Raw genomic sequence first — 57,671 nt, 5'->3', positions numbered from 1 at the left:
TCACCAAGCGCATGAGCGCCGACGGCGGGTGCCCGGCGTCCACCGCATGCGACTGTTCTCCCATGCGCTCACCGTACGGCGGATGAGCCCGACGGGGGAGAGGCGACGGTGCCCGAGTTACGTCGTGATGGTCGTCTGATCGTCGATCACGTTGGTGGCATCCATCAACGGGCCCTGCTCGCTCTGCAGCGAGTCGGCATTGAGCTGCAGCACGTACACCGCGCCCTGGCTGGGGATCACGACCGTCTTCTGCGCGACGGCGCGCGTCTGGCCGTCCCGCTGGTAGGTGCCGCCGAGCTGCCATGCCTGGAAACCGCCGAGCGTGGACGCGGAGCCGTTGCCGGTGCCCTGATATCCGGGGAGGTTCTGCAGCTCTCCCGGGGCGTACTGGATGATCTTCGCCGGGTCGACGTCACCGGTGAGCTTGGACAGCAGCGCCGAAATGGTCGGCGGGTCGGACGGGTTGGCGGGCTGCGTCAACACGATGCCGCCATACGACGTGCCGGCGTTCTGGTTGATCTGCCACCCCGCCGGCACCGGCAGGTCGACGTTCGGGCCCGGGTCGCCGTGGTGGATCGGGGTCTCCGTGATGTGGTTGTCCTTGACGTAGTCGGCGATGGTGTACTTGGCGCCCGCCGCCGGGGCGGGGCTGGTCGCGGACGACGCCTTCGTGGTCGACGAACTGGTCGACGAGGAGGTCGACGTGGAGGTCGACGTCTTGCTGTCGGACTTGTTGTCGGAGCCGCAACCCACGAGCGCCAAAGCAAGCGCCACGGTAATGGTTGCTGCCGTCAAATGTTTCATCGATCCAATCTCCCGAAAATTGGGGTCGGTACGTGCGCCGACCGCGGCGAAACGAGAGTAGCGGAAATGGCGGCCGGCGTTAACTGGATCTTTGGAGAGAATTTCGGCGCCACCGCGGTCTTCCAAAAATCGTTATTCGATTCGTCCGGCAAAATTCCCCCGCGCATACCGGTTTATCCAGTAAGAGACTTCTATGACGTCGCGCAGGGTGCTGATCGCGCTCGTCGCGGCAACCGCCCTCGTCATGGCTTTCATCGCGGCTGCGCCGCCCATGGCGTACGACGGCGAACCCCCGCTGGTGACCAATCCCGCGGACCACGTCGACACGCTCGTCGGCACCGGAACCGGCGGCGAGACGGTCGGCGAGATCAACAACTTCCCGGGCGCTTCGGTGCCGTTCGGCATGGTGCAGTATTCGCCCGACACGGTCGACAACTACGCCGGCTACAACCACGGCAATGCCCGCTCCACCGGGTTCAGCATGACGCACGCCTCGGTGGGCTGCGCCGCGTTCGGTGACATCTCGATGCTGCCCACGACCACCCCCATCGGCTCCCAGCCGTGGGACGCGTGGGAGAAGATCGCGCACAACGACTCCGAGAAGGGCGTGCCGGGCTATTACACGGTGCGCTTCCCGGGCACCGGCATCACCGCGGAACTCACCGCGACGACGCGCACCGGAGTCGGGCGGTTCACCTACCCGCGCAACGGGCGGCCCGCCCTGTTCCACGTGCGTTCCGGGGCTTCGCTCGCGGGCAATTCCCGCGCGGCCATCCAGATCGGCGAGGACAGGACCACCATCACCGGATGGGCCAGCAGCGGCGGTTTCTGCGGCAAGAAGAACACCTACACGGTGTACTTCGCGATGAAGTTCAGCCGGCCGTTCGATTCGTACGGCGCCTGGGACGGCTTCGCCGTCTACGCCGGGGCGCGCAGCGCGAACTCGCCGTACAGCGGCGGATACGTGTCCTTCCCGGCAGGGTCGAAAGTCGAAGTGCGAACCGCGATCTCGTACGTCAGCATCGACGGGGCGCGGGCCAACCTGGCGACCGAGAGCGGGGGCAGCTTCGACGACGTCCGCGCCGCGGCGGCCTCGGAGTGGAACGCCGCGCTGTCGCGGATCTCGGTGGCCGGCCGCAACCGGGGCACGCTGACGACGTTCTACACCTCCCTGTACCGGTCGCTGTTGCACCCCAACACGTTCAACGACGCCGACGGTTCCTACACCGGATTCGACGGCGCCCTGCACAAGGTGCCCGAGGGGCATCGGCAGTACGCCAACTTCTCCGACTGGGACACCTACCGGTGCCTGGCGGCGCTGCAGGCGCTGCTGTTCCCGGAGCGCGCCGCCGACATGGCCCAGTCCCTGGTGAACGACGCCGATCAGAGCGGGTCGCTGCCCCGGTGGGCTCTTGCCAACGCCGCCACCGGCGAGATGACAGGCGACAACGTGGTGCCGCTGATCGTGAACCTCTATGCGTTCGGCGCCAGGGACTTTGACGCCAAGGCGGCGCTGCGCTACATGGTGTACGCGGCGACCAAGGGCGGTACCGGGCTGAACGGGTACGTGGAGCGGCCGGGCATCGACTCCTACCTGAAGCTGGGATACGCGCCGCAGAGCCCGGAGTTCCGCACCGACGCCAGGATCGCCGGGGCGTCGATCACGCTCGAGTGGTCGGTCGACGACTTCGCGATCGCCCGGTTCGCCGGCGCGCTCGGCGACGCCGCGACCGCCGCGGACTTCCAGAACCGGTCGCAGTACTGGCAGAACCTGTTCAATCCGAGCACGCACTACGTGTCACCGCGCAGCGCCAGCACCGGCCTCTTCCGGCCGGGACCCGGTTTCGTCGAGTCCCGCCTCGGCTTCGGCCAGGACGGGTTCGACGAGGGCAACGCCGAGCAGTACCTGTGGTGGGTGCCGCACAACGTTGCCGGCCTGGTGACCGCGCTCGGCGGCCGTGGGGCCGTGGCCGGCCGGCTCGACCGCTTCGTCGAGAAGCTGAACGTCGGCCCCAACCAGCCCTATCTGTGGGCCGGAAACGAGCCGGGCTTCGCGGTGCCGTGGCTGTACAACTACATCGGTCAGCCCTGGAAGACCCAACTCACCGTCGACCGGGTGCGCGGCCTCTTCGGCCCGACCCCCGACGGCGAGCCGGGCAACGACGACCTCGGCGCGATGGCCAGCTGGTACGTGTGGGCCGCGCTCGGCCTCTACCCCAGCACGCCCGGAACGTCGCTACTGAGCGTCAGCGCACCGCTTTTCGATCGCGCGGTCGTCGCCCTGCCCGGGGGCAAGTCGCTGCGCATTTCGGCGCCGGGCGCGTCGGGGCCCAGCCACCTGAGGTATCTGAGCGGCCTGAGCGTCGACGGGCGGCCCACCGACAAGACCTGGCTCCCGGAGTCGGCCGTCGCCACGGGCGCCGAGCTGACCTTCTCGCTCGCGGCGTACCCCGACAAGCATTGGGGCACAGCCGAATCGTCGGCGCCGCCTTCCTTCGGCGCGGGCGGTTCGGCCGTCACGGTGAATGTGTCGCGGCCCATCGTCACCATCGCGCCGGGCACCACCGGCACCGTGACCGTCGACGCCCAACGGATGGTGGACGGCGCCGGCGACTACACCGTCGCCGGCACGTCCACCGACAGCGGAATCACGGTCGAACCCCTGCGGGGGCAGTTCGGCTCAGGCGGATCGGCGGCCATTTCCGTCGCGATCGCGGTGGCCCGGTCGACGCCCGAGGAGTACTACCTGGCCTACATCGACACCACGGTCGGCCAGAGCGTGCGCCGTTCGGTGGTGATGGTGGCGGTGCTGGCCGGCCAGGATTGACGCGGCGTCAGATCATTTCGTTCTTGGTCAGCCAGCGCATCACCGGCCAGCCGACGAACACCGGTAGCCAGCAGGTGAGGATCCGGTACAGCAGCACCGACGGGACCGCGACGGCCGCCGGCACCCCGAAGGCGGCCAGCCCACCGATGAGCGCCGCTTCGACGGCACCCACGCCGCCCGGGGTCGGGGCGGCCGATGCGAGTGTGCCGCCGACCATCGTCACCACGGTGACGGTGACGAACGTGGTGTGTCCGCCGAAGGCCTGGATGCTCGCCCACAACGCGAGCGCGGCCCCGAGAGTCGTTCCGGCGCAACCCAACAGGATCAGGCCGAGCCGCCTCGGCTCACCGGCCAGCTCGAGGAGGTCGCCGCTCACCTCGGCCAGTTTCGGACGCACCTCGGTCGCCAGCCACTTGCGCAGCCGCGGGACGAACAGGAAGGTGCCGAGGAAGCCCAGCGCCACGCCCGCGATCAGGTAGAGCATGGTGGCCTTGGGGACGAAGTGCGCCAGGTCGGTCGACGCGCCGGCGAGTGCGCTGAACAGGATCAGCAGCGCGAGGTGGACGATCACCTGCACCGACTGCTGAAGCGCCACCGCGGCGGTGGCCCGCATGGCGGACAGCCCGCTCTTCTGCAGGAAGCGCGTGCTGAGCGCGAGCCCGCCGACCCCGGCGGCGGTGGTGGTCGCGGCAAAGGTGTTGGCCACCTGCACCGTTGCCAGCCTGCGGAAGCCGACCGTGCCGTCGGCGCAGGCCCACAGGGCCGCGGCCGCCCCGACATAGGTCAGCGCCGAGACCGCCAGCCCGAGCAGCGCCCACCACCAATTGGCATGCCGCAGTTGGGAAACGAACGTCGGCACGGTGCTGATGAAGGGATACGCGACGTACACCAGCGCGCCGAACAGCACCAGCTGGATCACCTGGCTGCGGGTGAACCGGGTGATGGTCTCGGTCTTGATCTGATCGGCGCCGGTCTGCCGCTTCACCTCGGTGCGGGCGGCGGAAATGACGGCGCCCGCGTCCGGAACGGACTTGCGGATGCTTCGCGGGACGGCGATCTTCGTCAGCCGCCGCGACGCGTCCAGGATCGTGTCCTTGCCGAACGCGTCGATCGCCGCGGCCACAGCCGATTTCGGGTCGTAGAGCGCCGAGGTGGTCACCAGGAGCTGGGCGATGTCGGACTGGAGTTGCGCGTCGGTGGCGCCGTATTCGGCGCTGAAGAAGTCGCCGAAGAGCACCGTGCCGTCCTCGACCGTGATCTCCTGGCCGCGCAGGTCGCCGTGCGAGATCTGGTGGCCGTTCAGGTCGTGCAGCGAATCCCACAGTCGCGCAACGGGGGTCGTCTCCACGCAGTCCGCGATGGGGACGCCGCGGGGCGGTCTGTGCGCGTAGAGCATCCAGCCGCGGGTCAACGGCGCGACCGCGATCGCGGACGTGTTGGCCAGGCCGAGCTGGTCGATGGCGATCGCCATCAGCGCCCGGTGCTCGACGGCGCGGCGCATGGACGCCACCAGGGGCGCGGTCTCGGCGTCCCGCAGCTTGAGCTTGCCCCAGAGCTGGCGCAGCGCGCCGCCGCTGCGCTGATGCGGCCCGTATACCTCGATCATCGCCGAGCAGGGCGGGGACTCGCACTTGGCGGCGAGCACCAGCGGGCCCCGCCCGGCGGGCCGGACCACGGTGAGCCGCGAGACCAGGAACCCGCGCCTGGCCATCGCCCGCACGGCATCCTCCAGTGGCACCTCGAGCGCGGGCGTCCCGACGAAGAGCACGACCAGCGAGCCGACCACCCACCCGACCGCGAGACCCAGCAGCGCGCGGGCCGGCACGATGGCGCTCACGATCAGGTGGATCGGTACGAAGGCGAGCAGGAGCGCCCACCACCACCGCCGCCACCGGGCGGGCAGCCACGGCCCCGACACGGTCAGCACCGCCGCCAGCATCGCGATCCAGCGCGGGTCGTCGAGGAACTGTGCGAGCACGGTCTGGAGGCGGTCCGACACGTCGAAGTGCCACCGGGGCGCCGACAGCCCACCGCCGCCGACGGACAACGGCAGCGCCGCCAGCAGTGCCGCCGCCGCGTAGGCGCCGAGCAGTTTCCACTGCCGGGCGACCACGATCCCGATCAGGATCATGAACGGCAGGGCCAGGATCGCGATGCCGTAGGCGAGGTAGACCAGATCGGATTGCTTGGGGGACAGGACGCCGACGATCTGCGAGATCGACTTCTCCAGCGCTTCCCACTGCGGGCGGGTGATGAGTGAACTGGTGATCACCACCGCGAGCAGAACGACGCTCGCCGCGAGCCGAAGGATGTCGTTGGTCCGCCGGGTAAGGGGTTGCAGCAAGCTGCCGGTGACGGTGACGTCGCGCCCGTCGACTCGCATCCACCGATTATCCCGTGTCGGGCCCGTTCGGCAGTTAACCGGATGCCCCGTTCCGCGACATCTGGCGCACGCCGGGCGCGCGTAGGGTCGATTGGGTGGGCACGCAAGCGAAGGGGAGGCATCGGCGTGGCGAGGACTGACAACGACACTTGGGAGATCACCGAGAGCGTGGGCGCGACGGCGCTGGGCGTCGCGGCTGCCCGGGCCGCGGAGACCGACAGCGAGAACCCGCTCACCCGGGACGAATTCGCGCGGGTGTTCCTCCACGCCGCCGGCGAGGGCGCGTGGAACTGGTTCGCGGCGCCTAACCTGCCCGCCCAGATCACCGCGGCCGAGCCCGACCTCAAGCCCCGGATGCAGGGGATGGTCGACTACATGGCCGCGCGGACGGCGTTCTTCGACGCGTTCTTCCTCGACGCCGCGCGGGCGGGGGTGCGCCAGGTGGTGATCCTCGCGGCCGGCCTCGACTCCCGGGCCTGGCGGCTGGCCTGGCCCGACGGGGTGACGGTCTACGAACTCGACCAGGACCGGGTTTTGGAGTGGAAGGTGACGACCCTGCGCGACAACGGGTTCGAACCGCCCCGCAACCTCGTCACCGTTCCGGTCGACCTGCGCAACGACTGGCCCGCGGCGCTGCGGCAGGCCGGCTTCGACCCGTCGGCGCCGAGCGTCTGGTCAGCCGAGGGGCTGCTGCCGTTCCTGCCCGCGGCCGCCCAGGAATTGCTCTTCGAGCGGGTCAACGAGCTTGCCGCCGCGGGCAGCCGGATCGCCGTCGAGGCGCCCGGCCCCGACTTCCTCGACGAGGACGCAGTGGCCAGACAGCGGGAAACGATGCAGCGGCTGCGCGATCTGATGGCCGAGGTGGAACCGGACCGGGACATCCCCGACGTCGCCGACCTCTGGTACTTCGAGGAGCGCGAAGACGTCGGCGAGTGGCTGCGCCGCCACGGCTGGGACGCGACGGTCACGCCGGCCGAGGAGCTGATGGCCGCCTACGACCGCAGGCCCCCGCAGGGCATCGAGGGCGCCGTTCCGCAGACGTTGTTCGTCGCGGCGCAACGCAACGAAGGAAAGTGAGCGCCGCGTGAGCACCGCCCGGAGCGACGACGACAGCTGGGACATCACCGAGAGCGTGGGGGCGACGGCCCTCGGCGTGGCGGCCGCGCGGGCGGCGGAGACGCGCAGCGAAAACCCGTTGATCAAGGACCCTTTCGCGCAGGTCTTCCTCGATGCCGCAGGCGACGGCGTGTGGAATTGGCACTCCACGCCGCCGCTGCCCGACGAACTGATCGAGGCCGAGCCGCAGTTGCCGCTGCAGATGGCCGCGATGGTCGGCTACATGGCTTCGCGCACAGCGTTTTTCGACCAGTTCTTCCTCGACGCCACGCATGCCGGCATCCGCCAGGTGGTGATTCTCGCGGCCGGACTGGACTCTCGGGCGTGGCGCCTGGCGTGGCCCGACGGGATCACGGTCTACGAGCTCGACCAGCCCAGGGTGCTGGACTTCAAGGAGTCGACACTGGCCGAACGGGGCGCGCAACCGGCCTGCCACCGGGTCGCCGTGCCCGTGGACCTGCGCCAGGATTGGCCGGAGGCGTTGCGCGCGGCGGGATTCAACGCGTCGGTGCCCAGCGCCTGGTCGGCCGAGGGGCTGATGCCCTATTTGCCCGCCGCGGCTCAGGACCTGCTCTTCGACCGCGTGCACGGGCTCGCGTCGACGGGCAGCCGGGTGGCGGTGGAGGCGTTGGGACCGAAGTTCCTCGACCCGGAGTTTCGGGCCAGGCGTCGTGAGCGGATGGACCGGATCCGTTCGCTGATGGAGCGGATCGACCCGCAGCGCGAGGTTCCCCGGACCGACCAGCTGTGGTACTTCGAGGAGCGCGAGGACGTGGGTGACTGGTTTCGCCGGCACGGCTGGAAGGTGACGGTGACGCCCGCAGACGAGCTGATGGCGGGCTACGGCCGCCAGGCGGCCGAGGAGGTCTCCGACGCGGTACCCGGGAACCTGTTCGTGGCGGCGCAGCGGGCTTAGCCCCGACCCTCCGGGCGGCGGGCGTGCCCGCGCCATCGGCGGAACCCGCTGCGCGCTGCGAAGGCGCCCACGATCGCCGTGGCGCACCACACCGCGATCGCGGAGTAGGCCAACACCGACGACCGGTTGGCGATCGAGGCGCCCAGCGCGGTGTACGCGAAGGCGCGCGGCACCGAGCCGATGAACGAGCCAATCGCCATCTGCCACAACGGAACACCGAAAGCGCCGAAGGCATAGGAGGCGAGGGCGTCCGAGATGCCGGGGACGAAGCGCTGGCCGACGACGGCCCACAGGCCGCGGCGTTCGATCAGCCCGTCGATGCGCTCGGCGCGCGCGGCGCCCAGCAACTCCCGCGCGCTGCGCCGCCCGGCCCGGCGGCCAACGAGGCTGGCGACGATCGACGTGCCCACCGTGGCCCCCAGGGTGACGAACAGTCCGAGCAAGGGTCCGATCAACAGGCCGCTGCCCGCGGCCAGGATCGAGCCCGGCACGAACACCGCGCCCAGCGCCGACGAGAGCGCCACGTAGGTCAGCGGGGCGAGCGACCCCGTCGCCGACACGGTGCGCCGGACGTCGTCGACGTCGATGACGCGCCGGACGGCCACCAGGTAGAACACCGCGAGCAGAAAGCACGCGAACACGGCGAGCCGGGCGATGTGGCGCCGCCGGGTGCTCCTCGAGGGTTCGTCGTTGTCAGCCAATACCGCCTCAGCGCTTCCTCATTCGCCCGAGAACCGGCACGGCCGACGGAGCGGCCTTGAGCCGCTGCCGCAGCCCACTCGCGCGCACCGCCCGCCGACCGATCGCGATACGGATCGCTGCCTCCGAACCCACCACGCGCACCTTGACTTTCGCGCGCGTGACCGCCGTGTAGAACAGCTCGCGCGTCAGCATCCTGGAGTCCTCGCCCGGCAGCAGGACCGTCACCTCGTCGGCCTGGCTGCCCTGGCTCTTGTGAATGGTCATCGCGTACATCGTCTCGACGTCGGACAGCCGGCTGGTCGCGAAATCCAGCGTGCCCGCGGCGCCGGCGACGACGGCCCGCAGCCCGTCCGGACGGGCGACGACGACGCCGGTGTCCCCGTTGTACACGCGCAGCCCGTAGTCGTTGGCCGTCACCAGCAGCGGCCGGCCGGCGTACCACTCCGACCACGCCGGCAGACCGCTCTCGTCGGTCAGCCACCGGTGCACCTCGCGGTTCCACCGCTGGACGCCGAACGGTCCGCGGCGATGCGCGCACAGCAGCCGGTGCCCGTCGATGGCCGCCAGGGCGACCGCGTCGGCGCCCAGCACGGCCGCCTCCCGCACGCGGAGCGCGTGCGGAAGCAGGATCGCCCGCAGGCGGTCCGTCGGGTCCGGCTCGTCGATCCACTCGACGTGCTCGCCGCCCGCGCGCAGCAGCGTGATCGCCCGGTCGGCGTCACCCGCCCGGATGGCCGCGGCAAGGGCGCCGATGGACTCGCCGAACCGGTGCGACGAGCGCAGGGCGGCGACGCGCGTGTCCGTGCGCTCGGACAGGCCGTCGACCAGATCCGCCAGCACCGCACCGGCCTCCACCGAGGCCAGCTGGTCCGGGTCGCCGACCAGGATCAGCCGCGCGTCGGGCCGCACCGCCTCCAGCAGCCGCGCCATCATCGTCAGCGACACCATCGACGTCTCGTCGACGACGATCACGTCATGCGGGAGCCGGTTGCCGCGGTGATGGCGGAACCGCACCGACGTGTCGGGCCGGCTGCCGAGCAGCCGGTGCAGTGTCACCGCCTCTAGCCCGGCCAGCCGCGCGCGGTCGGGCGGCTCGAGCGCGGCGACCTCCGCCGCCACCGCCTCGGTCAGCCGGGCGGCGGCCTTTCCGGTGGGTGCGGCCATCCCTATGCGCGGGCGGGCCCGCCCCGAGGCCTCCGCCTCTTCGGTCAACAGCGCGAGCAGGCGCGCGACGGTGGTCGTCTTGCCGGTGCCCGGCCCGCCGGTGAGCACGGTGACCGCCTGCGACAGAACGACTTCCGCGGCCGCGCGCTGCTCCTCGTAGCCGGGCGGGAAGAGCCGCTCGAGCGTCGGCGGCCGGATCGGGGCGCCGGGAACCGACAACGCGAGCAGGTCGGCGCAGACCTGGCCCTCCTCGCGCCAGTACCGGTCGAGGTACAGCAGGCGGTCGTCGTGCAGGCGCAGCACCGGGGGTTCGCGCGTCAGGCCGCTCGCCCGCACCGCCGCCGGCCACGACGACGGGTCTGGCCACGGCAGTTCCGGCGCCGCGCACTCGGCGGCGACGGTCGTCAGGTCGACGCACACCGAGCCGCCGCGCAGGCCGCGGACCGCCAGCGCGACCGCCAGGGCCACCGCCTCGTCGCGCTCGTCGGCGAGCTCGGTGATCCGCTGCGCCACATGCACGTCGGCGGCTTCCAGCACGCCGGCCTCGTTGAAGTCGCGGAGCAGGCCGCCGACGGCCAGGGCCAGTCGGCGATCGAAGAGGTCCTCGTAGGCGCTCTCGGTCACGCTCATGCGGCCCACCGCCCCTCGTCGAGCAGGTCCGACAGCGCGACGGCCAGCTCGGGCGGCGGCCGCCAGCTGAACACCCCGCACGGGTGGCCGTCGGTGACGGGAGTGCCGGGTCCGCACATGCCGCGCACGAACAGGTACAGCACCCCGCCCAGGTGCCGCGCGGGGTCGTAGCCGGGCTGGCGCCAGCGCAGGAAGCGATGCAGCACACCGAGATACAGCAGCGCCTGCAGCGGATAGTCGGAGTGCAGCATCGCCCCGGTGAGCGCCGCGTAGCCGTAGTCGGCCGCCGTGTCACCCAGCATGTTGGTCTTGTAGTCCACCACCAGGTAGCGCGGGCCGGCCACCCGCAGCACGGCGTCGATCGACCCCGACAGGTAACCGCGCAGCGGCTGGCCGCCGAGCGCGTCGGACCTCAGCCGGTCGGCGTAGCCGGCCAACGGATCCCCCGGCCGAAGGTGCCAGGCCAGCAGCTCACCCACGTCGGCGAGTCGCAGGTCGGGCACCTCACCGCGAATGTCACCGCCCGCCAGGGGTATCTCGAAGTCCAACTCGCGCAACCGGTCCCGCAGGGGGACCTGCCGCAGCGTCACTCCGGGCGCCAGCGGGCCGAGGTCCGTGTCGTGCATGGGGATCAGCGCGGACGCCAGCCGTTCGGGTTCCGCGTCCACGGGCCACCACGCCGAGTGCGCCCGTATCCGGCCTTCCAGTTCGGCGGCCAGGTCCGGCGCGAGGGGATCGGCGTCCTCGAGCACCGCGTGCACCAACGACCCGAACGTGGCACCGGCCGGAAGGTCGGCCATCGGGGAGGGCAGGTCCGCTCCGGCGGGCGGCGGGGCCGCCTCCGGCGACACGTCGACCTCGTCGTCGCGGGGCGTGGCCTCGGGTTCGCTGCCGACACCGGGCTCGTCGGCGCCCCGGATCAGTGCGGAGTACGAGGTACGCCGCCAGGTGGTGTCGATGCAGCGGTGAAAGTGCCGCACGCCCAGATCGATTCGTGGAGGGGGTGGGGTGAGCGCGGGCACGGGGGCGACGATGGCCTCCTCGATCACCGGCCCGCCCGCGGCCTCCCAGGCCCGGAAGTGGGCCAGTGCCTCGTCGTCGGAGATCGTCTTCGGATCGCAGCGGTCGGGGACGGCGGCCTCGCCGCGCCGCCGGCCGCGCATGAGGCGGGACAGGCCGCCGTTGGGCTCGTCGAACGACGGCGCCCACCAGGCCACCACCTGCGACTGCGCCCGGGTCAGCGCCACATACGTCAGCCGGATGTCGTTGCGGGCCGCCTCGGCCCGGCTCAGCCGCTCGGTCTCGGCCAGATCGGGACTGTCCGGGCCGCCGATGTGCAGGCAGCGAACCCCGGCGTCGTCGTGGAACAGCGGGATGTCGTCGACGAAGAGGTGCCGGTTGAACGCGAAGGGCAGGTACACGATCGGGAACTGCAGGCCCTTGGCCCCCCACACCGTCATGATCTGCACCGCGGCGGCGTCGCTGTCGATGCGGCGGTTGCGTTCGGGCGCCCCCTCGCGCTCGTCGCATTGGCGGCGCAGCCAGTCGCGCAGCGCGGGCAGGGCCAGCCGCTCGCGGTGCGAAACCTCTTGCAGCAGTTGCGCGATGTGCGACAGGTCGGTCATCGTGCGCTCGCCGCCCTGCCCGGCGAGCACGCGTCGGCCCATCCCGGCCAGCTGCGCCGCCTCGAGCACCGCCGCCGGCCCGCGCTGGCGCAGGAGATCCGCCCAGTCCCGCAGGGTGGCGGCCACGCCGTCGGTCAGCGCGTCGCCCCCGGCGGCGAGCTCGTCGGCCGTCTTGCCGAAGAACACCGTGGCCGCGGCGGCGCGGACCACGCCGGCCCGGTGGGTCTGGTCGAACGCGCCCAGCAGGGACAGCCAGTCCGCGGCGGCCGGGGAGGAGAACACGTCGTCGTCGCCGGTGTAGACGGCGGCGATTCCGTTCTGTATCAAGGCGTTCTGGCACGACCGGCCGTCCTCGCCGGTCTCGACGATCACCGCGACGTGACCGGCCTCGATGGGTGCGCCGTCGAACGTCGCACCGCCCGCCAGCAGGGCGCCGATGTCGGCGGCCAGGTCGACGGGGATGAAGCGGCGAAGCTCGGCCATCGGGATGGTCTTCGACTGGTCGACACCGAACAGGGCGCGCCCGACCAGGCGCAGGCGGAACGGCGCTTTGCGGGGCGCGCCGGCCATGCGATGACCGGCGAGGCGCGCTTCGACCGGGCGCACCACGATGCGCGGATCGCCCAGCTCGGCGCCGTGCAGAACGGTGTGGAGCCGCTCGACGAGCGCGGTGTCGCTGCGCCAGTTGACGTCGAGGGTGCGCCGCTCACCCGCGGTGCTCGCGGCCGCGAGATAGGTGTAGATGTCGCCGCCGCGGAAGCCGTAGATCGCCTGCTTGGGGTCGCCGATGAGCACCACCGCGGAGTGGCCGGAAAAGGCGCGGTCGATGACCTGCCACTGGATGGGATCGGTGTCCTGGAACTCGTCGACCATGACGATCGGCCAGCGCGCCCGCATCCGGTCGCGGGCGTCGGAGTCGTCCGCGTGCAACGCCGCGGCGAGCCTGCGCAACAGGTCGTCGTAGCCGAGGATCGCGAGCCGGTGCTTGCGCAGCTCGAGCTGCCCGAGCACGTCGGTGGCAAACCGCAGCCGCACCGCCGCAACGGAATCCGGGGCCGGGTCCGCCGGGCGCAGTTGGGCGCACGGATCGCCCACCACCGCGCGGGCCAGCGCCAGCGCATCGGCGTAGCTCAGCGCCGCCTCCTCGCGTTGGGATCCGAAATGCGCGAGGTACAGGTCGTCGACGATCTGGGTGACCAGGTCGTCGAGGCTTTCGGCCAGCGTCACCCCGGCGTCGGTGTCGCCGGCCACCCCAAGGGATTTCAACACCATGCTGCAGAACTCGTGGGTGGTCGCGATAGTCGCGGCGTCGAACCCGGCCAGCGCGTCACGGAGCCGCTCGCAGCGCTCGGCGCGGTCCGCGTCGGTGCCGGCCGTCAGGTGGGCGACGAGCTCGTTGGGCGCGTCGCCGGCCGGATTACACAGCGCGGCAACGATATCCGTGATCTGGCCGCGCACCCGCTCGCGCAGCTCGCGGCTGGCGGCGCGGCTGAACGTGATCAGCAGCATCTGGTCGAGCGTGGCCACCCCTTCGGCGACGTAGCGGGTGACCAGGCCCGCGAGCGCGAAGGTCTTACCGGTGCCGGCGCTGGCTTCCAGCACCGTGGTGGACCCGGGCGCGGGCAGCGGCCCCCGCAGATCGAATTGCTCCATCAGCGCACCTCCGCGCGCAGCAGCGGCAGCCACAACCGCGCGGCAAGCGCGCCCAGCCGGGTGTCGTCGCCGTCGCACTCCTCGCCCGGATGCGGCGCGCCCAGCAGGACACTGATGGGAGCCCTTCTGCCCCAGACCCTTTCGTGCGCGGGCTCGGCGTCCTCGCCGTGGAAGTTGCGCTGGGAATGCCACCGCCAGTCCGCCGCCCGGCGCGGATCACCGCCGCAGTGCCGCGCCTCGGCCCAGGCGAACGACGTCCTGACCGGCAGCGGCAGCGGCTCGCGGCGGCCGGCGTCGTAGAGGCGCACCAGGTCGCGCAGCGCCTCGACGGCATCCGGGGGCGCCGCGAGCAGTCGCTGGTCGATGCGGTGGTTGTTCCTGGCGCGCCCGATGCACAGCGCCGTCCAGTCGCGTCCCGGCCTGGCGGCGGCCAGCGCGAGCAGGGGGATCCACGCCTGGATCAGGTGCTTGCCGCCCAACTTCGAATAGGTGACCGAGACCGTGCGACCGTCGAAGACGGGGGTCACCGTCCCGGTGAGCCGGCGGCCGTCTGTCAGGGGGACGTCGACGTCGTACGCGTCGGGGTCGGGGCGCCGGTGCTGCAGCGCCGCGCGCGCCAAATCGGCGGCCTGGTCGCGGATCTCGACGGCCTTGCGCATCCCCAGCCGGCCGGGCGGCAGCGTGCCCCGCCGCCACTCGGCGTTGGCGGCGGTGTCGGGGTGCATGCCCCGCAGCATGTCGCGCAGCATGCGGTCGCCGACCGTCCACTCCTCGAGATTGTCGATCTCGACCGGCATCTCGTCGTCGAGGTCCTCGACCTCCGAGGGCAGCAGGTACTCCAGGGCGCGGAAGAAGCCCTTGACCGGATCCTTGAAGAAGGCCAGCAGGTCGGTGAGCGCGACGTCGTCGCGCGGCGGGGGCGGGAGTGGTTCGGCGAAGAACGGACGCGTCGCGCGCCGGTCGCCCGCGGCCGCCTCGGCGGCGACCAGGGCCGTCGGATCGAAGGTGAAGGGCCGGCCCGGTATCAGCGCACCGGCGGTGACGTTACGAATGTCGAACGGCTGCAAGGGGTGCCGCACCACGACGCGCTCACGCACCGGACCGCACGTCGTGCGGTCGAGGGCGTCGAGCGCCTCGGACAGCGGCACGGCGGGCGGACGGCGATGGCCCGTGTGCTCGTCCGCACCCGTGTAGGTGATCACCAGCGTCTCGCTGGCCGCGCAGATGGCGTCGAGCAGCAATTGCCGGTCTTCCGAACGGATGTCGCGCTCGCCGGTCATCGGCGCCCGCGCCAGCGCGTCGTCACCGTCGGCGCGGTTGATCCGGGGGAACACACCGTCGTCGAGGCCGAGCAGGCAGACCACCCGGTGCGGGACGGAACGCATCGGCACCATCGTGCAGACCGTCATGGTGCCGGTGCGGAAGTTCGCCCGCGTCGGACGCCCGGCCAGGTGCCCCGCCAACAGCGCGCGAGCGTCGGGCAGTCGCAGCACCGTGGCGGAACGGGAACCCGCCTCCTCCAACACGTTTGCGAACTCCCGCCGCAGTTGTCCGGGTTGCCAGGCGTCGTCGTCGCCGACACAGGTGAGCGCCTCGACTCCATCGGCGAGCGCGTCGATCCACGCGGTCAGCGGCCGGGGGCCCTCGAGTGCGCCGACCACGCGCTGGACCCGCGCGACGTATTCGGCCAATCGCCCGGCCAGCTCCACCCTGTTGCTGCCCACGTCGTCGAGGGGCAGCGCGGTGCCGAGCCACGCCTGCGAGTCGTCGGACATCGCGACCCCCGTGAGGACGCGGTCGAGTCCGAAACGCCAGGTGTTGTGCAGGATGTGGCCGAGCCCGTACGGCGCCCGCTGTTCGGAGTCGAAGCCCCAGCGGATGCCCGACTCGCGCACCCACGCCGTGATCGCGTCGAGGTCGTCGTCGGTGAACCCGAACCGCGCCCGCACGGGCGCGGCCTGGGCGAGGTTGAGCAGCCCCGTAGCGGTGGAGCGGCTGCCGGCGATGCCGAGCAGCTCGGTGGCCACGCCCAGCAGCGGGTTGGTCTGCGTGGGCGAGCGGTCGGCCAGGCGGACCCGCAGCCGGTGCGCCGGGTGGCCCTCGCCGGCCAGCTCGCCCAGCCCGAAGGCGGCGACGATCAACGGGGCGTAGGACTCGATGTCCGGGCACATCACGACGATGTCGCGGGGCTCGAGCGTCGGGTCGTCCTCGAGCAGCCCGAGCAGCACTTCGCGCAGCACGTCGACCTGACGCGCGGCCCCGTGGCAGCTGTGCACCTGCACCGACCGGTCGCCGTCCGCCAGCTCCCGGCCCGCCGGCCGGACCGCGTTGGCGGCGATGTCCGACTGCAGCCAGCCGAGCAACGTGGCCGGCCCGGCCGCGCCGGCGTCGAGGCTCAGGCACTCGTCGGTGGCCGGGCAGGCCGGCAGCGCGCGCTGCAGCTCGCGCAGGTCCCGGCCGAGGGTCTGCAGCAGCGGATGGCGCGCGGCGCGTCGGCGGTCGTCGGCGGATCGCGGGACGGCGCCGTGAACGCCGGCCAGGCCCCGCCACAGGTCGTCGCTGGGGTGGGGCAGCCACAGATGCAGGTCGTGGTGCACCGACAAGGCCTCGAGCAGTTCGACGTCGGTGCGCGCCAGGCGGGTGTGCCCGAACAGCGACAGCCGCGCGGGCAGGTCGGCCGGGCCCTCGCGCAGGCGGGCGACCGTCTTCTCGTGGCGGACGTGCGGGGGATCGGCGGGGATGACGGCGGCGACCGCGCGCCACAGCTCGGGCTGCCAGGCCAGGTCGCTGTCAAGGCCGTCCGTGTTGCCGGCCAGCCAGTCGGCCAGCAGCTGCGGGCGCTGGCGGGCGTACGACGCGAAGATGCCGGCCAGCCGGCGCGCCACCGAATACCTTCTGCCCCGGCGCAATTCGGCCTCGGGCCCGGTGTCGAAGTGCCCCAGGTGGGTCGCCAGGGTGCGGCACCAGGGTTCGCCCAGCGAGCAGTCGATGACCTCGAGCAGCGGCCAGGCCAGCGCCTCGGGCGCCCACGGGTCGTCGTCGGCGGCGGTCCCGGACAGCTCGGAGATCAGCGAGGCCGGGCTGCGAAACACCACCCCAGCGCAGACGCCGTCGCCGCCCGGGCTGCGCTCACGACGCCCGAGGACGTGCGAGAGCCGCTGGCTCAGCCAGCGTTCGACGCCGCGCGCCGGCACCAGCACAAGTTCCTCGGCGAACGGATCCGGCAGGGGTTCGGCCAGTAGAGCGCCGAGGCCGTCGGCAAGGAGATCGGTGCGCTCGGCACGGTGGAGATGAAGCGCCATTGCGGTGCCACGATAGACCCTGACACCGACACCTGGAGGCGGCATGGCCGAGCGGACGTCGTCGGAGCGCCTGACACCGAAGTTCACCGAGGCGCTGCGCTATGCGACCGACAAGCACGCCGGGCAAACGCGCAAGGCGAGCGACGTGCCCTACATCGGGCACCTGTTGTCCGTCGCCGGCTTGGTCATCGAGGACGGCGGCACCGAGACGCAGGCCATCGCCGCACTGCTGCACGACGCGGCCGAGGACCAGGGCGGCCGGCCAACGCTCGACGAGATCGCACGGAAGTTCGGCGCCGGCGTCGCGACCATCGTCGAAGAGTGCAGCGACAGCTTCGAGACGCCGAAGCCGCCGTGGCGGCCGCGCAAGGAGGCCTACGTGCGCCACCTCGGCGAGGCGTCCGACGCGACCGTGCTGGTGTCGCTGGCCGATAAGCTCGACAATGCGCGCGCGATCCTGCGAGACCTGCGCGCGCACGGGGACGCGGTGTGGCGGCGGTTCAGCACACAGGACCCGGAGGATCACCTGTGGTACTACCGCTCCCTGCTGGAGGTGTTCCGCAGGCGCACCGACAGCTGGATGGTCGGCGAGTTGAGCGACGTGATCGACGCGCTGGGGCGGGAAATCGGCGACGACTAGCGAGAGGCGGGACCGAAATGGAAGCCTGGGACGCGATTCTGGCCCGGCGCAATGTCCGGCAGTACACGCCGGACCCGATCCCCGAGGCGGACCTGAACCGCATCGCCGAGGCCGGGTGGCGGGCGCCCTCGGCGAAGAACCGCCAGCCGTGGGACTTCGTGATCGTCACCGACCGGGCCCAGCTGCGGGAGCTGTCCACCGTCTGGCAGGGGGCCGGCCACATCGCGTCCGCCGCGGCCGCGATCGCCATCGTGGTGCCGACGCCGCCCGACGAGCGCCGGGTGATCACCGACAACTACGACGTCGGTCAGGCCACCATGGCGATGATGATCGCCGCGACCGACCTCGGGATCGGGACCGGCCATTCATCGGTCGGGGATCAGGACAGGGCGCGCGCCATCCTCGGCGTCCCCGACGGCTATCTGGTGGCCTTCCTGCTCGGCCTCGGCTATCCCGCCGACCGCCCGCTGGCCCCGATCCGCAAGCCGAACCGGCGGCCGTTCGCCGAGGTCGTCCACCACGGGCGGTGGTGATCGTCGCGCCGAAAGGTCTTGGCGGCCTTGCGGAGTCGTAGCATGCTTGGGCGATGGACAGAAATCAGCTCACCGAACAGATCGTCCTCGCCCGCCTGCGCCTCGGGTTGACCTGGCAGCAGCTTGCCGACGCCGTCGGCAGGCCGGTGGTGTGGACCACGTCGGCCCTGCTCGGTCAGCACCCCATACCCGCCGAGCTGGGCGCGATCCTCGTGCGGATGCTCGAGCTCGACGAGTCGGCCGTCGCGGTCCTGGCGGCACCCCCCATGCGGGGTGGGCTGCCGACCGCAGTCCCCACCGACCCGACCATCTACCGCTTCTACGAGGCGCTGCAGGTCTACGGCGGCGCCATCAAGGAGCTGATCCACGAGCAATTCGGTGACGGCATCATGAGTGCGATCAATTTCAGCGTGGACCTCAAGAAAAAGTCGCACCCGTCCGGCGACCGGGTGGTGGTGACCTTCGACGGCAAGTTCCTTCCCTACCAGTGGGTTACGGCCGACGCCGACCCGCAGCCGTGATACCGGTCGATCCCGCGACGCGTCCGGTGAAGTGACTGTTCGCTGTGCACGTGTCACACTGGCGATGAGGAGGCGATGAGGGTGCGGTGGCCGGATGGTCCATCCGGCCACCGTGTTCGTCCCGGTCTGTTTCGCCGACGTCAGTTCAGCAGGATCTGCGGGGAGAGGTCCTTCAGCATCGCGTTGGCCCAGCGCATCTGGCGCAGCGTCTCCGGATGGCAGCGTGCGGCGAGGCTGAGCAGTTCGGTGTCCTTCGCGGCCTGCGCGGCCTGGGCGAGCAATTCCCAGTCCAGCGACACCCCGGCGGCAATCCGGTGGATGCGCCGCAAGTCGGCCAGGAGGATCAACCCCGGTTCCGGGCGGTGTCGCAGCAGGTCGCTCGCGCGCGACTGCACCGGGCCGGTGACCGGGCGGGTGCGCGGACGGGCGGACAGACGCAGGCCGTAGTGGCGGCCGTGCGCGGCGAGCTCGCCAAGGTGCTGCTGTGACCAGCCCGCCAGGTCCCGCGCCAGGTGGCAGATGTCCTGGTCGCTGTGGTGCCGCGCGGCGACCACGTTGAGGCGGTGAGCCAGCCTGCGCTCGGAACGGTGCAGCTCCCGGATCGCCATCTTCAGCTTCACGGCGAGTCTCCATACACGGCTTCCGTGACCCCGGCCGCCGCGGCGCGCGCCGTCGCGGGCGCCGAACCGTTCACCGGCGCGGAGGCCGTGGTCGTCGGCGCGGGGGCGAAACCTGCGGCCCGCCGCCCATCCCGGTCGGGCGCCTTCGCGAGCCTGGCCGCGCCGGTCTTGAAGATCGGCTGCTTGGACGCCGGGTCCCAGTCGGTGAGCGTGAGCTCATTGGCGGCGCGGTGGTGCCCATCACCGGCGATGTCCCAGTAGCCGTAGTGGAACGGGACGAACACCACACCGTCGCGGATTCCGCAAATCCGGGCGGCGCAGGTGATGGCGCCGCGCGGAGTGGTCACCTCCACCCGATCGCCCTCGCGGATGCCCAGGCGGCCCGCGTCGCCCTGCGAGACCTCGACCCACACCTCGGGCGCGGCGTCCTGAAGTTGTTGAGCCCGAGCGGTTTTCGTGCGGGTGTGGAAGTGGTAGACCGTCCGGCCGGTGATGAGCGCGAACGGGAACTCGGGCCCGGGCCGCTCGTGCGGGGGAAGGTACTGGGCGGCCCTGATGATGCCCTTGCCGTCCGGGTTCAGGGATCGGTACTCGTCGGGCTGCAACGGGGCGCCGGTGATCAGGTCCTTCCCGTACTCCTCGCAGTACTCGGGATGCGCCCAGAACTTCCCGTCGGCGTACAGCCGTTCGGTCCCGTCGGGGTTCTCGTCGTTGCAGGGCCACTGGATTCCGCTGCCGCCGCGCAGCTTCTCGTAGGTCAATCCCGTGTAGTCGCACGGCCGGCCGGCGCTGCACTTCTTCCACGCCTCGAACGCCGACTCCGGGTCGGTCCAGGCCGGCAGGGGCCGGCCGTCCTTGTCGCGGAAGCCCATCCGGCGGGCGTAGTCGAGGAAGATGTCGAGGTCGGAGCGCGCGGATCCCGGTGGCTCCACGGCCTTTTCGGACAGGTGCACGGTGCGGTCGACGTTGGTGAACGTGCCGGTCTTCTCGCCCCATGCCGCGGCGGGCAGCACCACGTCGGCCAGCTCGGCGGTCTCGGTCAGGAAGATGTCCTCGACGACGAGGAACAACCGCTCCTGCGACAGAATGTCGCGGATCCGCGCCAGTTCCGGCAGCGACACGGCGGGATTGGTGGCCGTGACCCAGAGCATCCGCAGCGTGCCCTCCTCGGCGAAGCGGAACATCTGCATCGCATGCGTCGGCGACGCGTAGTGGGGGATCTGCAGGGGCTCGAGGTTCCATACGGCCGCCAGGTCGGCAATGTGCTTGTCGTTGGCCCAGTTGCGGAACGCGGGCAGGTCGCCGTCGGCGCCGCACTCCCGGGTGTTCTCCGCCGTCGGCTGCCCGTTCATCTGCAGCACGCCGCAGCCCGGCTTGCCGAGCATGCCGCGGATCAGGTGAATGTTGTTGACCTGCACCGCCGCCGCCGTCGCCTGGTGGGACTGGTAGAAGCCCTGCAGCACGGTGGACAGCAGGCGCCGCGCGTCGCCGATCAGGCGCGCCGCCTCACGGATGTCGTCGGCGTCGACGTCGCAGATCTCGGCCGCCCGCTCGGGCGGGTACTCGTCGACCCGCTTGCACAGCTCGTCGAAGCCCACGGTGTTCGCGTCGATGTAGTCGCGGTCGATCCAGTCGTGGGCGATGATCTCGTGCAAGAGGCCGTTCATCAACGCGACGTTGGTGCCGGGCAGCGGCGCCAGATGCACGGTCGCGTGCCGGGCGACCGGCGTCAGGCGCGGGTCGACGCACACGATCGCCGGTGGCGCGTCGCCGGCCAGGCGGTCGAGCATCCGCGCCCACAGCACCGTCTGGGTCTCGGCCACGTTGTGCCCGAACAGCGCGATGACGTCGGCGTGGTCGACGTCGGTGTAGGACCCGGGCTGCCCGTCGCAGCCGAACGATTCCTTGAGCGCCTCGGCCGCGGTCGCCGTGCACAACCGGGTATTGCCGTCGACGTGATTGGTGCCGATGGCCCCGTGCGCGATGATCGCCTGCGTGTAGTACTCCTCGCTGAACAGCTGCCCCGAGGTGTAGAACCCGATCGAGCCGGGGCCGTAGTCGTCGAGCAGTTGCCTGCTGCGCGCCACGATCCGGTCCATCGCCGTGTCCCAGTCGCACGGCTCGAGGGCGCCGCCGACCCGGATCATCGGGGTGGTCAATCGGTCCCGCGAATTGTTGGCTTGCCAGCCGAAGAGGTCCTTGGGGTCGAGGCGGCCGTGGTTGACGCGGTCGACGGCGCGCCCGCGGACCCCCACGATCCGGCCGTCCTTGACGGCGATGTCCAGGCCGTCACCGTTCGAGTGCAGCACGGCCGCCGACTGCACCCACCGGTCCACCGACTCGGGTGTGACCCCGTCGGCGAGGAAGCAGTCCACCCTCTCGGGCCACCGCGCGCCCGGTGCGTAGGGCGTCCGTGTTCCCCACGGATCAGCGATGCGATCTATCGCCACCCAGGCGGCTTACCCGCTTCGCGCGGGGGAAAACTCCAAGCCCGATCATAAATATTCCTTAGAGGCCGAACTCGGACTCGATGCCGTCGATCCCGGCGCGGATCGCCTTGAGCCCGTCGGCGCGGGCGCGCAACTTGGTTGCGGCGTGGGCATGTTGGCGCAGGCCGGCGAATTCCCGCGCGGCCTCCTCGGCGCGGCTGACCACCATCTCGGGCAGCACGATCTCGTCGACGAACCCCGCGGCCAGGGCGGTCTCGCCGAAGAACGTCTTGGCCAGCCCGGCGGCCTGCTGGTACGCCGACGGCGTCAGCCGCAGCTTCATGATCTCCAGGGCGGCGTAGGGGATCACCATGCCGATTGCGACCTCGTTGGCCTGGATGTTGTAGGCGTGGGCGGCGACGCGGTGGTCGCCCGACGCGAGCAGGAACGCCCCCATCGCGATCGCGTGACCGGTGCAGGCCATCACCACCGGCTTCGGGTGCGACAGCAGCCGGTAGGCCAGCTCGAACCCGCCCCTGAGCATGTCGATCGCGGGCTGCGCCTCGCCCGAGGTCAGGATCTTCAGGTCGAACCCACCGCTGAAGACGCGCTCGTTGCCCGTGATCACCAGCGCGCCGGCGTTGTCGCTCTCGGCCCGGTCGATCGCCTCGCCCAAGGCCTGCTGCATCGTCGGGCCGAGCGCGTTGACCTTGCCGTCGTCCATCCTGATGACGGCGACCGAATCCTTCAGGGTGTACGAGACCGGACCGCTCACGGTTTGCTCCTTTGACTCAGTTCTTCCCTAAGGCGGGGTTCGGTCGTCAGGCGGGCTGGCTGCGGTGCCTGCCGAGATCGTTCTCGGCGCCACCCCAGCGCACGCTGACGTCCGTGGGCGCCTCCAGCTGCCTGGTGCGCCAACGGTCCTGAGTCTCGCGCACCGCGCCGTTGATGCGTTCGATCTCCCCGCGGAACACCTCGGGCCGAGTCTCCTTGCTGGCGTAATGGAAGTAGGTCAAAAGGCCGCGGAGCAGCTCGAGCTTCTGCTTCTCGCGCTTGGCCAGGTCGTGCGTCGTCATCAGCTCGATGCGCTGCACGGGCGGCAGGTCGGCCCAGTCGAGCACCACCGCGGTCTCGATCGGCGCGCGGTCGCGCTGCCAGAACCGCCACCCGCCCGGTGAGTGCGGGCGGTCGTAGTACGTGAGGGTCCCGGTGAACCGCGACTCGATCCCGCTGCCGATCTCGGCGCGATCGAGCGCCGAATCCCACACCATGCGCCATTCCTGGCCGGGAGCCAGCACCGGCAGCTCCCGGGGCAGTTGCAGCTCGACCACGTCGGCGTAGCCGTCCGTGGCGTTTTCGTATTGTGCGACCGTCGGCGGATTGGAAAAAGAGAATTGAATGTCATAGGCGGCGGTGCGCCCGAAATTGCGGACCACGAGTTCGATGACGTGCCAGTCCGCCGGGTGCGGTTCCATCAGCATCGCGACGTGGGGGCGGGCCTGTTCCTCGGCCAGGCGGCGACGGCGGTTGAGCTGGCGATTCGTGACGATCAGCGCGATGACGCCGAGGGCGACCGCCGCCCACGCCGCCCAAGCCAACCAGGTGCTGGATCCAACATTGGTGACCCCGTTCCAGCCGTCCTGGATCCACCCCATCGAATCCACCCTCCGCTTATATCACAGCAGGGTTTCGGCGTTGTTTGCCCGCGACGTCTGTCAGCCGCCCATCAGCATTCGCCACTGGTTGAGGTCGGTGGCGCGGTAGACGTAATTGGAACGCTTGACTTCCGACAGGGACGCGCTCGGTTCCGCCGAATACCAATGGCCCGGGTAGACGGTCGGGTCGCCGGGAAGGGCGGCGAGCCGCTGCAGGCTGCGGTAGATCTCGTCGGAGTCGCCGCCGGGAAAGTCGGTGCGCCCGCAGCCCTCGAGGAACAGGGTGTCGCCGGCGACCAGTCGGCCGTCGAGCAGGAAGCACTGGCTGCCCGGCGTGTGGCCAGGGGTGTGCAGCAGCTCGATCTCGATGTCGCCGACGTTGACCTTGTCGTGGCCCTCGTGGGTGGTGAGGTCGCCCATGCCGATCCCGGTGACGCGTGAAACCCACAGCGCCTCATGGGTGTTCACGTGCACCGGCACGGACGCCCGGTCCAGCAGTTCGGCCAGGCCCTTGAGCGCGAACCCCATCATCTCCCCACCCACGTGGTCGGGGTGGTGGTGGGTGACCAGCACGCCCGACAGGTGCATGCCGTCGGCCTCGAGCGTGTCGATCAGGTCGCCGGCGGCGTAGGCGGGGTCCACCACCAGGCAGTCCCCGGTCTCCCGGTCGCCGATCAGGTAGGCGAAGTTGCGCATCTGCGTCGCGATCATGTCGCCGGCGGCGAAATCGCGGCCGGACAACAATTGGCGGAAGTACAGCCGGTCCTCAGGCACCTGACCAGACTAGGACGTCGCACCATTACGTCTGCCCGCAACGCCCCGAGGGCGCCTTGGTCCGCTTTGTATTGTTGGCGCATGAAGAAGAAGGTCGAGGTTGAGATCGACACCGATCTGGTCGACGAGGCGATAAGCCGGTTTCATCTGGCCGACATGCGGGAGGCCGTCCATCTCGCGTTGCGCACCCTGCTCGGCGTGGCGGATGATGGGGATGACGCCGAGTACGACGAATTCAGCGACCTCCGGGCCTGGGAGCCGCGCCGCGGCGGTGAGTGATCGGGTAACCGGCGGAGTTCCCCCGGGACGCCGTGGTTTGGTGCCGTTGCTCGCCGCGCTGTAACCTCTTTTAGGCCCGCGGCACTGCCGATTCGGGTGAACGGCCCCCTTAGCTCAGTCGGTAGAGCGTTTCCATGGTAAGGAAAAGGTCAACGGTTCGATTCCGTTAGGGGGCTCGGCGGACGCCGAGCAGGCGCGGCGCGCACGAGGCGATGTAGCTCAGTCGGTTAGAGCGAACGACTCATAATCGTTAGGTCGCCGGTTCGAGTCCGGCCATCGCTACAACACAACAACGGGTTTTTTAAAGAGAGACGCGAGAGAGACCGATATGGCTTCCAGTACCGACGTACGGCCGAAGATCACCTTGGCCTGCGAGGTGTGCAAGCACCGCAACTACATCACCAAGAAGAATCGCCGCAACGACCCCGACCGGCTGGAGCTGAAGAAGTTCTGCCCGAATTGCGGCAAGCACCAGGCCCACCGCGAGACACGGTAGCCACCCGCACGCATTACTGAGATTGACTAGGTAGGTTCTGAAGACGTGCCGCTAGCCGAGAGCATCGTCGGGATGCACTACCGGTATCCCGACCACTACGAGGTCGAGCGCGAAAAAATCCGCGAGCACGCGGACGCCGTCCAAAACAAGGACGACTGGCATTTCGACGAGAAGGCGGCCGCCGAGCTCGGCTACCCGGGCCTGCCCGCGCCGCTGACGTTCATCTCCGTGTTCGGCTACAAAGCCCAGTCGGCGTTCTTCGAGTACGCCGGCATCGCCGTGACCGACCAGCAGATCGTCCAGGTCGATCAGGTGCTTAAATTCATGAAGCCAATCGTGGCGGGTGACAAGCTGTACTGCGACGTCTGGGTGGACTCGATGCGCGAGGCGCACGGCACCCAGATCATCGTGACCAAGAACATCATCACCAACCAAGCCGGTGAGACTGTCCAGGAGACCTACACGACCCTGGCGGGCCGTGCGGGAGACGACGGAGAAAAGGGATTTTCACATGCCACTGCGTGAGTTCAATTCGGTCAAGGTGGGCGACCAGCTGCCGGAGAAGACGTACCCGCTGACGCGTGGTGACCTGGTGAACTACGCGGGCGTCTCCGGTGACCTGAACCCCATCCACTGGGACGACGAGATCGCCAAGGTGGTCGGGCTGGACACCGCGATCGCGCACGGCATGCTGACCATGGGCATCGGCGGCGGCTATGTCACGTCGTGGGTGGGTGACCCGGGGGCGGTGACCGAGTACAACGTCCGGTTCACCGCCGTGGTGCCGGTGCCCAACGACGGCAAGGGCACCGAGCTGGTGTTCAGCGGCCGCGTGAAGTCCGTGGACCCGGAGAGCAAGTCGGTGACGATCGCGCTCACGGCCACCACCGGCGGCAAGAAGATCTTCGGGCGGGCAATCGCGTCGGCGAAGCTGGCGTAGCTGATGGCGCTCAAGACCGATATCCGCGGCATGGTCTGGCGGTATCCGGATTACTTTGTCGTGGGCCGCGAACAGCTCCGCCAGTTCGCCGGCTCGATCAAGTGCGAGCACCCGGCACACTTCGAGGAGACCGCCGCCGCCGAGCTCGGCCACGACAACATCGTTGCGCCGCTGACGTTCGCCTCGATCCTGGCGAAGCTGGTCCAGCTCGATTTCTTCCGGCATGTCGACATCGGCATGGAGACCATGCAGATCGTCCAGGTCGACCAGCAGTTCGTCTTCAAGAAGCCGATCCTCGCCGGCGACAAGCTGTGGGCCCGGATGGAGATCCACTCGGTGAACGAGCGGTTCGGCGCCGACATCGTCGTCACGAAGAACGTCTGCCACAACGATGACGGCGAACTCGTCCTCGAGGCCTTCACCACCCTGATGGGTCAGCAGGGGGACGGGTCCGCCCGGCTCAAATGGGACAAGGAGTCCGGGCAGGTCGTCAGGGCGTAGGATTCTGGGGCTCGGGAAAAATCGAGTACACTCGGACCCCGGGGTTTTCCCAGCGTCAGCGCGCTTTCCGTGAGTTGAAGGAACGGGGAGCGCGCGTGTCATGTGAGCCCCGGCAGGTAAGCGCAGGTTGGCCTGCCAACCGCGAAGGGGCGTAGCTCAACTGGCAGAGCAGCGGTCTCCAAAACCGCAGGTTGCAGGTTCAAGTCCTGTCGCCCCTGCTGAAAGGCCTGCTTAACGGCCGGGCCGTGCCATGGTGGACACTGGAAGGATGTCCCGCCCAGGGACGTCTCAGCGGGGCATCCCGCGGGACAGTAGCAGACAGAGGAGCATGCGGTGAGCGACGAGGGCAGTGCTGCCAACGACGCCGCACGCGACGGCGGCGACGGTGACGAGGACCGCGCGAGCGGTCGGACGGCCGTGGTGACCGAACCCGTGGCGCGTCCGCAACGGCCGACCGGCAAGCGGTCCCGCCAACGGGCGGTCGACGCCGGGGACGACGGCGACGCGGCGTCGCCGGACGAGGTCGCCGAGGAGGCCTCCAAGGAGGACTCCGGCGCCAAGAAGGGGAAAAAGGGCGCCAAGGGCAAGGCGGTCAAGAAGCTGGCGAAAGCCCGCAAGCCCGGCGACCGTCCGGCCAACCCGTTCGTGTTCGTCTACAACTACCTCAAGCAGGTGGTTGCGGAGATGCGGAAGGTCATCTGGCCGAACCGCAAGCAGATGCTCACCTACACCTCGGTGGTGCTGGTGTTCCTCGCCTTCATGGTGGCGCTCGTCGGCCTGGCGGACTTCGGCCTGACCAAGCTCGTGCTGCTGGTGTTCGGCTGAGCGACAGATAGAGAGGACTTTGACAACCGTGACTACCTTCGACGGTGACACGTCCGCGGGTGAAGCGGTCGACGTGCAGGAGACCGCCACCGAGACCACTGACGCCACTGAGGCCACCGAGGGCGCGGACGCCTCCGAGGGCATTGACGCCACCGACGCCACTGACGCCCCTGAGGCCGCCGCTCCGGCCGAGCCGGCCGAGGACGTCGACCCGGCCGCCGCGCTCAAGGCGGACCTGCGCAGCAAGCCCGGCAACTGGTACGTCATCCACTCCTACGCGGGCTACGAGAACAAGGTGAAGGCCAACCTCGAGACCCGCGTGCAGAACCTCGACGTGGGCGACTACATCTTCCAGGTGGAGGTGCCCACCGAGGAGGTCACCGAGATCAAGAACGGGCAGCGCAAGCAGGTCAACCGCAAGGTGCTGCCCGGCTACATCCTGGTCCGGATGGACCTCACCGACGACTCGTGGGCCGCCGTGCGCAACACCCCCGGGGTCACCGGGTTCGTCGGCGCGACGTCGCGGCCGTCGGCCCTGACGCTCGACGACGTGGTGAAGTTCCTGCTTCCCCGCAACGCCGCGAAGAAGGCCGCCAAGGGCGCGGCCAGCACCGCGGCGGCCGCCGAGGTGGGCGGCCTCGAGCGCCCCACCGTCGAGGTCGACTACGAGGTCGGCGAATCGGTGACGGTCATGGACGGGCCGTTCGCCACGCTGCCGGCCACCATCAGCGAGGTCAACGCCGAACAGCAGAAGCTCAAGGTGCTGGTGTCGATCTTCGGCCGCGAGACCCCCGTCGAGTTGACGTTCGGTCAAGTCTCGAAGATCTAACCCAAGCTCAGTCAGGAAGGAAAACCACAACTCATGGCCCCGAAGAAGAAGGTCGCCGGGCTGATCAAGCTGCAGATCGTGGCCGGGCAGGCCAACCCGGCGCCGCCGGTCGGCCCCGCGCTCGGCCAGCACGGCGTGAACATCATGGAGTTCTGCAAGGCGTACAACGCCGCCACAGAGAACCAGCGCGGCCAGGTCATCCCGGTGGAGATCACGGTCTACGAGGACCGCAGCTTCACGTTCGCGCTCAAGACGCCGCCGGCCGCCAAGCTGCTGCTCAAGGCCGCCGGTGTGGGCAAGGGCTCGGCCGAGCCGCACAAGACCAAGGTCGCCAAGGTCACCTGGGATCAGGTTCGCGAGATCGCCGAGACCAAGAAGACCGACCTCAACGCCAACGACATCGACGCCGCCGCCAAGATCATCGCCGGGACCGCCCGGTCGATGGGCATCACGGTCGAATAGAACTGTTACACCCGTGGGAGGGCCAGCTCCGGCCCGTCAACCACAACCAACCACGAGATTGGATGAACGAATGAGCAAGAACAGCAAGGCATACCGCGCCGCCGCCGAGAAGGTGGACCGCGACCACCTCTACACCCCGCTGGAGGCGGCCAAGCTCGCCAAGGAGACGTCGTCGGCCAAGCAGGACGCGACGGTCGAGGTGGCGATCCGGCTGGGCGTCGACCCGCGCAAGGCCGACCAGATGGTCCGCGGCACCGTCAACCTGCCGCACGGCACCGGCAAGACGGCCCGGGTCGCGGTGTTCGCCGTGGGCGACAAGGCCGAGCAGGCGCAGGCCGCCGGCGCCGACATCGTCGGCAGTGACGACCTGATCGAGAAGATCCAGGGCGGGTTCCTCGATTTCGACGCCGCGATCGCCACCCCCGACCAGATGGCGAAGGTGGGCCGCATCGCCCGCGTGCTCGGCCCGCGGGGTCTGATGCCCAACCCGAAGACGGGCACCGTCACGCCCGACGTCGCCAAGGCCGTCTCCGACATCAAGGGCGGCAAGATCAACTTCCGCGTCGACAAGCAGGCCAACCTGCACTTCGTCATCGGCAAGGCGTCGTTCGACGAGAAGAGCCTGGCCGAGAACTACGGCGCCGCGCTCGACGAGGTGCTGCGGCTCAAGCCGTCGGCGTCCAAGGGTCGGTACCTGAAGAAGATCGTCGTCTCGACGACGACGGGCCCGGGCATCCCGGTCGACCCGTCGGTCACCCGCAACTTCGCGGAGGCGTAGCTCTTCCCGGGTCGAACGTCGACTTGTTGTGCGGTTTCGGCCGATTCGGCGCAAACAACTCGACGCTCGGCGGGACTACCCGCCGCACTCGGCGATGCGGCGTCGCAGGAACTCCCTGCTCGGCTCTGAGCCGTTGTGCTGCAACGCTTTTCGGTACCAGACGACCGCCTCGCCGGTCCGCCCCGCGCGCCGCAGCAGGTCGGCGCGCAGTGTCGTGACCAGGCCCGAGCGGGCGAGCCGGGGATCGTCGGCCACCTCGTCCAGGGCCGCCAGGCCGGCCGCGGGCCCGTCGCGGAAGCCGACCGCCAGAGCGCGATTCGCGCGCACTACCGGCGAGTCCGTCAGGGCCGCGAGCCGGTCGTACGCCGAACAGATGGTGGTCCAATCGGTCTGCTCCCACGACGGCGCGGTCGCGTGCAGCGCCGCGATCACGGCCTGCGGGAGGTAGGGGCCCGTCGACCCCTCGGCGCGTCGCAGCCGGTCCAGCCCGCGGGCGATCCGCCCGCGGTCCCACCGGCGGCGGTCCTGGTCCTCGAGCGGCACCAGCATCCCGGCGTCGTCGACCCGGGTCGCCCGCCGCGAGTCGTGCAGCAGCACGAGGGCGGCCAGCGCGTGCGCCTCCGGTTCGTCGGGCATCAGGGCGCACAGCTCGCCGGCCAGCCGGACGCCTTCGTCGCACAGTTCGTCGCGGATCGCCGACGGGCCGGCGGTCGACCAGTAGCCCTCGGTGAACACCGAGTAGACGCAGCCCAGCACGTGCGGGGTGCGCTCGGCCAGCAGCCCGGGAGGCGGCACGCGCAGCGGGATGTTGGCGTGCCGGATCTTGTTCTTGGCCCGGGTGATTCGCTGGCCGACGGCGGCCTCGCTCTGCAGCAGCGCGCGGGCGATCTCCGCGACGGTCAACCCCGACACCAACCGCAGGGTGAGCGCGAGCTGCGACTGCCGGTCGAGCGCCGGGTGCGCGCAGGTGAACATCATCCGCAGCTCGTCGTCGCGCACCGGATGGGGTTCGGTGCTATCCGTGCGCGCCAGAATGTCGTCCATCACCGCCGCCAATTCCTTTCCGGGGCGGACCGATTCGCGGCGCAGCCGATCCCGGGCGCGGTTGCGGGCGACGGTCACCAGCCACCCGCCCGGGTTGTCGGGCACGCGGTCGCGCGGCCAGGTGCGCAGCGCCTCGGCACAGGCCTCCTGGACGGCGTCCTCCGCGACGGTCAGGTCGCCCGACCACCGCGCGAGCGCGGCGACGGCCGGTCCCCACTCCCGGCGAAAGACGCCGTCCAGGTCGGTCATCCGCGATGACTACAGGGCGGAGACGCCGGCCAACTGTCGCAGCTGCACGGTCGAGGCCGGGATCATCGATGCGATCTTCACCGCCTCGTCGCGGTCCGCGGCGCCGATGACGTATATCCCCGTGGCGATCTCGGCCCCCTCGACGTAGGGCCCGTCGGTGATCAGGACCTCGCCGTCGCGCACCCGCACGGTGGTGGCGGTGGACCGGTCATGCAGCGCGGCGCCGCCGAGGATGTGATCGCCCGCGGCCGCGTGGAGATCGGCGTGCTTGGCCGCCACCGCGTCCCACTCCGGTGTGCCGGGCGTGTGCGCGGTCTCGGCCGGCTCCAGCAGCAGCGCCAGCCAGTCGTTGCCGGTGGTTTTGCGCGACAGCTCGATCGAGTGCACGGCGGGCCAGACCTCCACCGCCCCGAACGCGGCCAGCGGCACGTCGCGCGCCAGGGCCAGCGCCTCGTCGAGGTTCTCCGCTTCGAACACGTAGTAGCCGCAGGCCACCTCGGCGCCCTCGGGGAAGGGGCCGTCGGTGACAACGGGCGCGTCCGGGCCGCCGGTGATCACCGCCGCGGCGGCGGCCGGAGCCAGCGCGTCGCCGGATTTGATCGCCGGGCCGGCCTTGGCGTGAAAGTTCTGCCAGGCGGCCATCGTGTCGGAGTCTTCCGGTGCGCGGTCCCGCTCCCGGCTGATCAACAGTGCGAAGTACTGCATGAGTCGTCACCTCCAGTAGTGAGCGGAGCCCTGCGCTCCACTCTCTACCTATGCGACGAACGGCGCGCCGCTAATCCGACAACTCTAGGCGGCCGCCCCAGGCTTGAGGTAGGTCACCAGGCTGCAGTCGAGCATTTCGTCGGTGAAGTAGTGCTCGCAGCCCCGCAGGTACTTCATGTAGCGGTTGTAGACCTCTTCGGAGGTGACCTCGATGGCCTTCTCCCGGTTGGACTCCAGGGTGTCGCCCCAGATGTGCAGTGTCTTGATGTAGTGCGGGCGCAGCGAAATGGGTTCCGGCACAACGAAACCCGCCTTGACGCCGTGGTCGACCATCATCTCGGTGGACGGCAGCCGACCGCCCGGGAAGATCTCGGTGACGATGAACTTGATGAATCGCGCCGTCTCGAAGGTCAGCTTCTTGCCGCGCGCCGCCATCTCGAACGGGTGATAGCTGACGCTGCTCTGCACCGTCATCCGGCCGTCGTCGGGCATGATGTCGAAGCACCGCTTGAAGAAGTCGTCGTAGTTCTCGTGCCCGAAGTGCTCGAAGGCCTCGATCGACACGATCCGGTCGACGGGCTCATTGAAGTCCTCCCACCCGTGCAGCCGGACCGAACGGGAGCGATTGGTGTCGACCTCCGCGAGGACCTGCTCGGAGCGGGCGTGCTGGTTCTTGGACAGCGTCAGGCCGATGACGTTGACGTCGAACCGTTCGATGGCCCTCTTCATGGTCGTGCCCCACCCGCAGCCGATGTCCAGCAAGGTCATCCCCGGCTTGAGGTCCAGCTGGTCCAGATTGAGGTCGATCTTGGCGTACTGCGCCTCTTCCAGCGTCATGTCGTCGCGAGCGAAGTAGGCGCAGCTGTAGATCCGGGTCGGGTCCTGGAACAGGGCGAAGAAGTCGTCGGAGACGTCGTAGTGCGCCTGAATGTCTTCGAACTGGCGCGTCCGCGTCTTCGCCGGGCTAGTGGTCTGCTCAGCCATGTTTCTCCTGCTTGCGCGCGAGTGCGCGGCTTCGATTGTCTTCACGTTGTCCGACGCGCAACGATACCGAAGTTCACTTCTCCAACGTGAATTGGTTGCAGTCGACGTAACCCATGCGGAACACCTTGGCGCACCCGGTCAGGTATTTCATGTACATGTCGTAGACCTCTTGGGACTGGATCGCAATGGCCTCGTCCCTGTGCGCCGCCAGGGCCTCCGCCCAGAAGTCCAGCGTCTTGGCGAAGTCGGACTGCAGCGACTGTATGCGGGTCACCTTGAACCCCACCTTCGTCGCGTGCTCCTCCACTTTCTCGATCATCGGCAGCCGGCCGCCCGGGAAGATCTCGGTGACGATGAACCTCATGAACTTGGCCATTTCCATCGTCAGCGGGATGCCGCGCTCCATGACCTGCTTGACGTGCAGCCCGGTGATCGAGTGCAGCATCATGACGCCGTCGTCGGGCATCGCGTTGTAGGTGAACTTGAAGAAGTCGTCGTAGCGGTGGAAACCGAAGTGCTCCAGGGCCTCGATGACGATGATGCGGTCCACCGGCTCGTTGAACTCGGCCCAGTCGCTCAGCAGCACCCGCCGCGAGCGGGGGCTGTCGATGGCGTCGAGCACCTGTTGGCAGTAGGCGTGCTGGTTCTTGGACAGCGTCAGGCCCACGACGTTGACGTCGTAGCGCTCCACGGCCCGCTTCATCACCGAACCCCAGCCGCAGCCGACGTCCAGCAGAGTCATGCCCGGCTGCAGCCCCAGCTTGTCAAGCGAGAGGTCGAGTTTGGCGAGCTGCGCCTCTTCCAGGGTCATGCCCTCGCGCGGGAAGTACGCGCAGCTGTAGGTGCGCGTGGGATCCGTGAACAACGCGAAGAATTCGTTCGACAGATCGTAGTGCGCCTGGACATTGTCGAGGTTCGACCGCTTGAGCGTGGCCCCCACCCGATTCTCGAACATGATGTCCTCCAGACTGGACGGCCCCGCTTGCTCGATGCCGTTCCCCGGCACCCTACACGCGGCGGGCCGCATCCCCTAAGTACAAAGCCGCGTGCTGACGCTATTTCTCCAGCGTGAATTGGTTCACGTCGATGTAGCCGATGCGGAAGGCGTTTGCGCACCCCGTGAGGTATCTCATATACCGCTCGTAGACCTCCTCGGACTGCACCGCGATGGCCTCGTCCCGGTGCGCCTCGAGAGCCTGTGCCCACAGGTCGAGCGTGCGGGCGTAGTGCGGCTGCAGCGACTGCCGGCGGGTCAACCGGAACCCCGCCTTCTCCGATCGCTCCGCCACCATCTCGATCGACGGCAGCCGGCCGCCGGGGAAGATCTCCGTGACGATGAACTTGATGAAACGGGCCATCTCGAACGTCAGGGGGATGCCCCGCTCGACGCACTGCGGCCCGGTGAGGCCGGTGATGGTGTGCAACAGCATGACCCCGTCCGCGGGCAGCGCGTTGGACGCCATGGCGAAGAAGTCGTCGTAGCGTTCGTGCCCGAAGTGCTCGAACGCGCCGATGGAGACGATCCGGTCGACGGGCTCGTCGAACTGCTCCCAGCCGGCCAGCAGGACCCGCCGGGCGCGGGGGGTGTCCATCGCGTCGAACGACCTCTGCACGTGGGCGGCCTGGTTCTTCGACAGGGTCAGGCCGACGACGTTGACGTCGTAGCGCTCGATGGCGCGCCGCATGGTCGCGCCCCAGCCGCACCCGACGTCGAGCAGTGTCATGCCGGGCCGCAGGCCCAGCTTCCCGAGGGCCAGGTCGATCTTGGCGAGCTGCGCCTCTTCCAGCGTCATGTCGTCGCGCTCGAAGTAGGCGCAGCTGTAGGTCTGGGTGGGATCCAGGAACAGTCGGAAGAAATCGTCCGACAGGTCGTAGTGCGCCTGCACGTCGGCGAAGTGGGGCGTCAGATCCCCGGCCACGCCGTCAGCTCACTTCACGAGCGTGAACTGGGCCACGTTGATCAGCCGCCTGCGGAAGCGCTCGGCGCACCCGGTGAGGTAGTGCATGAAGTTGTCGTAGACCTCTTCGGACTGGATGGCGATGGCGCGGTCGCGGTTGCCCTGCAAGTTGGCCGCCCACATGTCCAGGGTGCGCGAGTAGTGCTCCTGCATCAGCTGAATCTGCTCGATCGAGAACCCGGCGGCTTGCGCGTTGTCGACGATATCGGGCTCGGAGGGGCACTCCCCCCCAGGAAAGATGGAGTCGCGGAGGAATTTGAGGAACCGTATGTCGCTCATCGTCAGGGCGATGCCCTCTTGGTAAAACCAGCGGCGGTCGTAAGTGAACAGGCTGTGCAACAACATCCGGCCATCGTCCGGGAGTATGTCGTAGGAACGGTCGAAGAACGACCGATAGCGCTCCTTGTGGAACGCGTCGAACGCCTCGAACGACACGATCCGGTCGACCTTCTCGTCGAACTCCTCCCAGCCCTGCAGCCGGGCCTCGGCGCGCCGGTTGGTTCCGGTCGCGGCCAGCCTGGCCTTACTGCGCTCGTAATGGTTGCGCGACAGGGTCAGCCCGATCACGTTGACGTCGTACTTCTCGACGGCGCGCACCAGCGCACCGCCCCAGCCGCAACCGACGTCGAGCAGCGTCATCCCGGGCTCCAGGTCGAGCTTGTTCAGCGCTAGGTCCAGCTTGGCCAGTTGCGCCTCTTCGAGGGTCATGTCGTCGCGCTCGAAGTACGCGCAGGTGTAGACCCAGGTGGGGTCGAGGAAGAGCGCGAAGAAGTCGTCCGAAATGTCGTACGCCGCTTGCGAATCTTCGTAATACGGTGTCAGCTCAGCCATTCTTGAGCAATCCTCTCCGCGCAAACCGTACAACCCCGTGAGCCGTTCGTGAAATTCACAGGGCAACCCTAAAGCGCCGACGGTCCGTGCCTCAGCCGGCCTCGGCGAAATTGCTCGAAAGCACGCTGATCAGCCGATCCCATAATTGCTGCGGCAGGTCGTGGCCCATACCGTCGAACAAGACTAGTCGAGCGCCGTCGATCGCGCGCGCAATGGCGCGGCCGCCGAACGGGCGCATCAGCTTGTCGGCCCTCCCGTGGATCACGACGGTGGGCGCGACGGTGCGCCTGTTGTATCCAACGAGGCTGCCGCTGGCCATGATCGCGTTGAAATGGCGGGCGACGCCCCACGGGTAGTAGCTGCGGTCATACCCCTCGGCGGCGTCGGCGCGCACCTGCTCGTCGGTCATGCGGTAGCGCGGGCTGCCGGTGATCGCGGTGACCCGCACAACGTTGTCGATGATCACCTCGCGCGGCGAACTCGGCGGCGGCCCTTTGAGAACCGCCCACAGCGCCCGCGGCGCGGGCGGCGGCAGGAAGCGCCGGTTGTTGCTGGAGAAGATGACGGCCAGCGACCTGGTCCGCCCGGGGAATCGCCCGGCGAAGACCTGCGCGATCATGCCGCCCATCGAGGCGCCGACGATGTGGGCGCGCTCGATGCCGAGGTGGTCCAGCAGGGCGGCGGCGTCGTCGGCCAGGTCCTCCAGCGCGTAGGGCGCCTCGCTCGGCAGGCCGACCCAGAACCGCAGCAGCCGCGGCACCACCGGCTGCCCCCCGGCCGGCCGCGGTGTCTTGCTGGACAGGCCGACGTCGCGGTTGTCGTAGCGGATCACCCGCAGGCCTTGGGCGACGAGCTTCTCGCAGAACCCGGTGCGCCACAACAACAACTGCGCGCCCAGGCCCATGATCAGCAGGACGGCGGGGTCGCCGACGTCGCCCATGTCCTCGTAATAGAGCGTGAGGTCCCCGTCGGGATGCGCCACCGTGGCGGTGCCCGTGCGGACCTCCACTAAACCTCCACGTCGGAGCTGTGCTCGCGGCTGACCTCGACCATGAAGTTGGCGAAGTACCCGGTCAGTTGCGGGTCCGACATCATCTGCCAGCGCGGCGCCAGCAGCTTCATGTACCGCTCGACGTAGAGGAACTGCTTGCCGATCAGCACCAGCTCGCGGGGCAGCTTCACGTCGTAGGCGTCGGCGAGGGCCGACAGCTGCCGGCCGATGTCGGCGTATGACATGTCGCCGAGCGTCTGCATGGTGAGGGGCGTGGCGAACTTCTCGAGGTCCTTGGCGGCCTGCGCCTCGGGCTTCATGGTGCCGACCGCGCCCATGAGCACGACGATCTTGCCGGCCGAGGCGTGGTCCTTCTTGACCAGCAGCGCGTACACCAGCTCGCGCAGCAGCCAGCGGGTGCGCGGGTCGATGCGGCCCATGATCCCGAAGTCGAAGAACACGATCCGGCCCCGTTCGTCGACGTAGAGGTTGCCGGCGTGCAGGTCGCCGTGGAACAGGCCGTGCCGCAGGCCGCCCTCGAAGAGGCTGAACAGCAGGGCCTTCACCAGCTCGGTCCCGTCGAACCCGGCCTTGCGGATGGCGGCCACGTCGTCGATGCGGATGCCGTGCACGCGTTCCATCGTCAGCACGCTTCCGCTCGTGAAGTTCCAGTGCACCTGCGGCACCCGGATGTTCTTGCCCAGCGGGGAGGCGTGCAGGTGCGAGACCCACGCCTCCATGGACTGCGCCTCGAGCCGGAAGTCGAGCTCCTCGGCGAGGTTGTCGGCGAAGTCGGCGACCACGTCCTGCGCCGACAGGCGGCGACCGAGCTTGGCCAGCTCCACGGCCTGGGCGAAGCGCTTGAGGATCTGCAGGTCGGCGGCGACCCGGCGGCGGATCCCGGGGCGCTGAATCTTGACGACGACGTCCTCGCCGGTGTGCAGGGTCGCGTAGTGCACCTGGGCGATGGAGGCCGACGCGAACGGCGTCTCGTCCCACTTGGCGAACAGCTCGGACGGGTCGCCCCCCAGCTCCTCGACGAAGAGCTTGTGCACCTCTTTCGAGTCGGCGGGCGGCACCCGGTCGAGCAGGCCGCGGAACTCGCGGGACAGCGACTCGCCGAACGCGCCGGGGCTCGACGCGATGATCTGCCCGAACTTGACGTAGGTGGGTCCGAGGTCGGCGAACGTCTGCGGGAGCTGCTTGATGACCTTCTGCTGCCACGGTCCCTTGGCCGGCAGCTTGCCGGCGATGCGGGCGGCGGTGCGGGTGACCTGCCAGCCGGTGACCGCGACCCGCGCGGCTTCGATGGGCAACGGCACCCGGTCCAGCTTGGCCCCGTCGCGGTGCTTGTTAGCGCTCATTTGTGCAAGTCTGCCAAATTCGGGCTGCCAACTCCCAATTCGCTGTGACCGCGGTCACGTGCGCCGGACCACCGCCGAGCGTGCATTCACGGCGAAAATACGGCCGAAAGTTCGCCGTGGTTACACGTTCGGCGACCGGGATTGCTCAGGGCTTCCGCCAGGGCTTGACCCAGCCTTCGATCTCCCAGCCTTCCAGGCCGGCGATCAGCTCGTACATGGTGGCGCCGTCGATGGTTTCGCGGACGATGTCGGCGTGACCGGCGTGCCGGGCCAGCTCGTTGATCACGTGCAGGATCACCCAGCGCACCGACCACGCCTTCTGGTTCTTGGGAAACCACGGGATGTCCTGCGGAACGGGCACGGGGGTGTCGAGGTCGGCGGTCTCCACCAGGCGCAGCGACTCGGCGTTCTGGGCCGCGAAGGCGTGCAGCAGCCCGTCGAGCGTCTCGTCGGGCCGCATCACGTGCTGTTCGGCGAACTCCTGCGTGAGCTCTTCGAACGGTCGGGGGTCCTTCGGCGGGGCGTCGGGCGCGGCGGCGACGCGTCCCATCCAGCTGCGCTGCATGGCGGTGACGTGCTTGATCAGCCCGCCGACCGACAGGGCGCTGACCGACGGGGCCGACCGTGCCTGTTCGTCCGAAAGGCCATAGGAGACGGCGAAATACGCGCTCTGGTGGTAGGCCAGGTATTCCCGCAGGGCGCTGCGTTCGTCGGCAACGGGCGGGGCGAGGGCGGGCATGGCGTGATCCTAGAACGTGACCGCCGTAAGGTGCGGGCATGCAGCTGATTTCGGGCAGGTCGACGCAGCTGTTCGTCGGGCCGCCGGAAGCGCCGCTGCAGGTCGCGCGCATCGCCGTCTCGGGGTGTGCGAAGCCGACGCCGGTCCGCGTCGGCGGCGACGGCCTGAGCGGGGAGGCGCTCGCCCGTCCCGGGGACGAGGTGGTCGAGGTCCCCGTCACGGTGCGCGATCCGGTGGTCGGGGCGCGCCGGGCCGCGCGCGTCGACGCCGCGGGCGCGGTGATCGAGTTCGAGTTCACCGTCGCCGAGCCCGGGTGGACGATGTTCATGGTCAGCCACTTCCACTACGACCCGGTGTGGTGGAACACCCAGGGCGCGTACACCAGCCAGTGGACCGAAGACCCGCCCGGCCGGGCCCGGCAGACCAACGGCTTCGAGTTGGTGCACGCGCACCTGGAGTTGGCCCGACGCGACCGCGACTACAAGTTCGTGCTCGCCGAGGTCGACTACCTCAAGCCGTACTGGGACACCCGGCCCGAGGACCGTGCCGACCTGCGCCGCTTCCTGGCCGAGGGCCGCGTCGAGATCATGGGCGGCACGTACAACGAGCCCAACACCAACCTCACCAGCCCGGAGACGACTATCCGGAACCTGGTGCACGGCATGGGTTTCCAGCGTCACATCCTCGGCGCGGACCCCGCCACGGCCTGGCTGCTCGACGTGTTCGGTCACGATCCGCAATTCCCGGGGATGGCGGCCGACGCCGGGCTGACGTCGAGTTCGTGGGCCCGCGGCCCGCACCACCAGTGGGGCCCGGCGCACAGCGGCGGCGTCGAGAACATGCAGTTCAGCAGCGAGTTCGAGTGGATCTCGCCGTCGGGCCGCGGGCTGCTCACGCACTACATGCCCGCGCACTATTCGGCGGGCTGGTGGATGGACTCGTCGGCCACGCTCCAGGAGGCCGAGGAGGCCACCTGCGCGCTGTTCGAGCAACTCAAACCGGTCGCGCTGACGCGCAACGTGTTGTTGCCGGTCGGCACCGACTACACCCCGCCGAACAAGTGGGTCACCGAGATCCACCGGGACTGGGGCTCCCGCTACACCTGGCCGCGATTCGTGTGCGCGCTGCCCAGGGAGTTCTTCGCCGCCGTGCGCGCCGAGCTGGCCGGGCGGGGACAGCAGCCGTCGCCGCAGACCCGCGACATGAACCCGATCTACACGGGCAAGGACGTGTCCTACATCGACACCAAGCAGGCCAACCGCGCCGCCGAGAACGCGGTCCTGGAGGCCGAACGCTTCGCCGTGTTCGCCGGGCTGCTGTGCGGCGCCGACTACCCGGCGGCGGCGCTGGCCAAGGCGTGGGTGCAGCTGGCCTACGGGGCGCACCACGACGCGATCACCGGCTCGGAGTCCGACCAGGTCTACCTCGACCTGCTGACCGGCTGGCGCGACGCGTGGGAGCTAGGCCGCGCCGCCCGGGACAACGCGCTGGCCCTTCTGTCGGGCGCCGTCGATGCGGCGACCGGCGACGTGGTGGTGTGGAACCCGTTGGCGCAGCGGCGCGCCGACGTCGTCACCGCGCGGTTCGACCGGCCCATCGGCGCCGGGGTGCGGGTCGTGGACACCGACGGCGGCGAGGTGCCCGCGCTCGTCGAGCACGACGGACGGTCGGTCACCTGGCTGGCGCGCGACGTGCCGTCACTGGGCTGGCGGGCCTACCGGCTGGTCGCCGCGAAAGAGCCTTGCGGCTGGGAAGCGTTGCCCGGCAACGACATCGCCAACGCGCATTACCGGCTGACGGCCGATCCAGCCCGCGGCGGCGGGGTCGCGTCGCTCACACACGACGGCCGCGAGCTGATCGCCGCGGGGCGCGTCGGCAACGAGCTGGCCGTCTACGAGGAGTACCCGTCGCATCCGACGCAGGGGGAGGGGCCGTGGCACCTGCTGCCCCGCGGACCGGTGGTGTTCTCGTCGGAATCGCCCGCACGGGTGCGGGCCTACCGCTGCCCCATCGGCGAGCGGCTGGTGGTGCAGGGCCGGATCGGCGGGCTGCTGCGCTACACCCAGACCCTCACCCTTTGGCGCGGGGTGGCGCGGCTGGACTGCCGCACCACGATCGACGAGTTCAGCGGCGCCGATCGGCTGGTCCGCCTGCGCTGGCCGTGCCCGGTCGTCGGCGCCATGCCAGTCAGCGAGGTGGGCGACGCCGTCATCGGTCGCGGTTTCGCCCTGCTGCATGACGGCGACCGGTCGGTCGACGCCGCGCGGCACCTGTGGACGCTGGACAACCCGGCCTACGGCTGGTTCGGGCTGTCGTCGGCCGCGCGGGTGCGCATCGGTGACACCGTGCGCGCGGTGTCGGTGGCCGAGGTGGTGGCGCCGGACGAGGCGACATCGGGGCCGCTGGCGCGCGAGCTGATGGTCGCGCTGGTGCGCGCCGGTGTGACGGCCACCTGCAGCGACGCGCGCGGCCCGCGCTACGGGCACCTCGACGTCGACTCCAACCTGCCCGACGCACGGATCGTGCTGGGCGGCCCGGCCCGCAATCCATTCGCCGAAACCGTTCTGGCGCAGGCCGATCCGGAGTACGCCGCCGAGCTCCACCGCCAGCTGGCCGCGACGGGCCGCGCGCGGGTCTGGGTGCCGGCCGAGGCGCCGCTGGCGGCCGTGTGGGTGCCCGGTGCCGACCTGCGCGCGCCCCGCGCCCTCCCGGTGCTGGTGATCGACGGCAGGGACGACGAGAGCCTGCGCGCCGCGATCGCGTCGGCGGTCGACGACCTGCGCGACGCCGAGATCACCGTCGAGCAGCGGGCGCCGGCGGGCACCGACCCGTTCGACGGGCGGACGGTCGCGTTGCTCAACCGCGGCGTGCCCGGCTTCGCCGTCGACACCGGGGGCACCCTGCACTCGTCGCTCATGCGGTCGTGCACGGGCTGGCCGTCGGGCATCTGGATCGACGACCCCCGCCGCACGGCGCCCGACGGGTCGAACTTCCAGCTCCAGCACTGGACCCACGACTTCGACTACGCGCTCGTGTGCGGGGCCGGTGACTGGCGGCGAGCCGAAATCCCCGCCCGCAGCGCGCAATTCGCCCACCCGCTGCTGGCCGAAGTCGCCGGGGAACGCCGGGGCCGGTTGCCGTCCGCCGGGTCGCTGCTGCGCGTCGACCCCGCCGGCCCGGTGCAGCTGGCGGCGCTGAAGGCGGCGGGGAACCCGCTCGCGCGCGGCAGCGCCCGCCCCGTCAGGCCGGACGCGGTCGCCCTGCGGCTGGTGGAGACGGCTGGGAGCGCGACGCGCGTCCGCGTCGGCTCGAACCTCGGCGCCGTCCGCGACCTGCGGTCCGCGGGCCTGCTGGAGGAGCCCGGGGAGCATGTGAGCGAGGTCGGCCTGCACGGCTACCAGGTGGCCACCGTGCTGGCCCGCCTCGAAATCCCAACGCCGGCAACCAAACCCGTGCTTTTGGCCCCGGAGGCCGAGGCTGCGCAACCGCTCTACGCGCGGTATTGGCTGCACAACCGCGGCCCGGCGCCCCTGGGCGGCCTGCCGGCCGTCGCGCATCTGCATCCGGCGTCGCTGCCCGGCGAGCCGGGCGGCGAGGTGCTGGTGCGCCTCACCGTCGCCAGCGACTGCAGCGACGCCACGCTGCACGGCACGGTGACGGTGGTGTGTCCGGAGGGCTGGTCGGCCACGCCCGCCGAGCTGCCGTTCGCGCTGTGCGGCGGCGATCACCGGGAGGCAGGCGTGGCGGTGTCCATCCCCGCGGGCGGGCGGCCCGGGCCGTATCCGGTGCGCGCCCGGCTCACCCTCGACGGAGAGATCCCGGGCGCGTGGCGTCAGGCGGTCGAGGACGTGTGCGTGGTGACGCTCGGCGGCGCGCGGGCCGACCCCGGACCGCTGATCCACCTCGTCGACGGCCCCGCCGACGTCAAAGTGGCCGCCGGCGACACGGCCGCGCTGACCGTCACGGTCGGCAGCCACGCCGGGGCAGAGCTGGCGCTGGAGGCGCACCTCATCGGTCCTTGGGGGACGTGGGAGTGGATGGGTCCGGCGGCGCTCGGCGCGGTCCTGCCCGCCCGCGGCAGCGTCGGGATCGCCTTCGATGTCACCCCGCCGGCGGGGCTTCGGCCCGGCCAGTGGTGGGCGCTGGTCAGGGTGGGCTGCGCGGGCCGCCTGATCTATTCGCCGGCGGTGCGGGTGACGGTGACATGACCGACGAATGGGTGGCGACCGTCGCAGGCGGCGCCGTCGCCGTCGGCGAGGTCGACGCGGCCGAGGCGCACCTGCGCTCCGGGCCGGCCGCCGCCGCGCTCCCCGCGCGCGGCACCAGCGAAGGTCGCCAACTGCGCCGCTGGCTCACCCAGCTGCTCGTCACCGAGCGGGTGATCGCCGCCGAGGCCGACGCGCGCGGGGTCACCGCCGCGGGCGCCCCGGCCGAGGAAGAACTGCTGCCCGATGCGACGGCCCGGTTGGAGATCGGCAGTGTCGCCGCGGCCGCGCTGGCCGATCCCCGGGCGCGGGCGGTGTTCGCCGACGTCACCTCCGGGGTGCGGGTCAGCGACGACGACCTGGCCGACTACCACGCCCGCAACCCGCTGCGCTTCGCCACCGCGTGCCCCGGCCCGCACGGCTGGCGCGCCCCGTCGCCCGTGGTGCCACCGCTGACCGAGGTCCGCGCGGCGATCGCCCGCGACCTGCTCGGCGCCGCGCGCCGGCGGGCCTTCCGGGTGTGGCTGGACGAGCGCCGCGCCGCGCTGGTCCGCCTGGCCCCCGGCTATGAGCATCCCGGTGACCCGCGCCAGCCCGACAACACCCACCGGCACTGATCGCCATGCTTACCCTCTGCCTGGACATCGGCGGCACCAAGATCGCGGCGGGGCTGGCCGACGCCGCCGGCGCGCTGACCTACACCGCCACCAGGCCCACTCCACCCGGGGCCGGCGCCGAGGACGTGTGGGCCGCGGTCGCCGCGAGCGTGACCGACGCGCTGGGTGCGGCCGGGGGTCCCGTCGCGGCGGTGGGCATCGCGTCGGCGGGTCCGATCCACCTGGACAGCGGGACGGTCAGCCCGGTCAACATCCCGTCCTGGCGCGGCTTCCCCCTGCGCGACCGGGTCGCCGCGATGACGCCCGGCGTGCCCGTCGCCCTCGCCGGGGACGCGCTGTGCATGGCGCTGGGGGAGCACTGGCGCGGCGCGGGCCGCGGCTCGGCCTTCCTGCTGGGCATGGTGGTGTCCACCGGTGTGGGCGGCGGCCTGATCCTCGGCGGCGTTCCCTACTCCGGCCGCACCGGCAACGCCGGCCACGTCGGCCACGTCGTGGTCGACCCGGGTGGGCGGCCCTGCGCATGCGGCGGGCGGGGCTGCGTGGAGACCGTCGCGTCCGGCCCGTCGATGGTGCGCTGGGCGCGGGAGAACGGGTGGGCGGCCCCGCCCGGGGCGGGCGCCCGGGAGCTGGCCGCCGCGGCGGCGGCCGGAGATGCGTTGGCGCAGGCCGCCTTTCGGCGTGGCGCCGACGCGGTGGCGGCGATGATCGCCTCGGTGGCGGCGGTGTGCGACCTCGACCTTGTCGTCATCGGGGGCGGGGTCGCGAAATCCGGGCCCCTGCTGTTCGACCCGCTGCGCACGGCGCTGGCCTCCTACGCCGGCCTGGACTTCCTGGCGGGCCTGCGCGTCGCGCCGGCCGAGCTCGGCGGCGACGCCGGTCTCGTGGGTGCGGCCCGCCTGGCGACGATCGGCCCGCCGCCGGCATAACGCGACGGTTTTGGCCGGGCGCGCCGGTCACGCTATCCTGGGTGCCGATCCACCGAAGACCGTCGGTCACCGAGAAATCGGTCGAAGGCCCGGGAGCATCCCGGCGGCCCACGCAGGAGGACGAGGCATCAGCGCCGGCTTGCCCGGCGCGTCTTCACGCCCCGGCCGTTTCCTGCGCCGGGGCGTTCGTCGTTCTCCGGTCGGTCGAGACGACACGTCGAGGAAAGACTTTCACCCCCAGGAGGTGTGCATGGCCAGGGCTGATAAGGCCACCGCCGTCGCAGACATCACGGAGCAGTTCAGGAATTCCACCGCGACCCTGGTCACCGAATACCGTGGCCTGACGGTGGCGAACCTCGCCGAGCTGCGCCGTTCGCTGAACGGCTCGGCCACCTACTCGGTGGCCAAGAACACGCTGATCAAGCGTGCCGCCACGGAGGCCGGCGTCGAGGGGCTCGACGAGCTGTTCGCCGGCCCGACGGCCATCGCGTTCGTCACCGGTGAGCCGGTGGACGCGGCCAAGGCCATCAAGAACTTCGCCCGCGAGCACAAGGCCCTGGTCATCAAGGGCGGCTACATGGACGGCCACCCGCTGACGGTGTCCGAGGTGGAGCGCATCGCCGACCTGGAGTCGCGCGAGGTGCTGCTGGCGAAGCTGGCCGGTGCGATGAAGGGCAACCTCGCCAAGGCGGCCGGCCTGTTCGCCGCCCCGGCCTCGCAGATGGCCCGGCTCGCGGCCGCGCTGCAGGAGAAGAAGGCAACAGAAGCTCCTGCACCGGCCGCCGAAGCACCGGCCGAAGCCCCCGCCGAAGCATCCGCCGAGGCGCCCACCGAAGCATCCGCCGAGGCGCCCGCCGAAGCACCGGCAGAAGCCGAATAAACCCCACCCAAACCAGGAAGGACCCACACCATGGCAAAGATGTCCAGCGACGAACTGCTCGACGCGTTCAAGGAGATGACCCTGCTCGAGCTCTCTGACTTCGTCAAGAAGTTCGAGGAGACCTTCGAGGTCACCGCGGCCGCCCCGGTCGCCGTTGCCGCGGCCGGCCCGGCCGGCGGCGGCGCGCCCGCCGAGGCCGCCGAGGAGCAGTCCGAGTTCGACGTCATCCTCGAGGGCGCCGGCGACAAGAAGATCGGTGTCATCAAGGTGGTCCGCGAGATCGTCTCCGGCCTGGGCCTGAAGGAGGCCAAGGACCTCGTCGACGGCGCCCCCAAGCCGCTGCTGGAGAAGGTCACCAAGGAGGCCGCCGACGAGGCCAAGGCCAAGCTCGAGGCCGCCGGCGCCAGCGTCACCGTCAAGTAAGTCACGCCGCGAAAACCCCCGGAACGCCTGCGTTCCGGGGGTTTCGTGCGCTCAGCCGCCAGCCGCGGCCAGCCGCGACCGCTCCACCAGATCGGGCGAATCGCCAAGCGCCACAAGTAGATTCGACCTCATCGCGTCGAGCACCGGCGCGACAGCCGCGCCGTCGTCGCCGTAGAAGCCGCCCAGTTCGAGCATGACGAACCCGTGCAGCATCGCCCAGAACTGTGCGGCCGTCGCAACCACGGTGGCGTCGTCGTCGGCTGACCCGACGGTGATCCGCCCCGCGCGCATGCAGCGCTGCACCGCGCGCACCAGGCGCGCGAAGCTGGGGATGTGCCGCTCGATCTCGGCGACCGGCAGACCCAGGATGTTGCCCGCCGGCGCGTTGATGCCGTGGGCGCTGGTGCTGCCGAACATCAGTCGATACAGGTGCGGGCGCCCGATCGCGTAGCGCCGGTACGCGGCGCCCAGCGCGAACAGGTCGGCGACGGGGTCGGCGCTCTCCGGGTTCGTGAGCGCGGCGTCGAGCTGGCGGAATCCCTCGTCGGCGAGCTCGGCGACCAGGCCCCGCATCCCGCCGAAATGGGTGTAGACCGCCATCGTCGACGTGCCGGCCGCGCCGGCGATCTTCCGCGTCTGCAGCGCGTCGGGGCCGTGCTCGTGCAGCAGGTCGACGGCGGCGCGCAGCATTTCGTCACGGACGCTGCGCTCCAGCGGAGGGGTCAAACCAGAAACCATCTCAGAAGCCATCGTTGCCATTTTCGCATTCGGGGCGTAGGTTAGCTATAACGCTGTAATAACGATGTTATAGGAGCTCAGACGTGACGTCCATGCAAACCGCCGAAACCGCCAACCCCTACCTGGAGGGCTTCCTGGCGCCCGTGGACGCCGAAGTGACCGCCACCGACCTGCCGGTCACCGGCCACCTTCCCGAACACCTGGACGGGCGCTACCTGCGCAACGGCCCCAACCCCGCCGCCGAGGTCGACCCGGCCACCTATCACTGGTTCAGCGGGGACGGCATGGTGCACGGCGTGGCGCTGCGCGACGGCAAGGCGCGCTGGTACCGCAACCGCTGGGTGCGCAGCCTGTCCGTGTGCGCCACGCTGGGTGAGCCGGCGCCGCGCCGGCTCGACCCCCGGGCCGGCATCGTGTCGATGGGGGCCAACACCAACGTGCTGACCCACGCCGGACGGACCCTCGCGCTGGTCGAGGGCGGTGTCGCCAACTACGAACTCACCGACGACCTGGACACCGTCGGGACCTGCGACTTCGACGGCACCCTGTACGGCGGCTACACGGCCCACCCGCACCGCGACCCCCGCACCGGTGAACTGCACGCCGTCTCCTACTCCTACGCCCGCGGCCGCACCGTCCAGTACTCGGTGATCGACACCCGGGGCCGGGCCCGCCGCACGGTCGACATCGAGGTGTCGGGGTCCCCGATGATGCACGACTTCTCGTTGACGGAGAAATACGTCGTCATCTACGACCTGCCGGTCACGTTCGACCCCGTGCAGGTGCTGCCGGTGAACGCGCCGCGCTGGCTGAGCGTTCCGGCCCGGCTGGCGCTGCAGTCGCTGATCGGACGGGTCCGCGTGCCGGATCCGATCACCGCGATGATGAACCGCAACCCCAAGCACTCCGACCGGATGCCCTACTCGTGGAACCCCCGCTACCCGGCGCGCATCGGCGTGATGCCGCGCGAGGGCCACGGGAGCAATGCGGGCAAGGATGCCATCCGCTGGTTCGAGATCGAACCGTGCTACGTCTACCACCCGCTCAACGCCTACTCCGAGATGCGGGACGGCCACGAGTTTTTGGTGCTCGACGTCGTGAGCTACGAGCGGATGTTCGACCGCGACCGGCACGGCCCCGGCGACTGCCCGCCCACCCTGGACCGCTGGACGATCAACCTGACGACCGGCGCGGTGAGCGCCGAGCGACGCGACGACCGGCCCCAGGAGTTCCCGCGAATCGACGAGGGCCGGCTGGGGTCCAGGCACCGCTTCGGGTACACCGTCGGCTTCGGCTACCTCGGCGACGGGAAGTCGGGCTCGTCGACGTCGTTGTACAAGCACGATTACGAGACCGGCTCCTGCGAAACCGCATCGCTCGACCCGGATCTGCGCATCGGGGAGATGTCCTTCGTGCCCAACCCGTCAGCCCGGGCCGAGGACGACGGCGTCCTGATGGGTTACGGCTATCACGGCGGCCGGGACGAGGGCCAGCTGCTGGTGGTGGACGCCCAGACGCTCGAGCCGATGGCGACCGTGCACCTGCCGCAGCGGGTGCCGATGGGCTTTCACGGCAACTGGGCGCCGAGCTAACGCGCGTGCAGTAACGCCCACCGGGCGCGGTGCGCCGTGATCTCGGCTCGGCCAATATTTGCCCGCGGTCCCGTCCAACCCTGATGCCGTTGCCCAACCGTGCGCTACAGTGACTGATGCCACACAAAAGGGCAGGTGGCAGGCGCACGCGTAGACGGAGGGGTCTCCCATGGGCATCGCTATCGAGGTCAACGGACTAACGAAGTCCTTCGGACCCTCGCGGATTTGGGAGGACGTGACGCTGACCATCCCCGCGGGTGAGGTCAGCGTTCTGCTCGGTCCCTCGGGTACCGGCAAATCCGTCTTCCTGAAGTCGCTGATCGGCCTGCTCCGCCCGGAACGCGGGTCGATCGTCATCGACGGCACCGACATCATCGAGTGCTCGGCCAAGGAGCTCTACGAGATCCGCACGCTGTTCGGCGTGATGTTCCAGGACGGCGCCCTGTTCGGGTCGATGAACCTCTACGACAACACCGCCTTCCCGTTGCGCGAGCACACCAAGAAGAAGGAAAGCGAGATCCGCGACATCGTCATGGAGAAGCTGACGATGGTCGGCCTCGGCGGGGACGAGAAGAAGTTCCCGGGCGAGATCTCCGGCGGTATGCGGAAGCGCGCCGGCCTGGCCCGCTCCCTGGTGCTCGACCCGCAGATCATCCTCTGCGACGAGCCCGACTCCGGTCTGGACCCCGTCCGCACGGCCTACCTGAGCCAGCTGATCCTGGACATCAACGCCCAGATCGACGCGACCATCCTCATCGTCACGCACAACATCAACATCGCCCGCACGGTGCCCGACAACATGGGCATGCTGTTCCGCCGCAAGCTGGTCATGTTCGGCCCGCGCGAGGTGCTGCTGACCAGCGACGAGCCGGTGGTGCGGCAGTTCCTCAACGGCCGCCGCATCGGGCCGATCGGCATGTCCGAGGAGAAGGACGAGGCGACCATGGCCGAGGAGCAGGCCGCGGTCGACGCCGGCCAGCACGCCGGCGGTGTTGAGGAGATCGAGGGTGTGCCCCCGCAGATCGTCGCGTCGCCTGGCATGCCGGAGCGCAAGGCCGTCGGCCGCCGCCAGGCCCGGGTGCGCGAGATGCTGCACACGCTGCCCAAGAAGGCGCAGGCCGCCATCCTCGACGACCTCGAGGGCACGCACCAGTACCAGTCCGACCAGTGGGGTCACTGAACCGCGCCACTGGGACCAGCCATCCCGATTTGGGCACCGCCGGGCGGGCCCTCGCCGGGCTGTGCACGGCCGAAGGCGCCGCACGCTAAATTCGCGATAAGTTGGCGTCACGGCGGCCACGTCCTCTTGACGGGGCGGCCGAAACGGGTCAGTCTGTTGGGCAGCATGTGCCGTATCTGTTCAGGGAAATTCGTGATCGCCAGCCAGCGCCGATGTCCCCGGGACGGCCACGATGCTGGGTAGTTGAGGAATGCGCCGTCCTGCGCTATTGTTGGACGTTGCGCTGGCTACTTCCTGCCCACCTCACCCGCCACTTGACACCGTGGTCTTAGTCTGAGCCCCCTTCAGCGGCTCAGCTATTCAGTTGTGCGCGTGAGGTCCGGGTCAGATCGTTCGCCGGCCTAACTGAAGATAATTGTTGCGGCGAACAGTCCCGGCGGGCACCGGCTCTCTTGGGTTTTCGTGAGTCGCACGAGGTGCTGGAAGGATGCATCTTGGCAGATCTCCGCAAGTCGGATCGCCCACAGAGTTCCTCTCAGGGAAGTCCCACAAACGGCAGTTCCTCAAACGGCTCCGTGCCGGGGGCCCCCAACCGAGTTTCATTCGCCAAGCTCCGCGAACCGCTCGAGGTTCCGGGGCTGCTTGACGTGCAGACCGACTCGTTCGAGTGGCTGATCGGCTCGCCCGGTTGGCGCGAGCGCGCCCAGGAGCGCGGCGAGGCCGCGCCCAAGGGCGGCCTCGAAGAGGTGCTCGACGAGCTCTCGCCGATCGAGGACTTCTCCGGCTCGATGTCGCTGTCGTTCTCCGACCCCCGCTTCGACGAGGTCAAGGCGCCGGTCGACGAGTGCAAAGACAAGGACATGACGTACGCGGCCCCGCTGTTCGTCACCGCCGAGTTCATCAACAACAACACCGGCGAGATCAAGAGCCAGACGGTGTTCATGGGCGACTTCCCGATGATGACGGAGAAGGGCACGTTCATCATCAACGGGACCGAGCGCGTGGTCGTCAGCCAGCTGGTCCGTTCGCCGGGCGTGTACTTCGACGAGACCATCGACAAGTCCACCGAGAAGCTGCTGCACAGCGTCAAGGTGATCCCGAGCCGCGGCGCGTGGCTGGAGTTCGACGTCGACAAGCGCGACACCGTCGGCGTGCGCATCGACCGCAAGCGCCGCCAGCCGGTCACCGTGCTGCTCAAGGCGCTGGGCTGGACCGCCGAGCAGATCACCGAGCGGTTCGGCTTCTCCGAGATCATGATGTCGACGCTGGAGAAGGACAACACCGCCGGCACCGACGAGGCGCTGCTCGACATCTACCGCAAGCTGCGCCCGGGCGAACCGCCGACCAAGGAGTCCGCGCAGACCCTGCTGGAGAACCTGTTCTTCAAGGAGAAGCGCTACGACCTGGCCCGCGTCGGCCGCTACAAGGTCAACAAGAAGCTCGGGCTGAACGCCAAGGGCTCCGACAGCCCGATCACGACGACCACCCTCACCGAGGAAGACGTCGTCGCCACCATCGAGTACCTGGTCCGCCTGCACGAGGGCCAGTCGGTGATGACGGTCCCGGGCGGCGTCGAGGTGCCGGTCGAGACCGACGACATCGACCACTTCGGCAACCGCCGGCTGCGCACCGTGGGCGAGCTGATCCAGAACCAGATCCGGGTCGGCATGTCCCGCATGGAGCGGGTCGTCCGCGAGCGGATGACCACCCAGGACGTCGAGGCGATCACGCCGCAAACCCTGATCAACATCCGCCCCGTCGTGGCGGCGATCAAGGAGTTCTTCGGCACCAGCCAGCTCTCGCAGTTCATGGACCAGAACAACCCGCTGTCGGGCCTCACCCACAAGCGCCGCCTGTCGGCGCTGGGCCCGGGCGGTCTGTCCCGTGAGCGCGCCGGCCTGGAGGTGCGCGACGTGCACCCGTCGCACTACGGCCGGATGTGCCCGATCGAGACCCCGGAGGGGCCGAACATCGGCCTGATCGGGTCGCTGTCGGTGTACGCCCGGGTCAACCCGTTCGGCTTCATCGAGACGCCCTACCGCAGGGTGGTCGACGGTGTCGTCACCGACGAGATCCACTACCTGACGGCCGACGAGGAGGACCGCCACGTCGTGGCGCAGGCCAACTCGCCGATCGACGCCGAGGGCCGGTTCGAGGAGTCGCGCGTCCTGGTCCGCCGGAAGGCGGGCGAGGTCGAGTACGTGCCGTCGTCCGAGGTGGACTACATGGACGTCTCGCCGCGCCAGATGGTGTCGGTGGCCACGGCCATGATCCCGTTCCTCGAGCACGACGACGCCAACCGTGCCTTGATGGGCGCCAACATGCAGCGCCAGGCGGTTCCGCTGGTGCGCAGCGAGGCGCCGCTGGTGGGCACCGGCATGGAGCTGCGCGCCGCGATCGACGCCGGCGACGTCGTCGTCGCCGACAAGGCCGGCGTGATCGAGGAGGTTTCGGCCGACTACATCACCGTGATGGCCGACGACGGCACCCGGCACACCTACCGGATGCGCAAGTTCGCCCGCTCCAACCACGGCACGTGCGCCAACCAGTCGCCGATCGTCGACGCGGGGGACCGGGTCGAGGCGGGGCAGGTCATCGCCGACGGCCCGTGCACCGAGAACGGCGAGATGGCGCTGGGCAAGAACCTGCTCGTGGCGATCATGCCGTGGGAGGGCCACAACTACGAGGACGCGATCATCCTCTCCAACCGCTTGGTGGAGGAGGACGTGCTCACGTCGATCCACATCGAGGAGCACGAGATCGACGCCCGCGACACCAAGCTGGGCGCCGAGGAGATCACCCGGGACATCCCGAACGTCTCCGACGAGGTGCTGGCGGACCTGGACGAGCGGGGCATCGTGCGCATCGGCGCCGAGGTCCGCGACGGCGACATCCTGGTCGGCAAGGTCACGCCCAAGGGTGAGACCGAGCTGACCCCGGAGGAGCGGCTGCTGCGGGCGATCTTCGGCGAGAAGGCGCGCGAGGTCCGCGACACCTCCCTGAAGGTGCCGCACGGCGAGTCCGGCAAGGTCATCGGCATCCGGGTGTTCTCCCGCGAGGACGACGACGAGCTGCCGGCCGGCGTCAACGAGCTGGTCCGCGTCTACGTGGCCCAGAAGCGGAAGATCTCCGATGGCGACAAGCTGGCCGGACGGCACGGCAACAAGGGTGTGATCGGCAAGATCCTGGCGCAGGAGGACATGCCGTTCCTGCCGGACGGCACCCCGGTGGACATCATCCTGAACACGCACGGTGTGCCGCGACGGATGAACATCGGCCAGATCCTGGAGACCCACCTCGGGTGGGTGGCCAAGTCCGGGTGGAAGGTCGACACCGCCGGCGGCACGCCCGACTGGGCCGCCAACCTGCCGGAGGACCTGCTGCACGCCGAGCCCGACGCCATCGTGTCGACGCCGGTGTTCGACGGCGCGCGGGAGGCCGAGCTGCAGGGCCTGCTGGGCTCGACGCTGCCCAACCGGGACAACGAGGTGATGGTGGACGGCGACGGCAAGGCGGTGCTGTTCGACGGCCGCAGCGGTGAGCCGTTCCCGTACCCGGTGACCGTCGGCTACATGTACATCATGAAGCTGCACCACCTGGTGGACGACAAGATCCACGCGCGCTCCACCGGCCCGTACTCGATGATCACCCAGCAGCCGCTGGGCGGTAAGGCGCAGTTCGGTGGCCAGCGGTTCGGTGAGATGGAGTGCTGGGCCATGCAGGCCTACGGTGCGGCGTACACGCTGCAGGAGCTGTTGACCATCAAGTCCGACGACACCGTCGGCCGGGTCAAGGTCTACGAGGCGATCGTCAAGGGCGAGAACATTCCCGAGCCCGGGATCCCGGAGTCGTTCAAGGTGCTGCTCAAGGAGCTGCAGTCGCTGTGCCTCAACGTCGAGGTGCTCTCCAGCGACGGCGCGGCGATCGAGCTGCGCGAGGGCGAGGACGAGGATCTCGAGCGGGCCGCGGCCAACCTGGGAATCAACTTGTCCCGCAACGAATCCGCCTCCGTCGAGGACCTGGCTTAACAACTTTCGAAGTCACTAAACCCGCAAGGGGAAAGGGAGTTACGTGCTAGACGTCAACTTCTTCGATGAACTCCGTATCGGCCTGGCCACCGCGGAGGACATCAGGCAGTGGTCCTACGGCGAGGTCAAGAAGCCGGAGACCATCAACTACCGCACGCTCAAGCCGGAGAAGGACGGCCTGTTCTGCGAGAAGATCTTCGGACCCACTCGCGACTGGGAGTGCTACTGCGGCAAGTACAAGCGCGTGCGCTTCAAGGGCATCATCTGTGAGCGCTGCGGCGTCGAGGTGACCCGCGCCAAGGTTCGCCGCGAGCGGATGGGACACATTGAGCTGGCCGCCCCGGTCACGCACATCTGGTACTTCAAGGGCGTGCCGTCGCGGCTGGGCTACCTGCTCGACCTGGCGCCCAAGGACCTCGAGAAGATCATCTACTTCGCGGCCTACGTGATCACGGCGGTCGACGACGAGATGCGGCACAACGAGCTCTCCACGCTCGAGGCCGAGATGATGGTCGAGCGCAAGGGTGTCGAGGACCAGCGCGACGCCGAGCTGGAGGCCCGCGCGCAGAAGCTCGAGGCCGACCTGGCCGAGCTGGAGGCTGAGGGCGCGAAAGCCGATGCGCGGCGCAAGGTTCGGGACAGCGGCGAGCGGGAGATGCGCCAGATCCGCGACCGGGCCCAGCGTGAGCTGGACCGGCTGGAGGACATCTGGAACACCTTCACCAAGCTGGCCCCCAAGCAGCTGATCGTCGACGAGAACCTCTACCGCGAGCTCGTCGACCGCTACGGCGAGTACTTCACCGGCGCCATGGGCGCGGAGTCGATCCAGAAGCTGATCGAGAACTTCGACATCGACGCCGAGGCCGACTCGCTGCGCGAGGTCATCCGAAGCGGCAAGGGACAGAAGAAGCTTCGCGCCCTGAAGCGCCTCAAGGTGGTCGCCGCGTTCCAGCAGTCGGGCAACTCGCCGATGGGCATGGTGCTCGACGCGGTTCCGGTGATCCCGCCGGAACTGCGCCCGATGGTGCAGCTCGACGGTGGCCGGTTCGCGACGAGTGACCTCAACGACCTGTACCGCCGCGTGATCAACCGCAACAACCGCCTCAAGAGGCTGATCGACCTCGGCGCCCCCGAGATCATCGTCAACAACGAGAAGCGGATGCTGCAGGAGTCGGTGGACGCGCTGTTCGACAACGGCCGTCGCGGCCGCCCGGTCACCGGGCCGGGCAACCGTCCGCTCAAGTCGTTGAGCGATCTGCTCAAGGGCAAGCAGGGCCGGTTCCGCCAGAACCTGCTCGGCAAGCGTGTCGACTACTCGGGCCGTTCGGTCATCGTGGTCGGCCCGCAGCTCAAGCTGCACCAGTGCGGCCTGCCCAAGCTGATGGCGCTCGAGCTGTTCAAGCCGTTCGTGATGAAGCGGCTCGTCGACCTCAACCACGCGCAGAACATCAAGAGCGCCAAGCGGATGGTGGAGCGTCAGCGTCCGCAGGTGTGGGACGTGCTGGAAGAGGTCATCGCCGAGCACCCGGTGCTGCTCAACCGCGCGCCCACCCTGCACCGGCTGGGCATCCAGGCTTTCGAGCCGATGCTGGTGGAGGGCAAGGCGATTCAGCTGCACCCGTTGGTGTGTGAGGCGTTCAACGCCGACTTCGACGGTGACCAGATGGCCGTGCACCTGCCGCTCTCCGCCGAGGCGCAGGCCGAGGCCCGCATCCTCATGCTGTCGTCGAACAACATCCTGTCGCCGGCTTCGGGCCGCCCGCTGGCCATGCCGCGACTGGACATGGTGACCGGGCTGTACTACCTGACCACCGAGGTCGCCGGCGACAAGGGCGAGTACCAGGCCGCCGCCAAGGACGAGCCCGAGGTCGGCGTGTACTCCTCGCCGGCCGAGGCCATCATGGCGTCCGACCGGGGCGTGCTGTCGGTGCGCGCGAAGATCAAGGTGCGCCTGACGCAGCTGCGTCCGCCGGCCGAGATCGAGGCCGAGCTGTTCGGCACCAACGGCTGGCAGCCGGGCGACGCCTGGATGGCCGAGACCACGCTGGGCCGCGTGCTGTTCAACGAGCTGCTGCCGCTGGGCTATCCGTTCGTGAACAAGCAGATGCACAAGAAGGTGCAGGCCTCGATCATCAACGACCTGGCCGAGCGCTACCCGATGATCGTGGTCGCGCAGACCGTCGACAAGCTCAAGGACGCCGGGTTCTACTGGGCGACCCGCAGCGGTGTGACGGTCTCCATGGCCGACGTGCTGGTTCCGCCGCGCAAGAAGGAGATCCTCGACCAGTACGAGGAGCGCGCGGAGAAGGTCGAAAAGCAGTTCCAGCGTGGCGCTTTGAACCACGACGAGCGCAACGAGGCGCTGGTGGAGATCTGGAAGGAAGCCACCGACGAGGTCGGCCAGGCGCTGCGCGAGCACTACCCGAGCGACAACCCGATCATCACGATCGTCGACTCGGGCGCCACGGGTAACTTCACGCAGACCCGGACGCTGGCCGGCATGAAGGGCCTGGTGACCAACCCGAAGGGTGAGTTCATCCCGCGCCCGGTCAAGTCGTCGTTCCGCGAGGGCCTGACGGTGCTGGAGTACTTCATCAACACCCACGGCGCCCGAAAGGGCTTGGCGGACACCGCGTTGCGCACCGCCGACTCGGGTTACCTGACCCGTCGTCTGGTGGACGTCAGCCAGGACGTGATCGTGCGCGAGCACGACTGCGAGACCGAGCGCGGCATCGTCGTCGAGCTGGCCGAGCGTCAGGCCGACGGCACCCTGATCCGCGACCCGTACATCGAAACCTCGGCGTACGCGCGGACTTTGGGCACCGACGCCGTCGACGAGGCGGGCAACGTCGTCGTCGCGCGCGGCGAGGACCTGGGCGACCCGGAGATCGACGCGCTGCTGGCGGCGGGCATCACGTCCGTCAAGGTGCGTTCGGTGCTGACCTGCACCACCGGCACCGGGGTGTGCGCGACCTGCTACGGGCGGTCGATGGCCACCGGCAAGCTCGTCGACATCGGCGAGGCCGTCGGTATCGTCGCCGCGCAGTCCATCGGTGAGCCGGGCACGCAGCTGACGATGCGCACCTTCCACCAGGGTGGTGTCGGTGAGGACATCACCGGCGGTCTGCCGCGTGTGCAGGAGCTGTTCGAGGCCCGCGTCCCGCGCGGCAAGGCACCGATCGCCGACGTCACCGGGCGGGTCCGCCTGGAGGACGACGACCGCTTCTACAAGATCACCATCGTCCCCGACGACGGTGGCGAGGAGGTCGTCTACGACAAGCTGTCCAAGCGGCAGCGGCTGCGGGTGTTCAAGCACGAGGACGGTTCCGAGAAGGTGCTGGCCGACGGCGACCACGTCGAGGTGGGCCAGCAGCTGATGGAAGGCTCGGCCGACCCGCACGAGGTGCTGCGCGTGCAGGGCCCCCGCGAGGTGCAGATCCACCTGGTCCGCGAGGTTCAGGAGGTCTACCGCGCCCAGGGTGTGTCGATCCACGACAAGCACATCGAGGTGATCGTCCGCCAGATGCTGCGCCGCGTCACCATCATCGACTCGGGCGCGACGGAGTTCCTGCCCGGCTCGCTGATCGACCGTGCGGAGTTCGAGGCGGAGAACCGCCGGGTGGTGGCCGAGGGCGGCGAGCCCGCCGCCGGCCGTCCGGTGCTGATGGGTATCACGAAGGCGTCGCTGGCCACGGACTCGTGGCTGAGTGCGGCGTCGTTCCAGGAGACCACGCGAGTGCTGACCGATGCGGCGATCAACTGCCGCAGCGACAAGCTCAACGGTCTGAAGGAGAACGTGATCATCGGAAAGCTGATCCCGGCCGGTACCGGCATCAACCGGTACCGCAACATCCAGGTGCAGCCCACCGAGGAGGCCCGGGCCGCTGCGTACACGATCCCGTCCTACGAGGATCAGTACTACAGCCCGGACTTCGGCCAGGCGACCGGGGCCGCGGTCCCGCTGGACGATTACGGATATTCCGATTACCGGTAGTCCGACGACGATGCGGCTCGGTACGAGCCGCTGAGGAGCCGGACCACCGGGGTAGCCGCCCCGCTACTGTCGGCGCACAACGGAAAAGCCCCGGGCCCTTGGGTCCGGGGCTTTTCCGTTGCGCAGCGTGAACGCCACTTGTCAGTTACTCAATCTGCAGATCTGGCGCGCGGGGGATACACCGCTTCGGGGGGTAGCTGGTTGAGGGGGTACTCGTTGCGCGAGAGGACGAACGTGTCTGCAGGCTTGGAGATATCGACATAGTGGTGGCCCTCCGGGATGTCAGAACCAATCATGGACCCCAGCAACACGATGATTTCTTCGGCCTTCGCCGGATCGAGCCGCCACACCACTTGACCTTCGTTGAACTCAACTTCGGCCGCGCCAGGCTCGATGAGGAACTGGTGAATCGTCGCCCCGTGGTCCAGTTGAGCCGAGCCCTGTTGCGCCGCCTGAGTCACCGCAGCCAATACCTCACTTACCCCAGCGTCGTCCATGGCCAGCAACACCGCGTCATCGCCGAAATGCAGCTTCTCGGATAGTTCGGCATGAATCACGCTCATAAGCACCATGCTTTCTCACCGTCAGACAATGGTAATGGGCAGAAGCTGTTGGCCGCTGTGCTGATCTCCAGTGGTCCTTTCGCTTGCGCGGAAACGGGTTAATGACTTGCGGCTGGGCCTTCTTCCCATTCTTGAATGTTGGTTTCGCCGAGCCAGTGCTTGTGGGCGTGTGGAGGCGGGACTACTTCGGGTCCGAAAGGAAGTCCTCCGCCGATCATCGGTCCCTCGCCGAACTTGGGTGTTGGCGGTTCAGATG

At 69.5% G+C, this 57,671-nt stretch carries 47 protein-coding genes and 3 tRNA genes (1 of these 50 running past the window's edge); 27 read left to right on the top strand and 23 right to left on the bottom strand.

The annotated features are described in order from the left end of the window. Positions 1 to 64, bottom strand: partial view of a hypothetical protein gene (locus GPY60_RS13840; RefSeq protein WP_156688247.1) — the 5' end (the start) only. Its footprint begins 422 nt before the window's first position; the window shows 64 of its 486 coding nt (coding positions 1-64); the start codon lies at positions 62 to 64; its stop codon lies off the left edge, out of view. 53 nt (positions 65 to 117) lie between these two features. Beyond that, positions 118 to 804 carry an LpqN/LpqT family lipoprotein gene (locus tag GPY60_RS13835; RefSeq protein ID WP_156688246.1) on the bottom strand — a complete coding sequence of 229 codons (687 nt, stop codon included), beginning with the start codon at positions 802 to 804 and terminating at the stop codon, positions 118 to 120. Positions 805 to 997: 193 nt separating this feature from the next. Between GPY60_RS13835 and GPY60_RS13830 the strand changes: the two genes are divergently transcribed. Continuing rightward, on the top strand, positions 998 to 3,631 hold the full coding sequence (locus GPY60_RS13830; RefSeq protein WP_156688245.1) for a GH92 family glycosyl hydrolase: 2,634 nt from the start codon (positions 998 to 1,000) through the stop codon (positions 3,629 to 3,631). A gap of 7 nt (positions 3,632 to 3,638) precedes the next feature. Here GPY60_RS13830 and GPY60_RS13825 read toward each other — a convergent pair whose 3' ends face one another. Further along, entirely contained in the window at positions 3,639 to 6,014 is a 2,376-nt protein-coding gene (locus GPY60_RS13825; RefSeq protein WP_156688244.1) for a lysylphosphatidylglycerol synthase transmembrane domain-containing protein, read from the bottom strand. A 126-nt stretch (positions 6,015 to 6,140) separates the two neighbouring features. On the opposite strand from GPY60_RS13825, the gene GPY60_RS13820 reads away from it, so the two are divergent. Both GPY60_RS13820 and GPY60_RS13815 read left to right on the top strand, forming a co-directional pair. Then, positions 6,141 to 7,091, top strand: a complete 951-nt coding sequence (locus GPY60_RS13820; RefSeq protein WP_156688243.1) for a class I SAM-dependent methyltransferase — start codon at positions 6,141 to 6,143, stop codon at positions 7,089 to 7,091. 7 nt (positions 7,092 to 7,098) lie between these two features. After that, positions 7,099 to 8,046, top strand: coding sequence for a class I SAM-dependent methyltransferase (locus tag GPY60_RS13815; protein WP_156688242.1), 948 nt, complete (start codon positions 7,099 to 7,101; stop codon positions 8,044 to 8,046). On the opposite strand, the gene GPY60_RS13810 is transcribed toward GPY60_RS13815, so the two are convergent. The 4 genes from GPY60_RS13810 to recC are packed head-to-tail and all read right to left on the bottom strand — an operon-like array spanning position 8,043 to position 17,122. Beyond that, positions 8,043 to 8,747 carry a TVP38/TMEM64 family protein gene (locus GPY60_RS13810; protein ID WP_156688241.1) on the bottom strand — a complete coding sequence of 235 codons (705 nt, stop codon included), beginning with the start codon at positions 8,745 to 8,747 and terminating at the stop codon, positions 8,043 to 8,045. The genes GPY60_RS13815 and GPY60_RS13810 overlap by 4 nt on opposite strands. 7 nt (positions 8,748 to 8,754) lie before the next feature. Continuing rightward, complete coding sequence (gene recD, locus GPY60_RS13805) at positions 8,755 to 10,542, bottom strand: exodeoxyribonuclease V subunit alpha (protein ID WP_156688240.1); 1,788 nt, start codon at positions 10,540 to 10,542, stop codon at positions 8,755 to 8,757. Continuing rightward, positions 10,539 to 13,820: a UvrD-helicase domain-containing protein gene (locus GPY60_RS13800; protein WP_156688239.1), complete on the bottom strand. Its 3,282-nt coding sequence runs from the start codon at positions 13,818 to 13,820 to the stop codon at positions 10,539 to 10,541. Before GPY60_RS13800 ends, recD begins: the two co-directional genes overlap by 4 nt. Beyond that, complete coding sequence (gene recC, locus GPY60_RS13795) at positions 13,820 to 17,122, bottom strand: exodeoxyribonuclease V subunit gamma (RefSeq protein ID WP_156688238.1); 3,303 nt, start codon at positions 17,120 to 17,122, stop codon at positions 13,820 to 13,822. Before recC ends, GPY60_RS13800 begins: the two co-directional genes overlap by 1 nt. A 43-nt stretch (positions 17,123 to 17,165) precedes the next feature. Between recC and GPY60_RS13790 the strand changes: the two genes are divergently transcribed. From GPY60_RS13790 to cynS, 3 genes are read left to right on the top strand one after another with little or no spacing between them, the layout of a single operon-like run. Next, complete coding sequence (locus GPY60_RS13790; protein ID WP_156688237.1) at positions 17,166 to 17,762, top strand: HD domain-containing protein; 597 nt, start codon at positions 17,166 to 17,168, stop codon at positions 17,760 to 17,762. 17 nt (positions 17,763 to 17,779) lie between these two features. Continuing rightward, positions 17,780 to 18,295, top strand: coding sequence for a nitroreductase family protein (locus GPY60_RS13785; RefSeq protein ID WP_156688236.1), 516 nt, complete (start codon positions 17,780 to 17,782; stop codon positions 18,293 to 18,295). A gap of 53 nt (positions 18,296 to 18,348) precedes the next feature. Continuing rightward, positions 18,349 to 18,816 carry a cyanase gene (gene cynS / locus GPY60_RS13780; protein WP_156688235.1) on the top strand — a complete coding sequence of 156 codons (468 nt, stop codon included), beginning with the start codon at positions 18,349 to 18,351 and terminating at the stop codon, positions 18,814 to 18,816. A gap of 140 nt (positions 18,817 to 18,956) precedes the next feature. On the opposite strand, the gene GPY60_RS13775 is transcribed toward cynS, so the two are convergent. Genes GPY60_RS13775 through GPY60_RS13755 form a run of 5 tightly spaced genes read right to left on the bottom strand, consistent with a single transcriptional unit; the run spans position 18,957 to position 24,294 of the window. Then, a complete protein-coding gene (locus GPY60_RS13775) occupies positions 18,957 to 19,436 on the bottom strand; it encodes a hypothetical protein (protein ID WP_156688234.1) in 480 nt (159 codons plus the stop codon). Next, a complete protein-coding gene (locus GPY60_RS13770) occupies positions 19,433 to 21,886 on the bottom strand; it encodes a molybdopterin oxidoreductase family protein (protein WP_156688233.1) in 2,454 nt (817 codons plus the stop codon). Before GPY60_RS13770 ends, GPY60_RS13775 begins: the two co-directional genes overlap by 4 nt. Before the next feature lie 58 nt (positions 21,887 to 21,944). Beyond that, entirely contained in the window at positions 21,945 to 22,640 is a 696-nt protein-coding gene (locus GPY60_RS13765; protein WP_156688232.1) for a crotonase/enoyl-CoA hydratase family protein, read from the bottom strand. Positions 22,641 to 22,686: 46 nt separating this feature from the next. After that, positions 22,687 to 23,520 carry a hypothetical protein gene (locus tag GPY60_RS13760; RefSeq protein WP_156688264.1) on the bottom strand — a complete coding sequence of 278 codons (834 nt, stop codon included), beginning with the start codon at positions 23,518 to 23,520 and terminating at the stop codon, positions 22,687 to 22,689. Between the two features lie 60 nt (positions 23,521 to 23,580). After that, complete coding sequence (locus tag GPY60_RS13755; RefSeq protein WP_156688231.1) at positions 23,581 to 24,294, bottom strand: MBL fold metallo-hydrolase; 714 nt, start codon at positions 24,292 to 24,294, stop codon at positions 23,581 to 23,583. Positions 24,295 to 24,375: 81 nt separating this feature from the next. Here GPY60_RS13755 and GPY60_RS13750 point away from each other — a divergent pair, with 81 nt between their 5' ends. From GPY60_RS13750 to rplA, 12 genes are all read left to right on the top strand, one after another. Then, positions 24,376 to 24,573 carry a type II toxin-antitoxin system VapB family antitoxin gene (locus tag GPY60_RS13750; protein ID WP_156688230.1) on the top strand — a complete coding sequence of 66 codons (198 nt, stop codon included), beginning with the start codon at positions 24,376 to 24,378 and terminating at the stop codon, positions 24,571 to 24,573. Positions 24,574 to 24,676: 103 nt separating this feature from the next. After that, positions 24,677 to 24,749 (top strand) — tRNA-Thr (locus GPY60_RS13745). 32 nt (positions 24,750 to 24,781) lie between these two features. After that, positions 24,782 to 24,855 (top strand) — tRNA-Met (locus GPY60_RS13740). Between the two features lie 46 nt (positions 24,856 to 24,901). Beyond that, positions 24,902 to 25,069, top strand: coding sequence for a 50S ribosomal protein L33 (rpmG, locus tag GPY60_RS13735; protein ID WP_003898538.1), 168 nt, complete (start codon positions 24,902 to 24,904; stop codon positions 25,067 to 25,069). Positions 25,070 to 25,141: 72 nt separating this feature from the next. Then, the gene (hadA, locus tag GPY60_RS13730; protein WP_370462722.1) at positions 25,142 to 25,594 is read left to right on the top strand and encodes a (3R)-hydroxyacyl-ACP dehydratase subunit HadA; all 453 of its coding nucleotides are present in this window, start codon (positions 25,142 to 25,144) and stop codon (positions 25,592 to 25,594) included. Next, positions 25,581 to 26,009, top strand: coding sequence for a (3R)-hydroxyacyl-ACP dehydratase subunit HadB (hadB, locus tag GPY60_RS13725; RefSeq protein WP_156688228.1), 429 nt, complete (start codon positions 25,581 to 25,583; stop codon positions 26,007 to 26,009). The genes hadA and hadB overlap by 14 nt, the downstream gene beginning before the upstream one ends. 3 nt (positions 26,010 to 26,012) lie before the next feature. Next, entirely contained in the window at positions 26,013 to 26,510 is a 498-nt protein-coding gene (hadC, locus tag GPY60_RS13720; protein WP_156688227.1) for a (3R)-hydroxyacyl-ACP dehydratase subunit HadC, read from the top strand. Between the two features lie 145 nt (positions 26,511 to 26,655). Then, a tRNA-Trp gene (locus GPY60_RS13715) sits at positions 26,656 to 26,728 on the top strand. Between the two features lie 115 nt (positions 26,729 to 26,843). Then, entirely contained in the window at positions 26,844 to 27,335 is a 492-nt protein-coding gene (gene secE, locus GPY60_RS13710; RefSeq protein ID WP_156688226.1) for a preprotein translocase subunit SecE, read from the top strand. A 28-nt stretch (positions 27,336 to 27,363) separates the two neighbouring features. After that, positions 27,364 to 28,164, top strand: coding sequence for a transcription termination/antitermination protein NusG (gene nusG / locus GPY60_RS13705; RefSeq protein ID WP_156688225.1), 801 nt, complete (start codon positions 27,364 to 27,366; stop codon positions 28,162 to 28,164). Between the two features lie 33 nt (positions 28,165 to 28,197). Further along, a complete protein-coding gene (gene rplK / locus GPY60_RS13700; RefSeq protein ID WP_068087268.1) occupies positions 28,198 to 28,626 on the top strand; it encodes a 50S ribosomal protein L11 in 429 nt (142 codons plus the stop codon). Between the two features lie 70 nt (positions 28,627 to 28,696). Beyond that, entirely contained in the window at positions 28,697 to 29,404 is a 708-nt protein-coding gene (rplA, locus tag GPY60_RS13695; protein WP_156688224.1) for a 50S ribosomal protein L1, read from the top strand. 75 nt (positions 29,405 to 29,479) lie between these two features. On the opposite strand, the gene GPY60_RS13690 is transcribed toward rplA, so the two are convergent. The 9 genes from GPY60_RS13690 to GPY60_RS13650 form a co-directional block, all read right to left on the bottom strand. After that, entirely contained in the window at positions 29,480 to 30,697 is a 1,218-nt protein-coding gene (locus GPY60_RS13690; protein ID WP_156688223.1) for an RNA polymerase sigma factor, read from the bottom strand. Between the two features lie 9 nt (positions 30,698 to 30,706). After that, on the bottom strand, positions 30,707 to 31,402 hold the full coding sequence (locus tag GPY60_RS13685) for a YciI family protein (RefSeq protein WP_156688222.1): 696 nt from the start codon (positions 31,400 to 31,402) through the stop codon (positions 30,707 to 30,709). An 84-nt stretch (positions 31,403 to 31,486) separates the two neighbouring features. After that, the gene (gene mmaA4, locus GPY60_RS13680) at positions 31,487 to 32,386 is read right to left on the bottom strand and encodes a hydroxymycolate synthase MmaA4 (protein WP_156688221.1); all 900 of its coding nucleotides are present in this window, start codon (positions 32,384 to 32,386) and stop codon (positions 31,487 to 31,489) included. Between the two features lie 73 nt (positions 32,387 to 32,459). Continuing rightward, complete coding sequence (mmaA3, locus tag GPY60_RS13675; RefSeq protein WP_156688220.1) at positions 32,460 to 33,341, bottom strand: methoxy mycolic acid synthase MmaA3; 882 nt, start codon at positions 33,339 to 33,341, stop codon at positions 32,460 to 32,462. A 100-nt stretch (positions 33,342 to 33,441) separates the two neighbouring features. Next, a complete protein-coding gene (gene mmaA2 / locus GPY60_RS13670; protein ID WP_156688219.1) occupies positions 33,442 to 34,305 on the bottom strand; it encodes a cyclopropane mycolic acid synthase MmaA2 in 864 nt (287 codons plus the stop codon). 9 nt (positions 34,306 to 34,314) lie between these two features. Further along, positions 34,315 to 35,175 carry a mycolic acid methyltransferase MmaA1 gene (gene mmaA1, locus GPY60_RS13665; RefSeq protein ID WP_156688218.1) on the bottom strand — a complete coding sequence of 287 codons (861 nt, stop codon included), beginning with the start codon at positions 35,173 to 35,175 and terminating at the stop codon, positions 34,315 to 34,317. Between the two features lie 91 nt (positions 35,176 to 35,266). Continuing rightward, positions 35,267 to 36,184, bottom strand: coding sequence for an alpha/beta fold hydrolase (locus GPY60_RS13660; protein ID WP_156688217.1), 918 nt, complete (start codon positions 36,182 to 36,184; stop codon positions 35,267 to 35,269). Then, entirely contained in the window at positions 36,184 to 37,530 is a 1,347-nt protein-coding gene (locus GPY60_RS13655) for an ABC1 kinase family protein (protein ID WP_156688216.1), read from the bottom strand. The genes GPY60_RS13660 and GPY60_RS13655 overlap by 1 nt, the downstream gene beginning before the upstream one ends. A gap of 145 nt (positions 37,531 to 37,675) precedes the next feature. Further along, positions 37,676 to 38,269 (bottom strand): DinB family protein, encoded by a 594-nt coding sequence (locus GPY60_RS13650; RefSeq protein WP_156688215.1) that lies wholly within the window; start codon positions 38,267 to 38,269, stop codon positions 37,676 to 37,678. Between the two features lie 38 nt (positions 38,270 to 38,307). Between GPY60_RS13650 and GPY60_RS13645 the strand changes: the two genes are divergently transcribed. From GPY60_RS13645 to rplL, 5 genes are all read left to right on the top strand, one after another. Further along, positions 38,308 to 42,477: an NEW3 domain-containing protein gene (locus GPY60_RS13645; RefSeq protein WP_156688214.1), complete on the top strand. Its 4,170-nt coding sequence runs from the start codon at positions 38,308 to 38,310 to the stop codon at positions 42,475 to 42,477. Then, positions 42,474 to 43,091, top strand: coding sequence for a DUF7158 domain-containing protein (locus tag GPY60_RS13640; RefSeq protein WP_156688213.1), 618 nt, complete (start codon positions 42,474 to 42,476; stop codon positions 43,089 to 43,091). The genes GPY60_RS13645 and GPY60_RS13640 overlap by 4 nt, the downstream gene beginning before the upstream one ends. A 5-nt stretch (positions 43,092 to 43,096) precedes the next feature. Further along, the gene (locus tag GPY60_RS13635) at positions 43,097 to 44,017 is read left to right on the top strand and encodes an ROK family protein (protein WP_156688212.1); all 921 of its coding nucleotides are present in this window, start codon (positions 43,097 to 43,099) and stop codon (positions 44,015 to 44,017) included. Between the two features lie 250 nt (positions 44,018 to 44,267). After that, positions 44,268 to 44,897, top strand: a complete 630-nt coding sequence (rplJ, locus tag GPY60_RS13630; RefSeq protein WP_156688211.1) for a 50S ribosomal protein L10 — start codon at positions 44,268 to 44,270, stop codon at positions 44,895 to 44,897. A gap of 30 nt (positions 44,898 to 44,927) precedes the next feature. After that, on the top strand, positions 44,928 to 45,320 hold the full coding sequence (gene rplL / locus GPY60_RS13625; RefSeq protein ID WP_156688210.1) for a 50S ribosomal protein L7/L12: 393 nt from the start codon (positions 44,928 to 44,930) through the stop codon (positions 45,318 to 45,320). Positions 45,321 to 45,371: 51 nt separating this feature from the next. Here rplL and GPY60_RS13620 read toward each other — a convergent pair whose 3' ends face one another. After that, positions 45,372 to 46,079: a TetR/AcrR family transcriptional regulator gene (locus GPY60_RS13620; protein WP_156688209.1), complete on the bottom strand. Its 708-nt coding sequence runs from the start codon at positions 46,077 to 46,079 to the stop codon at positions 45,372 to 45,374. A 62-nt stretch (positions 46,080 to 46,141) separates the two neighbouring features. Here GPY60_RS13620 and GPY60_RS13615 point away from each other — a divergent pair, with 62 nt between their 5' ends. From GPY60_RS13615 to GPY60_RS13600, 4 genes are all read left to right on the top strand, one after another. Further along, the gene (locus tag GPY60_RS13615) at positions 46,142 to 47,650 is read left to right on the top strand and encodes a carotenoid oxygenase family protein (RefSeq protein WP_156688208.1); all 1,509 of its coding nucleotides are present in this window, start codon (positions 46,142 to 46,144) and stop codon (positions 47,648 to 47,650) included. 169 nt (positions 47,651 to 47,819) lie between these two features. Beyond that, positions 47,820 to 48,830 carry an ABC transporter ATP-binding protein gene (locus GPY60_RS13610; RefSeq protein ID WP_156688207.1) on the top strand — a complete coding sequence of 337 codons (1,011 nt, stop codon included), beginning with the start codon at positions 47,820 to 47,822 and terminating at the stop codon, positions 48,828 to 48,830. Between the two features lie 575 nt (positions 48,831 to 49,405). Beyond that, a complete protein-coding gene (gene rpoB, locus GPY60_RS13605; protein ID WP_231639644.1) occupies positions 49,406 to 52,858 on the top strand; it encodes a DNA-directed RNA polymerase subunit beta in 3,453 nt (1,150 codons plus the stop codon). Between the two features lie 43 nt (positions 52,859 to 52,901). Continuing rightward, positions 52,902 to 56,852 carry a DNA-directed RNA polymerase subunit beta' gene (locus GPY60_RS13600; protein WP_156688205.1) on the top strand — a complete coding sequence of 1,317 codons (3,951 nt, stop codon included), beginning with the start codon at positions 52,902 to 52,904 and terminating at the stop codon, positions 56,850 to 56,852. A gap of 149 nt (positions 56,853 to 57,001) precedes the next feature. Here the strand turns inward: GPY60_RS13600 and GPY60_RS13595 are convergent, their stop codons facing one another. Further along, positions 57,002 to 57,415: a hypothetical protein gene (locus GPY60_RS13595; protein ID WP_156688204.1), complete on the bottom strand. Its 414-nt coding sequence runs from the start codon at positions 57,413 to 57,415 to the stop codon at positions 57,002 to 57,004. Positions 57,416 to 57,671: the final 256 nt, after the last annotated feature.

Source organism: Mycobacterium sp. Marseille-P9652 (assembly GCF_902652685.1).
Classification (GTDB): Bacteria; Actinomycetota; Actinomycetes; order Mycobacteriales; family Mycobacteriaceae; genus Mycobacterium.
Note: the sequence above shows the minus strand (reverse complement) of the source record. Positions and strands in the feature narration are given on the sequence as shown.

Coding starts and splice junctions, on each gene's coding strand:
- GPY60_RS13790 (WP_156688237.1), top strand. CDS start 17,166: ATGGCCGAGCGGACGTCGTCGGAGCGCCTGACACCGAAGTTCACCGAG.
- rpmG (WP_003898538.1), top strand. CDS start 24,902: ATGGCTTCCAGTACCGACGTACGGCCGAAGATCACCTTGGCCTGCGAG.
- recC (WP_156688238.1), bottom strand. CDS start 17,122: ATGGCGCTTCATCTCCACCGTGCCGAGCGCACCGATCTCCTTGCCGAC.
- GPY60_RS13750 (WP_156688230.1), top strand. CDS start 24,376: ATGAAGAAGAAGGTCGAGGTTGAGATCGACACCGATCTGGTCGACGAG.
- GPY60_RS13825 (WP_156688244.1), bottom strand. CDS start 6,014: ATGCGAGTCGACGGGCGCGACGTCACCGTCACCGGCAGCTTGCTGCAA.
- GPY60_RS13645 (WP_156688214.1), top strand. CDS start 38,308: ATGCAGCTGATTTCGGGCAGGTCGACGCAGCTGTTCGTCGGGCCGCCG.
- hadA (WP_370462722.1), top strand. CDS start 25,142: ATGCACTACCGGTATCCCGACCACTACGAGGTCGAGCGCGAAAAAATC.
- GPY60_RS13685 (WP_156688222.1), bottom strand. CDS start 31,402: ATGCAGTACTTCGCACTGTTGATCAGCCGGGAGCGGGACCGCGCACCG.
- GPY60_RS13640 (WP_156688213.1), top strand. CDS start 42,474: ATGACCGACGAATGGGTGGCGACCGTCGCAGGCGGCGCCGTCGCCGTC.
- GPY60_RS13620 (WP_156688209.1), bottom strand. CDS start 46,079: ATGGCAACGATGGCTTCTGAGATGGTTTCTGGTTTGACCCCTCCGCTG.
- GPY60_RS13785 (WP_156688236.1), top strand. CDS start 17,780: ATGGAAGCCTGGGACGCGATTCTGGCCCGGCGCAATGTCCGGCAGTAC.
- GPY60_RS13635 (WP_156688212.1), top strand. CDS start 43,097: ATGCTTACCCTCTGCCTGGACATCGGCGGCACCAAGATCGCGGCGGGG.
- GPY60_RS13760 (WP_156688264.1), bottom strand. CDS start 23,520: ATGGGGTGGATCCAGGACGGCTGGAACGGGGTCACCAATGTTGGATCC.
- GPY60_RS13595 (WP_156688204.1), bottom strand. CDS start 57,415: ATGAGCGTGATTCATGCCGAACTATCCGAGAAGCTGCATTTCGGCGAT.
- rplL (WP_156688210.1), top strand. CDS start 44,928: ATGGCAAAGATGTCCAGCGACGAACTGCTCGACGCGTTCAAGGAGATG.
- recD (WP_156688240.1), bottom strand. CDS start 10,542: ATGAGCGTGACCGAGAGCGCCTACGAGGACCTCTTCGATCGCCGACTG.
- hadB (WP_156688228.1), top strand. CDS start 25,581: ATGCCACTGCGTGAGTTCAATTCGGTCAAGGTGGGCGACCAGCTGCCG.
- cynS (WP_156688235.1), top strand. CDS start 18,349: ATGGACAGAAATCAGCTCACCGAACAGATCGTCCTCGCCCGCCTGCGC.
- GPY60_RS13830 (WP_156688245.1), top strand. CDS start 998: ATGACGTCGCGCAGGGTGCTGATCGCGCTCGTCGCGGCAACCGCCCTC.
- GPY60_RS13650 (WP_156688215.1), bottom strand. CDS start 38,269: ATGCCCGCCCTCGCCCCGCCCGTTGCCGACGAACGCAGCGCCCTGCGG.
- mmaA1 (WP_156688218.1), bottom strand. CDS start 35,175: ATGGCTGAGCTGACACCGTATTACGAAGATTCGCAAGCGGCGTACGAC.
- GPY60_RS13690 (WP_156688223.1), bottom strand. CDS start 30,697: ATGACCGACCTGGACGGCGTCTTTCGCCGGGAGTGGGGACCGGCCGTC.
- rplJ (WP_156688211.1), top strand. CDS start 44,268: ATGGCCAGGGCTGATAAGGCCACCGCCGTCGCAGACATCACGGAGCAG.
- mmaA4 (WP_156688221.1), bottom strand. CDS start 32,386: ATGGCTGAGCAGACCACTAGCCCGGCGAAGACGCGGACGCGCCAGTTC.
- GPY60_RS13655 (WP_156688216.1), bottom strand. CDS start 37,530: ATGAGCGCTAACAAGCACCGCGACGGGGCCAAGCTGGACCGGGTGCCG.
- rplK (WP_068087268.1), top strand. CDS start 28,198: ATGGCCCCGAAGAAGAAGGTCGCCGGGCTGATCAAGCTGCAGATCGTG.
- hadC (WP_156688227.1), top strand. CDS start 26,013: ATGGCGCTCAAGACCGATATCCGCGGCATGGTCTGGCGGTATCCGGAT.
- rplA (WP_156688224.1), top strand. CDS start 28,697: ATGAGCAAGAACAGCAAGGCATACCGCGCCGCCGCCGAGAAGGTGGAC.
- GPY60_RS13610 (WP_156688207.1), top strand. CDS start 47,820: ATGGGCATCGCTATCGAGGTCAACGGACTAACGAAGTCCTTCGGACCC.
- mmaA3 (WP_156688220.1), bottom strand. CDS start 33,341: ATGTTCGAGAATCGGGTGGGGGCCACGCTCAAGCGGTCGAACCTCGAC.
- GPY60_RS13835 (WP_156688246.1), bottom strand. CDS start 804: ATGAAACATTTGACGGCAGCAACCATTACCGTGGCGCTTGCTTTGGCG.
- GPY60_RS13800 (WP_156688239.1), bottom strand. CDS start 13,820: ATGGAGCAATTCGATCTGCGGGGGCCGCTGCCCGCGCCCGGGTCCACC.